Raw genomic sequence first — 54,844 nt, 5'->3', positions numbered from 1 at the left:
CCAGGGTCTGGCCCGGGCTGACCTGGTCGCGGCGCGTGCGGTTCCAGGCCTTCAACTGCCCGATCGACACGCCATAGCGGCTGGCCACCGCGGCCATCGACTGCGAGCGGCGCACCCGGATCAGCATCTTGCGCGTATCCGGCACGTCCGGCTCCATCGCCAGCACGGCATTCTCGGCAACGTCGGCACTGACGTCCTCGTCGTCGTCGCTGCCGCGCGGCACCACGATGGTCGAGCCCGGCTTCAGACGCATGCCGGCGGGGATCTTGTTGACGGCCATCAGCGTATCAGCGTCGACCCCGATCTTCTCGGCGATCGCCGCCGGGCGGGTGCGCTGGGTGACGGTATAGGTGGTCCAGCTCGACAGCTGGCCGTCGTAGGACTTCAGGCCCTTCTCGAACTGCGAGGCATTGTCGAACGGCAGCAGGATCTGCGGCTGGGTCGCGCCGAGGATCACCGGCTTCGAGAACGAGGGGTTGAGCGCCTTGAACTCCTCGAGCGACAGGCCCGCGAGCTGCGCGGCCATCTTCACGTCGATGTCGTGCGAGGTGGTGACCGTGACGAAATACGGGTGGTTCGGGATGTCGGGCAGGCTCAGGCCGTACTGCTGCGGATTGGCGATGATGTTCTTGACCGCCTGCAGCTTGGGCACGTAGTTGCGCGTCTCGTTCGGCATGCGCAGGCTCTGGTAGTCGGTCGGCAGGCCGGCCGCCTGGTTGCGCGCGATCGCGCGCTGCACGTTGCCTTCGCCCCAGTTGTAGGCCGCCAGCGCCAGGTACCAGTCGCCGAACATGTCATGCAGGCGCGACAGGTAGTCGAGCGCGGCGCTGGTCGAGGCCAGCACGTCGCGGCGCTCGTCCTGCCACATGTTCTGCTTGAGGTTGTAGGTACGGCCGGTACCGGGAATGAACTGCCACATGCCGGCCGCCTTGGCCACCGACAGCGCCTGCGGGTTGTAGGCCGACTCGATGAAGGGCAGCAGCGCCAGCTCGGTCGGCATGTTGCGTGCCTCGAGCTCCTCGACGATGTGATAGAGGTACTTCTGCGAGCGCTCGGTCATGCGCTGCACGTAGTCGGGACGCTCCGTGTACCAGGTCGTCTGCATGTCGACCAGGTCGCTCTGCAGATCGGGCATCTGGAAGCCGCGGCGGATGCGCGCCCACAGGTCGGTGTCCTTGGTGGTCAGGTCGCCGACCGACTGCTTGTCGACGTCGACGGTTTCCTTGGAGGTGGCGGACTTGCGGAGAAAATCGGAGGCGGCTTGCGGGTCGGAAGCGGCGGCGGTGGGGGCGGTCGGCCCCGGGCTGGCACAGGCTGCCAGCAACAGGACCAATAGCGCACTGATCAGGAATCGCATGTAAATCTCGGCTTCCAACGGCTGGAAATTGCAGGCGATAGTAAGGTAGGCGCGCGCATCGCGTCAATAAAAACGCCTAAAAATGCAGATAAATCCTATATTTGGGGCGCATTCTCCAGATTCCGCTTGAGCATCTGCCTGCCGCCTTCAGGGATTTACCGTACGTCGCCTCGGCGGGCCGTGGAACCCGCTCGGTCGCGCGCTCCCGCCCGAGGCCGCGCGAGTCCCGATGATGCGCGCCTTATGCGCCAGGGAAGGTGAAGAATTGTTGCGGCAGGCGGCGGGATCGCGCACCCCGCGCCGGTCGGGGATCGGCGCGAGCGCGGCGGAGCCATGTGGAACGAAGCAGGACCGGCAGCAACGGCTGCCGGCGGGATCAGCGGAAGCGGTTCTTCCACTCCCGCATCAGCGTGAAGGCGGCCAGCCGGTCGGCCGGGGCCTCGTGCAGCTCGGCCTCGAGGGTGGCAGCGATCGCGGCGCTGTCGGCGCGCAGGAAGGGGTTGACGGCGCGCTCGTGCGCAATGGTGGTCGGCAGGGTCGGCTCGCCGCGCGCGCGGCGAGCCGAGGCATCGTCGCGCCAGGCCGCCAGCGCGGCATTGTCGGGCTCGCAGGCGAGCGCGAAGCGGATGTTGGAGAGCGTGTACTCGTGCGCGCAATGCACCTGGGTCTCGCCGGGCAACGCGGCCAGCGCGTCGAGCGAGGCCAGCATCTGGGCCGGGGTGCCTTCGAACAGGCGGCCGCAGCCGCAGGAGAACAGCGTGTCGCCGCAGAACAGGTGCGGCGCAGGATGGCCTGCACCGGCCGCCTGGAAATAGGCGATATGGCCGCGCGTGTGGCCTGGCACGTCGAACACGTCGAACTCGAGCGCGGGCTTGCCGATACGCACGCGCGAGCCGCCCGCGAGCGGCTCGCTGACCTGGGCGATGTCCTCGCCCGCCGGCCCGTAGACGGGCACCGGGCCGGCGTCGGCGGCATGCGCGAGCAACTCGGCCACACCGCCGACGTGGTCGGCATGGTGGTGGGTGAGTAGAATAGCGGCTAGCCGCCAGCCCCGTGCCTCGAGATATCGCCGCACCGGGGCGGCGTCGCCCGGATCGACGGCGACCGCGTCGCTGCCATCCGACACGAGCCAGATATAGTTGTCCTCAAATGCCGGCACCGGCACGTATTCCAGCTCGTTCATGGGCGCGCACTCATCGATATGTCAGACCGTCCGATTATAGACTGGCCCGCCTGGAGCGCCTCGCCGCCCGGCCGCTACGTGCTCGAGTGGGAACAGGCCCAGCTCGACCGCGTGGTGTCCGACGTGTTCGGCTTCCACGCCTTGCAACTGGGCCTGCCGCAACTCGATTCGCTGCGCGAGAACCGCATGCCCGGCCGCGGCCTCGTGCTGGACCCGGCCAGCGGCGCCAGCGCGCCGTTCCGCTATCCCTGGGCGGGCGACCCGCCGGGCCCGCATCACGCGCCGGCCGGGCGCAGCACCGTCTGGTGCGACCTGCTCGAGCTGCCGTTCGAATCGCAGAGCGTCGACCTGATCGTGATGCCGCACACGCTGGAATTCACCGCCGACCCGCACGGCCTGCTGCGCGAGGTCGAGCGGGTGCTGATGCCGGAAGGCCGGCTGGTGATCACGGGCTTCAACTCCCTGAGCCTGTGGGGCGCCCGGCAGTCGGTCGGGCGCATCGCCAACCGGCCCTTCGTGCCGACCGCGCGCGACCCGATCGCCTTCATCCGCCTCAAGGACTGGATGAAGCTGCTCGGCTTCGACATCGAGCGCGGCCGCTTCGGCTGCTACCGCCCGCCGCTGGCCACCGACAAGTGGATGGCGCGCTACGCCTTCATGGAGGCCGCCGGCGACCGCTGGTGGCCGATCTTCGGCGCGGTCTACATGGTCACCGCGGTCAAGCGCGTGCGCGAAATGCGGCTGGTCGGCCCGATCCGGGTCCGCAAGCCCGTGCTTGCGCCCGGCCTCGCGCCCGCCGCCACCCCCACCACCCATCAAGAGCATTCATGACGTTGCAATCGATCGATATCTATACCGACGGCGCCTGCAAGGGCAATCCCGGCCCCGGCGGCTGGGGCGCCCTGCTGCGCTTTGGCGACCAGGAAAAGGAACTGTTCGGCGGCGAGCCCGGCACCACCAACAACCGCATGGAGCTGCTGGCCGTGATCAAGGCGCTCGAGGCGCTCAAGCGCCGCTGCCACGTGGTCGTGCACACCGATTCGCAATACGTGCAGAAAGGCATCAGCGAGTGGATCCACGGCTGGAAGAAAAAAGGCTGGGTGACCGCGGCGAAGACGCCGGTCAAGAATGCCGATCTCTGGAAGCGGCTCGACGAGCTGGTGGTCGGCCACGAGATCGAATGGCGCTGGGTCAAGGGCCATGCCGGCCACGCCGAGAACGAGCGCGCCGACGCGCTCGCCAACCGCGGCGTCGAATCGCTGTCGCAGCAGGCCTGAGCGGCCCGCGCCCCTTGCCCAGCCTCTTGCCCTCACACGCCGGCCCCCGCGCCGGCCATCCTGAAGAACACCCATGCGCCAGATCATCCTCGATACCGAAACCACCGGCCTGAACGCCCGCACCGGCGACCGCATCATCGAAATCGGCTGCGTGGAAATGCTCAACCGCCGGCTGACCGGCAACAACCTGCATTTCTACGTGAATCCGGAACGCGACAGCGATCCGGGCGCGCTGGCCGTGCACGGCCTGACCACCGAATTCCTCAGCGACAAGCCGAAGTTCGCCGAGGTCGCCCATGCGATCTGCGATTTCGTGCGCGGCGCCGAGCTGATCATCCACAACGCGCCCTTCGACATCGGCTTCATCGACGCCGAGTTCGAGCGCGTCGGCCTGCCGCCGCTGAACCAGCACTGCGACGGCGTGATCGACACGCTGGTGCAGGCCAAGCAGATGTTCCCCGGCAAGCGCAACTCGCTCGACGCGCTGTGCGACCGGTTCGGCATCAGCAACGCGCACCGCACGCTGCACGGCGCGCTGCTCGACTCGGAGCTGCTCGCCGAGGTCTACCTGGCGATGACGCGCGGCCAGGAAAGCCTGGTGATCGACATGCTCGGCGACGGCGACGACGAGGGTGGCGCGAGCGGCACGGCGCGCGTCTCGCTGGCCACGCTGGCGCTGCCGGTGCTGGCCGCCAGCGAGGACGAGCTGGCCGCGCACCTGGCGCAGCTCGACGATCTCGACAAGTCGGTCAAGGGCGCCTGCGTCTGGCGCAAGGAAGACGCGCCGGCCGCCTGACGGCGGCTGCGCATCGCGAAGTGGCCGCCGCCCGGGCGGCCCTCAGCCGGATTCGCCGGCCCGGCGATATCGGGCAGCCGGCCGCTGCCGTCGCTCAGCCGCGCGGCTGCAGCGCGATCACCGCCATCCCGGCCAGCGCCAGCGCGGCGCCGGCCACGTCCCAGCGCGTCAGCGGCACGCCGTCCACCACCCGCAGCCAGGCCAGCGCCACCGCGATATAGACCCCGCCGTAAGCGGCATAGATGCGCCCCGCCGCCGCCGGATGCAGGGTCAGCAACCAGGCGAACAGCGCCAGCGAGAGCGCCGCGGGCAGGTACAGCCAGGCGCTGCGCCCGCCCTTGAGCACCAGCCAGGGCAGATAGCAGCCGGCGATCTCGGCCAGCGCGGTGAGGACGAACAATCCACCGATCCTGAACAATTCGGGCATGACCTTGGATGCGGCCGAGGCGCGACCGCGAAATGAATGAACGGGAAGAAAAAACGGGGTCATCGTACCCGGGAACGGGTAATGCCACGCGCGAGCGCGCCAGCGCCGCGCATTCCCGCCGAGCCCCGCGGCACGGGGATCGCACCGCCAATTTGCACGATCTCCTGCCATTGTGCTAACATGGCGCCTCTTTCATTTATCTATTTCGTTCATTTAGCTTTTCGCAACGAGCGTCCGCGGTCCTCCGCCCTCGCCCCGTCGCACGAAATATCGATCACAGGCAGCGTGTCCGTTCCGGGCATCCTCGCTTCGTTTCAACGCCCTCAACAGGGTTCGTTACCGGTCGCAGGCGCCACGCCGCGCACCGGTCGCCGTCGGTCCCCCTTGTCAGGCCAGCCCGGCGGCAATCTCATGAGCGCATCGACGCGGCGGCCACAGGCGCGCCGCACGCGGCCCCTTTCCGAGCTCCGGCGTCCCGTGCGCCCGACGTTTCCGTGCCGCCACGCCGCTGCGCTCCCCGGCAAACCGTGGCGATGTCCGCGCCTTCCCGCGCCGCCGTCGTCCGCTGTCAAAGGAGCCTTTATCTTGACCGCCTCACACGTCAGCCCTTCCGCTGTCTCTTCCGCTAGCGCGTCGTCCGTCGACGCCCCCGTCACGGTCAACGACATCACCGTGGTCGACCAGTCCCTGCTCAAGCGCGCGGTGCGCGCGATGGCCATCGGCAATGCGATGGAATGGTTCGATTTCGGCGTCTACAGCTACATCGCCGTGACGCTAGGCCAGGTGTTCTTCCCCTCGAGCAATCCTTCCGCGCAGTTGCTGGCCACCTTCGGCACCTTCGCGGCCGCCTTCCTGGTGCGCCCGCTGGGCGGCATGGTGTTCGGCCCGCTGGGCGACCGCATCGGCCGCCAGCGCGTGCTCGCCATGACCATGATCCTGATGGCGCTCGGCACCTTCTCGATCGGCCTGATTCCCGGCTACGACTCGATCGGCATCATGGCGCCGGTGCTGCTGCTGGTCGCGCGCCTGGTGCAAGGCTTCTCGACCGGCGGCGAATACGGCGGCGCGGCCACCTTCATCGCCGAGTTCTCGACCGACAAGCGCCGCGGCTTCATGGGCAGCTTCCTCGAGTTCGGCACCCTGATCGGCTACGTGATGGGCGCCGGCGTGGTGGCCCTGCTCAGCGCCCTGCTCTCGCACGAAGCGCTGCTGTCCTGGGGCTGGCGCGTGCCCTTCCTGGTGGCCGGCCCGCTCGGCCTGATCGGGCTGTACATCCGCATGAAGCTGGAAGAGACGCCGGCCTTCAAGCGCCAGGCCGAGCTGCGCGAGGTGCAGGACAAGGCGATGCCGAAGGTCAATTTCCGTGAGACGCTCGGCCGCCACTGGCGCGCCATGCTGCTCTGCGTGGGCCTGGTGCTGATCTTCAACGTCACCGACTACATGGCGCTGTCCTACCTGCCGAGCTACCTGTCCTCGACGCTGCACTTCGACGAGTCGCACGGCCTGATGCTGGTGCTGCTGGTGATGGTGCTGATGATGCCGATGACGCTGGCCGCCGGCCGCCTGTCCGACCTGGTGGGCCGCAAGCCGGTGATGCTGGCCGGCTGTATCGGCCTGCTGGCGCTGTCGATACCGGCGCTGATGCTGATCCGCACCGGCGAGATGCTGCCCGTGTTCGGCGGCCTGCTGATCCTCGGCGTGCTGCTGTCCTGCTTCTGCGGGGTGATGCCCTCGGCGCTGCCGGCGCTGTTCCCGACCGAGATCCGCTACGGCGCGCTGGCGATCGGCTTCAATATCTCGGTCTCGCTGTTCGGCGGCACCACGCCGCTGGTCACCGCCTGGCTGGTGGACCGCACCGGCAACCTGATGATGCCGGCCTATTACCTGATGGGGGCGGCCGTGATCGGCGCGATCTCGGTGCTCTCGCTGCGCGAGACGGCGCGCCAGCCGCTCAAGGGCTCCCCGCCGGCGGTCGCCTCGCGCCGCGAAGCCCATGCGCTGGTGCGCGAGCTGCGCGAACGCGCCGACGAGGATGCCGACAAGGGCTACCCGGAAGTCTCGGCGGCCCGCGCCTGAGGCTGCGGCGGGGGCTCGGCTCCCGCCACCGGCAATCCCGAGACACCGCGTCGACCTCGCCGGTCGGCGCGGTTTTTTATTGGCTGCCGGCCCGCCGCTTCAGCCTTTTCCTTTACGCCCAAAAACGAACACCCCCGCCGAGGCGGGGGTGTCTGTCGTCCTGCGTCCCGAGCGGCGCGGCGGCGAGCCGCCGCCGCATCAATGCACGGCGCAGTGGCAGTTGCGGCAGGCCAGGCAGTCGATCAGCGAACGCGAGCGCTCGACCGCCGCGCGCACGCCGCGGCCCGCCACCACGAAGCCGACCTGCCCGAGATTGAAGTCGAGCGTCACCATCAGTTGCATCAGCGAGACCATCGGCAGCACGACGGACGGGTGATACAGGCGATTTTCGATCAGGGTTCTCATGGCGGGCTCCGGCGGACGATGGTTGGGCGACGGAGTGAATTCTACGGAGCGGCCGCCGGCGGATAAACCTGCCGGCGCCGAAGTCACTTGTTTGCCCGGCAGAACAATCGCCGTGCCTGCCGCGGGTGGCCGCGGCCCTGCCCGATCAGTCCAGCGGCGTGCCGGCGAACTCGGGCAGTGCCTCGGCACGCGCCGACAGCGCGGCGATGCTCGGGTAACGCCCGGCGTCGACGGCGGCCAGGGCCGGGTGGTCGGGCCGCACGTATTGCGTGAAGCGCCAGACCACCGCCAGCGTCACGTCGGCCTGGGTGATGCGCTCGCCGAGCAGCCAGCCGGTGGTGCCGAGCACGCGCGCCTCGAGCGCGGCGTAGGCGCCGTCGAGCTGCTGCAGGACCCGGTCGAGCCAGGGCTGGTGCAGCTTCTCGTCGGGCCGCAGGCCGCATTCGTAGACCACCTGCACGGTCTTCTCGGCCGCCGCCAGGGCGAGGCCGATCAGTTCCAGGGAGCGCAGCCGCGCGGCGGCATCCACCGGCAGCAGGCGCCGCTGCGGCTCGACCAGGTGGTCGAGGTAGTCGCAGATCAGCGAGGAGTCGAGCACCATGGTGCCGTCGTCGGTCAACAGCGTGGGCGCCTTGACCACCGGGTTCACGGCCCTGAATTCGTCGAAATGACGAAACACCGACAGCGGCTGGTGCTCGAACGACAGCCCGAGCAGCTTGGCCGACACGGCGGCGCGACGAACGTAGGGCGAATCCAGCATTCCGATCAGCTTCATCTGAGTCTCACTCGGTTGACGGCGGGACCGACGACTGTAACAGCGTCGCGCGGCCCGGCGCCAGTGCCGGAAGCGCCGGGAAGAGCGGGAAGGCCTCGCCCCGTCGATTCAGCAGGCGGCCAGCCAACCGGCCAGCGAGGGCCACAGGCCGCGATTGTCGTCGCGGAAATAACCCGCCTGGCCGATCGGGGCGTGCCCCGGATGCGGGGCGATCCAGCGCGACTCGACCTCGGCATGGATGAATTGCCGGTGCAGCGCACTGACGGCCGCCGGGGGCGCCAGGGGATCGTCCTCGATCGCATAGGCCAGGAGCGGGCCGCGATAGGCCTCGAAACCGGCGCGCGATGCCGGCCCCGCCGCATCCAGGTCGCCGCCCGCCTGCCGGCAGCCGCGCGCCCAATCGCGCGCGATGCCTGCCGGCACATCGGCCTCGGCGCCGAGCAGCAGCCGGCCCGGCACGCGCGACAGCAGCCGCCCGGCCAACGGCACCGTCACGTAACCGGCCAGCGCCAGCCGGATCCCGGCCAGGCCGCGCGCGTCGCCGCGATAGGCGGTGCCGGCCGCGATCGTGACGATGCCCGACAACTGGCCCAGGTTAGGCGCAAGACCGAGCAGCCGTCCTCCCGTGGCATGGCCGACGGCGAACTGGCGCGCCTCGGGCAGGCGCGCGGCGAGGCAATCGAGCGCGGCCGGCAGGTCGGCCTCGCCCCACTGCCGCAGCCGCACGCGATCGGCGTCGCCCACCGCCGTGCGCGAGCCGCCGATGCCGCGGTTGTCGTAGCTCAGCACGCTGAAGCCGGCTTCGGCCAGGAAGCGCGCGAACGCGTCGTAACGCGCGCGCGGCGTGCCCAGCGCGCTGTTGATCAGCACCGCGCGCCGGTTCGATACGGGGGGAATATGGAGCGAGCCCGTCAACGGTCGTCCGTCGCGCGCCGCGAACTGGAGAGTCTCGACCGTGATCGCCATCGTCTGCCTCGTCGTGGGAGCGGCTATTGTGCAAGCGAACGCGCAGGCCGCCAACTGCGTCGTCGCGCCGTTCCGGCGGGCCGCGCCGCGGCATCGCGCGGCACGGGCGGGCCGGTGTCTGTCCGGTCCGTCGAACGGTCTGCCATTATGGTGCCGGATCGAAACGGCGCGACGATGAAGAGACGACGCCGGCACCGACCGGCTTGGCGGCGGCGCATCGGGTTTCGCATGCGCGCGTGCCGGCCGTCATGTGCCGCAAGACGTGATCCAGCTCGCCGACGGCGGCCCGGATTTCAGCGCTCGGCGGCCGCCACGCGGTAGAGGCGCCAGAAGGTCTGCGCATAGGCTTGCGCAAGCCGCGGCACGTCGTGGAATACATTCAACTCGTGCACGCCGGGGCGCATGTCGGCACGCGGCAGCAGCGCGGCCGCGTCCGCGCCGCTGGCCGCCCTGGCCAAACCCGCGCGCCGGGCCGCGACCTCGGTCGCGACGGCATCGTCGACCACCAGGAACGGCGCGCGGATCAGGCCGGCGCGACGCGCGAACACCACCTCGACGCCGGTTTCGGCCAGCAGGGCCGCGCCGCTGTAGCGCAGTGCCGGCGCCGAACGGTCGAGCACCACGCGCACCGCGATCCCGCGCCGGCGCGCATCGCACAGGGCGGCCGCCAGCTTCGGCGACAGCGAGGCGTAACCGGCCACCAGCACGCGCCGCCGCGCGCCGCGCACCAGTTCGGCGGCCAGGTCGGCCGAGACGGCATCATCGGAAAAATAGGCGCTGGCGCTCGCGCCGACGAAGGGCGCGGGCAGCGCGAAAACGGCGGGCGCGACAAAGGCGGACGCCGCGCTGAAAGCGGCGGCAAGGCGGGCGTGTGGTCTCATCGGGCGCGTATTGTAGTCACGCCGATGCGGCTCGCAAGCGGTTTCTGCGCGGCGTGGCGCGGCGGCGACGAACGCGCGTTCGCCGGGCCGTGCCAGCCGCGTCCGGCGGCGGCTTCGGGTGCCGTGGATCGCCCGGCTTCCGGCCGGTATCGAGACCTTTCCGCTTGCACGGCGACGGCATGCCGCCGCTGCCTTCGCCGCCTCGTTCAAGCTGCCTCGATCATCCGCTTCGGCCGGATCCCTCGCGAAGCCCTCCACTTGCACGGCGACCTCTGCATGCCACCGCGCCCTTCAACCCGCCTCGATCCTCTCCAGCCAGCCGCGCACGCCGTCCAGCGAGCGGAAATCGGCCAGGCTGCGCGCCGGTATCGACGGATAGGCCGCACCCGCCATCTCGGCCAGCGCGCGGCCCGGCCCGAGTTCGAGGAAGGCGCTCGCGCCGGCCTCGACACAGGCGGCCAGGCAGGCGGCCCACTCGAGCGGCTCGGCGATCTGGCGGGCGAGCTTGTCGAGCCCGGTTTCGGTATCGAGCACGGCGGCGCCGTCGATACCGCTGAACAGGCGCGTGCCGGGCGCGCCGCGCGCGATCGACACGGCGCCGAGCGCATCGCGGAACACCGGCACGGCCGCCGCGAGCCGCGGCGTGTGCGAGGCAATCCGCACCGGCACCGGCACCACCCGCGCGGCGCCCCGTGCCAGCGCCGCCTCGGCCAGCGCCGCCAGCGCCTGGCGGCTGCCGGCCAGCACGCAGGCCTCGCCGGGATTGACGATGGCCAGCGCCGCCTCGCGGCCCGCACACAGCGCCTCGAGGGCGGCACGGCCCAGGCCGCGCACGAACAGCATGCCTTCGTCGCCGGCGCTGGCCGCGTCCATGGCCTCGGCGCGCGCGGCGATCAGGTCGAGCGCCTCGATCGCGCCGATCCGCCCCGCCACGTGCCAGGCGGCCAGCTCGCCGACGCTGTAGCCGGCCACGCAGCGCCGCCTCGGCAGCAGCGGCGCGAGCCGCGCGTGGGCCGCCAGCGCCTGCAGCGTGCAGAGCACTTGGGCGGCGCGATTGGCGCGCAGCGCGTCCTCGTCGGCGCGGCGCAGCCAGTCGCGCGGATCGGCGCCGAACCAGCGCGAGGCGTGGGCGAACCAGGGCTCGACCGTCGCATCCTCGCCGATCCAGTCGAACATGTCGGGGCCTTGCTGGCCTTGCCCGGAACAGAGCAGCGCGATCGTCATGGCGCTTCGAAGCCGTCGACGAACAGGCTCATCGCGAGCAGGTCGGCCGCGCCGCCCGGGCTGAGCCGCCGCGCCACGAAGGCGCGATGCACGGCCTCGGCGCGGGAGAGCCAATCGCTCGCTGCCACGCCACCGCGCGCCAGGAATTCGCGCGCGCCGCGCCGTGCGAAGGCCAGCCCCTCGGCGCCGCCGCGATGCAGCAGGTTGGTGTCGTCGAGCTCGGCGATCAGCGCGAAGCAGGCCTGCACGCGCGCGGCCGCCTCGTCGCCGGGCCGCAACTCGCGCGCCTCGCGCAGCGCGGGCAAGCCGATCCGGTAGACGCTAGGGAATCCGTCGGCCGCCTCCCGGCGCGCGCCGCCCACGCCGTGACGACGGATCGCGATCTCGCCATGGCTGTCGGATGGACGGGGCCCAAGCAGGATCTCGGCGCCCCATTGCCGCGCCACCCAGTCGCCCAGCGTCGGCCCGGCGGCCGGCCCGGGCGAGCTTGCATGACGCAGGCCCGCGGCCGCGCACAGCAGGCCCAGCCCGAAGATCGCCCCGCGATGCGTGTTCACGCCGCCGGTGGCGGCCAGCATCGCGTGCTCGGCGCGCAGGCCGATGCGGCGCAGCGCGGCCATCTCGCGACGCTCCGCGCCGGCGCGCGCGAGTTCGGCGAGGTACGGGCCGATCGCGGCGGCGCTGCGCGCGAAGGTGCCGGCGTTCATGTCCAGATGGCTGCCATTGTCGACGCGGCTGACCAGCCCCGGCTTCGGCCAGGTGTCCACCTCGAGCCGCAGGCAGCGCTCGGCGAAGGCGCCGATCATCGCCTCGGGCCCCTCGGCCGGCCGATCCGGCTGGCGGGGCGCGGGCAGGCGCAAGCGCGGGCGGCCCATCACGCGGCCCCCGCCAGGAAATCTCGCGGCGCCAGCAGCCGCACGTCGTTCGCGGTCTTCACCATCACCTCGTCCTGCCCCGCCTGCAGTTCGCGCCAGTTCGCGCCGGCGCCGTCGACGCGGATCACCTCGCCGTCGATGCGCATCGGCGCAACGGCCTCGCAGGCAGCCACGTCATCCAGCATGGCCGCGAGCGTCGCCAAGTCATCGCCGGCGGCATCGAAGCCGGGCGGCAGTTCGAACAGCAGATCGAGATCGGAATTCGCGGAAAGATAGGGCAAGCCCGTCAACCCTTGCCAGGCCAGGCTGCCGAAGGCGCGGCAGACGATCCGGTGACGGCGCGCGATCGCCTCCAGCGCATCGAGCGTGGCGCGCCAGGCAGGCGGCGCGACTTCGCGCAACGAATCCAGCGCGGGCGGCCGCTCGATCGAGACGATGGCCTCGGCCGCCAGGCTCACGCCGATCCGCCGCTTGCCGAGCGAGGGCGGCAGCGGCAGGCCGAGCGGCACGCCGGGACGGGCCGCGTCGCAGGGCCCCGGGCGCCGCACCATCAGCGGCCAGCCGCGCACGGCCCAGTCGCGCAGCACGGATCGCGCGGCCACGTCAGCCGCGTCGGCTACATCGGCAGCTTCGACAACCCCGGCCGCCAGCGCCGGCTCGGCGGCGAGCAGTGCCCGCCAGGCCTCGGGCGCGACGCGCACCAGGCCATGGCGGACCAGCGCGGCCTCAGCCGGCCGAGCGGACGAGTGCATGGACACGCTCCGCGATCCGCGCGGCGGCCGGGCGACCGCCGCGTTCGGCGCCGAGCCGGTCGCGACCATCGGCCCGGTCGGCCGGTGCATCGAGCCAGGCCGCCAGTTGGGCCCCGAGCGGCTGCGCCGGATCGAGCACGGCGTCGACGGCGCCCGTCTGCGCGAGATTGTCGAGACCGGGCGCGAACACCGCCGTCGATTTCGCCATCTCCTGCAGCACGTCGAACGGCAGCTTGGTGACGCGCGAGATCGAGGGCAGGTCCATCACCGCCGGCTCGGCGCCGGGCAGCGCGAGCAGCACGCGGGTGGCCAGCGCGGTGGCGATGAAGGCGCCCGCCGCCGTGCCGCCGTACAGCAGGCCGATGGTCGGATGGCCGCGCAGGCTCGCCAGCATCAGGCTCTTGGCCAGGTGCGCCAGGCATTCGTTGAGCCCGAGCAACTCGTCGCGCTTGCTCATGCGCTGGCTGGCGCTGTCGACCAGCACCAGGATCGGCGTGTCGCCGCCGCGCCGCACGATGTCGAGCACGCGCGAGGACAGCCACAGCGCCTCGTCGACGCCCACGAAGGCCCCGCCCGATACGCCGATCACCTCGACCACGCGCCCCGCCAGGCTGGCGCGGCCGGCCAGCAGGCCGTCGTCGCGGATCGCGATCTCGTGTTCGAAGGCGGCCAGGATCTCATCGAGCTTCATCGTGCTTCTCCCTTGACGGCTTGCAGGCGCTCGGCCAGCGCGGCGAAGGATTCGCCCGGCATGGCGGGGATCGCCTCGGCTTCGGCCTCGCTCGCGCCGAGCCGCTGCCAGACCTCGCGCGCGTCGGCGCAGTCGCCGTAGGCGGCAAGGCGCGCCTCGAGCCGCGTCTGCTCGGCGTCGAGCACCTCGAGGTCGAAGGCATGACGGGCCGCGAGCAGGTCGAGCGCGGCCGCGCGGAAGGCCGGCAGCGTGTCCTCGACGAAGCGCTCGGCGCCGCCGATCAGCCGGCGATGCTTGCCGCCCATGGTGCGCCAGACCAGCGCCCGATCCTTCGAATCGAATTCCTCGACGCCGCGATTGGTCTCGATCACCTCGGGGCCGGACACGCTGATGCGTCCCGGCTCGGACACCGCCAGCGCCGAGCAGCAGGCGGCCAGCAGGCCGCCGCCGCCATAACAGCCGGCGCGCCCGCCGATCAGCCCGATCACCGGCGTGCCGGCCGCGCGCGCATCGACCAGCGCGCGCATGATCTCGGCGATCGCCAGCTCGCCGGCGTTGGCCTCCTGCAGGCGCACGCCGCCGGTATCGAAGGCGATCAGCACCGGCGTGCCCGCCTCGCGCGCGGCGCGCAGCAGCCCGGTCAGCTTGGCGCCATGGATCTCGCCGAAGGCACCGCCCATGAAGCGGCCCTCCTGCGCGGCGACCAGCACCTCGCGCCCCTCCAGCCGCGCGCGGCCGACGATCATGCCGTCGTCGAACTGGCGCGGCAGCTCGAACAGCGGCAGGTGCGGGCTCATCTCGCGCTCGGCGGGGCCGACGAATTCCACGAAGGAGCCGGCATCCACCAGTCCGTCGATGCGCTGCCGCGCCGAGGCCTCGTACCAGCTCGCGCCGGCCGCCACGGGATCGAAACCGTTCATCGCTGGCCTCCCTCGATGGCGTGCACCGCCTGGGCCAGGCGCAGCGCGACCGTGTCGGGCCGCGCGCCGCCGTCGTTGATCGACAGGCGCAGGCCGCCCGGCGAGCGGCGCTCGACGAAGTCGGCGATCACCGCCTGCCAGACCTCGCCGAAGCCGACCGCCGCGGTCTGGATCTCGACCTCGCAATCGGTGCCGCCGAGCACGCGCTCGACCAGCACCTCCAGATTGCCGGAGGCGACCACGCCGACCAGCGCCGAGGCCGCCTCCCCCGCCGCGCGTTGCCGCGCGGTATGACGATAATTGAGCCGTTCCATTCGATTTCTCCCGCCGGCGCTTCCCCGAAGGCCGGCCGAAACGCGCGGCATGCCACGCGGCTCGCGGCGGCGGCACCCGAAGGCACCTTCGCCGCGCACTTGACTCACCAGTTCCGAAACCGCGAGGGCGGCGCGTACAGGCCGCCCGACCAGTGCACCAGGTCCTTCACCGAGCGCGCCGCCAGCAGGCGCCGGTCGGCATCGAGCGGATCGATGCCGAGATCCTCGGGGCGCCGGATCACGCCGCGCTCGCGTAGCCGCTCCACCAGCTTGCGATCGCGCCCGCGGCCGATCTCGGTATAACCGGCCACGCCGCGGATCGCATGCTCGCGCTCGTCCGCGTCGCGGCACAGCAGCAGGTTCGCGATGCCCTCCTCGGTCACCACGTGGGTGACGTCGTCGCCATAGACCATGATCGGCGCGAGATCGAGCTTGAGCCGGTCGGCCAGGCGCAGCGCGTCGAGCTGCTCGACGAACATCGGCGCGTTCTTCTCGCCGAAGGTCTCGCCGATCTGCACCACCAGCTTGCGGCCGCGCCGCAGCGCCGCCGGCGTGGCCGGATCGGCCTGCTCGCCGGCCTTCAGCCAGGGCTCGCTCGGGTGGCGCCGGCCGCGCGCGTCGCTGCCCATGTTGGGCGCGCCGCCGAAGCCGGCGATGCGGCTCTCGGTGACGGTCGAGGAATGGCCGGCCAGGTCGATCTGCAGCGTCGAGCCGATGAACATGTCGCAGGCATAGAGGCCGGCGGTCTGGCAGAACGCTCGGTTCGAGCGCAGCGAGCCGTCGGCGCCGGTGAAGTAGATGTCCGAGCGCGCGCGGATGTAGTCGTCCATGCCGACCTCGGAGCCGAAGCAGTGGATCTGCTCGACCCAGCCCGATTCGATCGCGGGGATCAGCGTGGGATGCGGATTGAGCGCCCAGTGCGTGCAGACCTGCCCCTTCAGGCCCAGGCGCTCGCCGTAGGTGGGCAGCAAGAGCTCGATGGCCGCGGTGTTGAAGCCGATGCCGTGGTTCAGGCGCTTCACGCCATAGGGCTGGTAGATGCCCTTGATGGCCAGCATCGCGGTGAGGATCTGGGTCTCGGTGATCGCCGCCGGGTCGCGCGTGAACAGCGGCTCGACGAAGAACGGCCGGCCCGCCTCGACCACGAAGTGCACGCGGTCGCCGGGGATGTCGACGCGCGGCACGCGATCGACGATGCGGTCGACCTGGGCGATCACGATGCCGTCCTTGAAGGCGGTGGCCTCCACCACGGTGGGCGTGTCCTCGGTGTTCGGGCCGGTGTAGAGATTGCCGTCGGCGTCGGCGCTGACCGCCGCGATCAGCGCGACCTGCGGCGTGAGGTCGATGAAGTAGCGCGCGAACAGCTCGAGATAGGTATGCACCGCGCCCAGCTCGATGCGCCCGCCGAACAGCAGCCTGGCGATGCGCTGCGACTGCGGGCCCGAGTAGGCGTAGTCGAGGCGCCGCGCGATGCCGCGCTCGAACACGTCGAGATGCTCGGGCAGCACGATGCCCGATTGCACCATGTGCAGGTCGTGGATCCTGCCGCTGTCGACTTCCGCGAGCGCGGCGGCCAGCAGGTCGGCCTGCTTCTGGTTGTCCCCTTCCAGGCAGACCCGGTCGCCCGGGCGCAGTACCGCCTCGAGCAGCGCGGTGGCATCCTCGGCCGCCACCCGCTTGCCGCGCGCGAGATGCGCGCCTGCCGCGAGGCGCGCGTCGCGTGCCTGTTGCGCCTGATTCCATGCCGTCATTGCGTCTCTCCTGCGATGCGTATCCGGTCGTGGCGACGATTGTAAGCCGCGCCCCGCGCGCGATTGATGAAGTTGCCGAATGCCACTCAGAGGCCGCGCCGATCGATCTCGCGCCGGGCCCGCCCGTCTTGCCGTAGACTGCTGCCACGGCCCGCCGCGCGCCCCTCGTTCCAGGCTGGCGAGCGCCGCTGCCGGCGCGTGCTCGCCGCGCTCGCGCCGGCAAGCCGTCCTTGCCCTGCCCCACTGGATTCCGCCATGCGTCCCTTACCGCCCGAGCTGCTGCGCAGCTTCGTCGCCGTCGCCCAGACCGGCAGCTTCACCGCCGCCTCGGAGCGCGTCAACCTCTCGCAATCGACCGTCAGCCAGCACATCCGGCGGCTGGAGGAACTGCTCGACCGGCCGCTGTTCGAGCGCGACACGCGCAACGTGCGGCTGTCCGCCAACGGCGAGGCGCTGCACCGCTACGCGAGCCGCATCCTGGAGCTGATGGACGAGGCCGTGATGTCGGTCTGCGGGCCGCCGCTGTCGGGCAAGGTGCGGCTCGGCATGTCGGAGGATTTCGCCTCCACCCACCTGGCCGCGGCGCTGGCGAACTTCATCCAGCGCAATCCCGAGGTCGAGCTGGAGATCGCCACCGGCCTGTCGGGCGACCTGTTCGACGCGCTCGACGAGGGGCGCCACGACCTGGTGTTCGCCAAGCGCGTCGCCGGCAGCCGGCGCGGACGCGTGATCCGCACCGAGCCGCTCTACTGGTGCACCGGCCCCGGCTCGCCGATCACCGGGCGCGAGGCGGTGCTGCCGCTGGCCCTGCATCCCGAGCCCAGCGTGTCGCGCCGGCGCGTGCTGGAGACGCTCGACGCGATCGGCCGGCCCTACCGGATCGCCGTGTCGAGCAGCAGCATCGCGGCGCTGCGCGCGGCCGCGGCGGCCGGGCTGGGCGTGTCGGCCTTCGCCGGCTACGTGATCCCGCAGGGCCTGGCCAAGCTCGACGCCGACCTGCCCGCGCTCGGCGATCTCGAATACGTGATCGACCGGCCGGCTTCCGCCTCGCGCTCGACGCTGGCGCTGGAGGCGACGCTCGCGGCCGCCGCCGCCGAATTCTGAAGCCGGCACGGCGGCAGCCTTCACCATCGCGCGTCAGGCATTCGTCAGGCCGCCATCGGCGATTCGTTAGCGATGCTTGACAAGCGGCAGCGCCCTGCCGGGCCGCCGCAAGCCAACTGACGAGCACGTCATCGTCCGGTCACGGTCCGGGCAGCCTCACGCGGCCAGAATGCGCCGCAACGGCCGTCGCGCACTCCGCGCGCCGGTGCGCACAACGCGCCGCGATGCCGATGAAGGAGCCCCATCATGCGATCCCTGTTCTGCCTGCCGCTGCTGCTGGCCGCCGTCGCGCCCCTGGCGCAGGCCCAGTCGTCCACCGCCGCCACGCCGCCCGAGAAGACCCACGCGCAAGTGGTCGCCGAACTGGTGCAAGCCTGGCGCGAGGGCACTATCCCGACCACCGACGGCGACTACCCGCCCAGCGACAGCACCATCGAGCGCAACCGCGCGCGCTTCGAGTCGAAGACGCCGAGCTGGGCCCAGCAGCCGCAAGCGCAAACGCAGCAATAAGCAGCGGCATCCGCGCGACCCGGGCGGCCCGCCGCCGCCCGGCCGCGACGATTGGCGAAACCGGCGAAACGCCCTAGGATGGGCGTGTTTCGCGCGCGGCACCGTGCCGTGCGCGCCTAGCCGACCGCCGCCATGTCCCCTTTCGCCACGCCCCGATCGGCAGCCGAGCCCGTCGACCACCTGCCCTACGAGAACACGCCGCGCCCAGTCGCCGCGATGGCCGCCCGCTATCCGAACGGCCTGCACATCGCCACGCACCGGCATCGCCGCGCGCAACTGCTCTACGCCATCGAGGGCGTGATGCAGGTGACCTCCGAAACGGGTGCCTGGGTGGTGCCGCCCACGCGCGGCGTCTGGCTCGAGGCCGGCCTCGACCACGCGGTGCAGATGAGCGGCGACGTGCAGATGCGCACCGTGTTCGTCGAGCCCTCGGCGGCGCTGGCGCTGCGCGCGCGCACCGGCGTGGTGGACGTGCCGCCGCTGCTGCGCGAGCTGATCGTGGCGGCGATCGACGTGCCGCTCGATTACGCGCCCGGCTCGCGCGACGAGCACCTGATGCAGTTGCTGCTGGCCGAGCTGAACTCGGTGCCGCAATTGCCGCTGCACCTGCCCTGGCCCCGCGATGCCCGGCTGCGCGCGGTCTGCGACGCGTTGCTGGCCTCGCCGCACGACGATCGCACCATCACCGAATGGGCCCGGCAATTCGGCATGTCGGAGAAGACCCTGTACCGCGGCTTCAGCCGCGAGACCGGCATGACCTTCGGGCGCTGGCGCCAGCAGGCGCGCCTGCTGCTGGCCTTGAAGCGCCTCGCGCACGGCGAGAAGATCCTCGGCGTCGCGCTCGACCACGGCTATCGCAGCCAGAGCGCCTTCACCGCGATGTTCAAGCGGCATTTCGGCGTGGCGCCCTCGGCCTTCTACAACTGAGAAGCCGACGCGGCGAGCCGAGCGCTCAGGGCAGGAAGCTGCGGCGCCGCGCTTCGATCAGCTCGACCAGCAGGCGATCGCGCTCGGCGCCGAACTCGGCGATCGAGCGCTCGCCCTGGATCTCGCGCAGTTCCTCGACCAGCTTGCGATCGACCGTCTCGTTGAAGGACGGCGTGCCGAGATCGTCCCACCAGCTCGTGATAGGCCCCGACAGATGGTCGAGGAAATGCGCCATGCCGCCCTCGCCGCCGCCGAGGTGGTAGGTCAGCCCCTGCCCCATCAGTCCCCAGCGCAAGCCCGGCCCCCACGACACGGCCTTGTCGGCGTCGGCCACGCTGACCACGCCCTCGCCCACCAGGTGATAGACCTCGCGGAACAGCGCGGCCGCCAGCCGGTTCGCGACATGGCCGGCCATTTCCTTGTTGAGCACGATGGTGACCTTGCCGAGCGCGTCGTAGAAGCGTTTCGCGCGCGCGAGGGTCTCGGCCGAGGTGGCCTCGCCGCCGACCAGCTCGACCAGCGGAATCAGGTGCGGCGGATTGAAGGGATGCGCGATCAGGCAGCGTTCGGGATGGCGCTCGCAGGCGCTCTGGATCGCCGACATGGTGAGCCCCGACGAGCTGGAGGCGATCAGCGCCTCGGCCGGCAGCCGCGCATCCATGCGGCGATACAGCTCGCGCTTCACGTCGAGCCGTTCCGGGCCGTTCTCCTGCACGAAATCGACGCCGTCGAGCGCGGCCTCGAGATCGGCCTCGAAGCGCAGCCGCGCCGCGCATTCGCCGAGGCGCGTCTCGCCCATGAAGCGCCGCAGCGCGGCGTTCAACTGCGCGGCCGCCTCGGGTGCCGGGTCGCTCACCACCAGTTCGAAACCCTGGTCGAGATAGAAAGCGGTCCAGCTCGCGCCGATCACGCCCGCGCCGACCACGGCAATGCGTTGGATGTCCATGGGATGCGTGTCTCCGATGTAGTTGAGTCGTCCGGGAAGCCCGTCGACGATTGTCGCATCGATCGGCCCTTGCGCGTCGCGAAGCGCAGGCGAGGCACGCCGTTCGCCGCGAATCCCTGCGCGCGCGACCGATAATGAAAAACGCCACGCGGCTTGCGGCCAGCGTGGCGTTCTTCTTATGAAGCCCGACCTCAGTCGGCCAGGCGCGACTCGAACTTCGCCTTGGTCTCGCTGAGCGCCTGCGGCAGGCGCGCCTTCAGCTTGTCGAACAGCTCGTCATGCAGCGCGAGCTCCTCGCGCCAGGCCTCGCGATCCACCGAGGCGACCTGCTCGTACTGCGCCGGCGTGAAGGCCAGGCCCTGCCAGTGCAGGTCGTGATAACGCGGCGTGATGCCCAGCGCATGCTCGACGCCCTCGCCGCGCCCGTCGAGACGATCGAGCATCCACTTCAGCACGCGCATGTTCTCGCCGAAGCCGGGCCAGGCGAAGCGGCCGTCGGCATCCTTGCGGAACCAGTTCACGCAGTAGATCTTCGGCAGGCTCGCGCCCGAGGCCTCGAGCTGCTTGCCGAGCGTGAGCCAGTGCGAGAAGTAGTCGCTCATGTTGTAGCCGCAGAACGGCAGCATCGCGAACGGGTCGCGGCGCACGATGCCCTGCTTGCCGGCTGCCGCGGCGGTGGTTTCCGAGCCCATGGTGGCGGCCATGTAGACGCCCTCGGTCCAGTCGCGCGCCTCGGTCACCAGCGGCACCGTGGTCGAGCGGCGCCCGCCGAACACGAAGGCGTCGATCGCCACGCCGGCGGGATTGTCCCAATCGGCGTCGATCGACGGGCATTGCGAGGCCGGCGCCGTGAAGCGCGCGTTCGGATGTGCGGCCTTGCGGCCGGTCTCCTTGCCGATCTCCGGCGTCCAGTCCTGGCCCTGCCAGTCGAGCAGGTGGGCGGGCGGCGTGTCGGTCAGGCCTTCCCACCAGACGTCGCCGTCGTCGGTCAGCGCGACATTGGTGAAGATTACGTTCTCGCGCAGCGTGGCCAGCGCATTGGGATTGGTCTTCTCGCCGGTGCCGGGCGCCACGCCGAAGTAGCCCGCCTCGGGATTGATCGCGTAGAGCCGGCCGTCGGCACCGGGCTTGAGCCAGGCGATGTCGTCGCCGATGGTGGTGACCTTCCAGCCCTCGAAGCCAGCCGGCGGGATCAGCATCGCGAAGTTGGTCTTGCCGCAGGCCGAGGGGAAGGCCGCCGCGATATGGCGCTTGGTGCCGTCGGGCGCGCTCACGCCGAGGATCAGCATGTGCTCGGCGAGCCAGCCCTCGTCGCGGCCCATGGTCGAGGCGATCCGCAGTGCGAAGCATTTCTTGCCGAGCAGCGCGTTGCCGCCGTAGCCCGAACCGAAGCTCCAGATCTCGCGCGTCTCGGGGAAGTGGACGATGTACTTGGTGTCGTTGCAGGGCCAGCGCACGTCGGCCTGGCCGGCCGCCAGCGGATGCCCGACGCTGTGCACGCAGGGCACGAAATGGCCGTCCTCGCCGAGCACCTCGTACACGTCGCGCCCCATGCGCGTCATGATCCGCATGTTGACCGCCACGTAGGGGCTGTCGGACAGCTCCACGCCGATATGCGCGATCGGCGAGCCGAGCGGGCCCATCGAGAACGGCACCACGTAGAGCGTGCGACCGCGCATCGCGCCGCGGAACAGCCCGTCGAGCGTGACGCGCATCTCGGCCGGCGCGATCCAGTGATTGGTCGGACCCGCGTCCTCGCGCGCTTCGCTGCAGATGAAGGTGCGATCCTCGACGCGCGCGACGTCGGACGGATCGGACAGCGCGAGGAACGAGTTCGGACGCTTTAGCGGATCGAGCCGGATCATGGTGCCCTGCGCGACCATCTGTTCGCACAGCCGGTCGTATTCCTCCTGCGAGCCGTCGCACCAGACGACGCGTTCGGGTTCGGTCAGCGCGGCGATGCGCGCCACCCAGTCGACGAGGCCGCGGTGCCGGACGTACTCGGGTACGTCGAGCGATACGGAATGCGTAGCCTCGAGCGCATGGCTTCGGGTCATGGAAATCTCCAGGTAGTTGAACAGGAATTCGGTGAGTGGCGCGCGTCCCGGCATGAAGCTTCAGCGTGGACGCGGCGGCGCATGGATGCGGGCGAACGAGGCAAGATGCGGTTCGCGACGAACCGCAGCCGTTGCGCGAGCGCGCGGCACGGGCGTTGCGGGCGGGTTCCGGCGCAATGCGGCGGCGCGGCGGCGGAAATAGCCGCGGCCGGCACCAGAACCTTCTGGCGTATCGAGAGGCGAATCGATCTTGGTCATCGGCATCGCGAGCTTGCCGATGCCGACCTCGTTATAAGAAAGAAGGCCAGCATACCATCGCGCTCCCGCAGTTTGGGACGGCTGGAGGGCGCGATTCGGGATGATCCCGATAGGGATCGCCCTGAAGCGGGGCGCGACCCCGGCGGTTCTCCCGGCGCCGCCCTCCACGCGGGGCCTTTTCCTCGCGGACACGACGGCGCGCGCGAAACATGGCGAGAGGCTCGCGCCCCGGCCATCGATGCGCGTACAGGCTCGATTGACGATGGCCTCTTGAATTCGCGCACGGCGTTCCTACCTGTGGAGCCATGAGGCGAGCGCGACCCGCGCCGCCGGTTGACAACGCATCGCACGCCGCGTGTTTCAAACAGGGCCGCGCGTGCCGATCCTCGAGAGGACTCGAACCATGACCACTTATCGTTTCGGTGCCGGCCTGTTCGGCGAATTCGACCGGCTGCAGCGGCAGATGTCGGGCCTGCTGGCCGCGCCCTCGTTCGCGGCGGCCGCGCGCAGCGGGCGCTTCGACAGCTTCCCGCCGATCAACATCGGCGCCTCCGACGAGGCGATCGAGATCGTGGTGGCGGCACCGGGCATGCAGGCCGGCGACTTCGACCTCAGCATCGACAAAGGACTCCTGACGATCACGGGCGAGCGCCGCGAGGCGCAGGCCGGCCCGGCTGCACCGCAGGCCGAAGGCGAGGCGCCGCGTGCCGCCGCTCGCGTGCTGGCCCGCGAGCGCTTCGGCGGACGCTTCCGGCGCGCCGTCGAACTGCCCTCGAATGCCGATGCCAACGACATCCAGGCGCGCTACGAGGATGGTTGCCTGCGCATCCGTATCGCGAAGCGCGCGGCGTCGCAGCCGCGTTCGATCCAAGTCCAGTAAACAGCCTCGAGGAATATCGCCATGAACACCACGTCCGAACTGATCGATCGCCCCGCCGTCGCCGACACTGCCGCACCGGAATCCACGCAAGCCAGCGAGGCGCCGCGCCGCGGCCCGGCCGTCACGCCGGCCGTCGACATCGTCGAGGACAGCGAGGGCATCACGCTGTGGGCCGACCTGCCCGGCGTCTCGAAGGCCGGGCTCGACCTGCGCGTGCACGACAACCGCCTGACCATCGACGCGCAGGTGTCGCTGCCGCAGACCGAAGGCCTGCGCCTGCAGCATGCCGAATGGCGCGCGCCGCGCTACCTGCGCAGCTTCGTGGTCAGCCCGCACTTCGATACCGCGCGCATCGAGGCGAACCTGCGCGACGGCCTGCTGACGCTGCGGATCCCGCGCCGCGCCGAGGCGCTGCCGCGCAAGATCGAGGTGGCCACGGGCACGGCCTGAGCCTGGTCCGCCATCGGCGCGCCGTCGCCATCAAGGCGCGGCGCCCGATGCCGGGGCCGCGCCCGCGCCGGGCCGGCCCCTCTCGATCCCCCTCCCGCCAGCTCCCGGCGGGATTTTTTTCATGGTGCCCGGCGGCCCCAACTGCAGGCCGACATCAGGGGAAACTATAATAGCGGCCGGTCACGCAACCGGCAGGGGCCTCGCAGCGCGACGGCCGCGCGGCGGCGGGCCCGCCCCTAACTCGACGCCATGCACAATCGACCCAGCCTGATTTCCCTGACTTGCGCGCTTGCCGCCGGCACCCTGCTGGCGGCCTGCTCGTCCGCGCCCAAGCCGCTGTACACGCAGGAGCAGTTCGACGCATCGAGCAGCCCGTACACGCATACCTTCCACGAGAGTTCGACGGCCACCTGCGAGGCGGCGCGCCGCGCGCTGCTCAGCCAGGGCTACATCACCAACCTGGCGCGGCCCGATACGGTGGACGGCAGCAAGAATTTCCAGCCGAACAACGATACCCACGTGGTGATCGAGTTCCACGTGGTCTGCGTCGACGCCGATGCGGACTCGAGCTCGAGCATCGCCTACGTGAACGCGGTGCAGGACCGCTACACGCTGAAGAAGACCAATACCTCGGCCAGCGTCGGCCTCTCGGTGCTGGGCTCGGTGTCGCTGCCGATCGGCTCGAGCGACGATTCGATGGTGAAGATCGCCAGCGAGACGATTCCCGCCGGTGTGTTCTACGACCGCTTCTTCAAGCTGGTCGATCACTTCCTGAAGGTCGACCCGGCACGGCACGGCAAGGCCGCCGCCAAGGCCGCCGAGAAGGAGCCGGTGGCGCCGCTGCCGGAACCGGCCCCGAGCACCGGCACGCCCGGCGACGACGGCTCGGTGAAGCTGAAGACGCCGGCGGTGCCGACCCCGCCCTCGGCACCGATCTCGGGCCTCGCGCCGGTGCCGGTGGCGGCCACCGGCGCGGCCGCGCTGGCGACCGTCGCGCCGGGTGCCGCCCAGGCCCATGCCGTGACGGCTCCTGGCGCGACGATGCCGGCAGCCCCGGCGGCAAGCCAGGCGCAGGCCGGTTCGCCGAGCCCGGCGCCGGCGCCCGCATCGAGCGCTGCCGCGCCGGCCGTCGTGCCGCACCAGGCCGCCGCCGCGGGAGCGAATCTTGCCCCGGTGCCCGCCACTGCCGCGGCCAACGGCAACCAGGCCGTGGTGCCCTCGACCGGCACCTCCGCCGTGGAAAACGGCGGCGCCGCCCAGGCCGCCGCGGCCTTCACGCCGGGCATCAATGCCTCGGCCGCCGCCCAGGTGGCACCGGCCGCGCCGGGGCTGGTGAACGTGACGCCGGGCGCGGCACCGGCCACGCCGAATCCGGCACCTGCCGCGCCGGCCAGCGCGTCGGCACCGGCCGCCACGCCGAACGCCGCGGCCCCGTCAGCGCCGGCTCCCTCGCCGGCCGTGCCCGCCTCGATGCCGAGCGCAGTGCAGGCAGCGGCCCCTGCCGCTTCGGCACCGGCCGCCTCGACGCCCGCTGCCTCGACGCCCGCTGCCTCGACGCCCACCACATCGGCACCCGCTGCCGCCTCGGCTGCCACGCCGAATCCCTGAGCCTGCGCTTGCGCCCATCCTCGTCGCTCATCGCGAGCGACGAGGAATATCCCCCGCCGAGATTCGAAATCCATCAGCGATGCGATGTGTCGTTGACACCACCGCTCGCCAATGCCGCCGAGCAGCAGCACATCGAGCTGTTCATCGGCGACAGCCAGGAACCGGCGGCCTATCACAAGCTCACCACGCGCGACGGCCCGCGCGAAACCACGCTCAATTCCGGCAACGGCAAGATCCGCTTCGAGGTGACGGTCAACGGCAAGACATCCGATGGCCAGCCGTTCACGGTCAATTTCGGCATCCTCGTTTCGGAAGACGGCCACGACAGCGATTGCAACGACGGGATCGCGGTCCTGCAATGGCCGATCGGCTGATTGAAAAAGGAAACAGGAATGCAAAACGGCCGCCCCGAATACGGGCGGCCGTTTTTTCGATGCATCACGCCTCGCTCCGGCATTCGTCCGGAGCGGGACACACGCGATTCGCTCAATCCCATTCAGGCGCCAGGCCAGCCGGGCTCACTTCGCGGCCGTTGCGCTCGAGGCCGGCGATGCGCGCCATCTCCGCGTCGCTCAGCTTCAGGTCGCGAGCCAGCAGGTTGCTGGCCAGGTTGGCGCGCTTGGTCGACGAGGGGATCACCGCGTGACCGAGTTGCAGGGCCCAGGCCAGCGCCACCTGCGCCGGCGTCGCGCCATGCGCGGCCGCGATCTCGCCGAGCACCGGGTCGCCCAGCACCTTGCCGTAGGCCAGCGTCATGTACGAGGTCACGGCGATGCCCTGCGATGCGAGGAAGGCCACCAGCTTGCGATTCTGCAGATAGGGGCTCAGCTCGATCTGGTTGGTCGCGATCGCCTCGGCGCCGAGCACGTCGATCGCCTCCTGCGTCAGCGCGATATTGAAGTTCGAGATGCCGATCTCGCGCGTCAGTCCGCGCGCCTTGGCTTCGGCCAGCGCCTCGAGCGTGGCCGCCAGCGGCACGCCGTTGCCGGGCGCGGGCCAGTGGATCAGCGTCAGGTCCACCTGGTCGGTGCGCAGCTTGGCGAGGCTCGCCTCGAGGCTCGGCGCCAGCTTGTCGGCCGCGTAGTGGTCGACCCAGATCTTGGTGGTGAGGTACAGCTCCTGGCGCGCCACGCCCGATTCGGCGATCGCGCGGCCGACGTCGGCCTCGTTGTCGTAGATCTGCGCGGTGTCGATCGCGCGGTAGCCGAGCTCGAGCGCGTCGCGCACCGAGTCGACCACCACCTGCCCTTTCAGGCGAAACGTGCCGAGGCCGAACGGAGGAATGCGATTCATGATTCGTTGTCCTGTCGATGAGTGCCGGCGCGATGCCGGCCGGATAAGGATGAAAAGCGGATGAAAAGCGGCGCGCCGGGCGCGCCGCGCGAGTCTTCGGGCGCTCAGCAGGCCAGTGCCCGCGGACGGCGGCGCAGTTGCGAGAGCACCAGCAGCAGGCCCAGCACGGCGATTCCCGCGCCGACCATCGGCACCGCCGAGTAACCGAGGCCCGAGGAGATCGCCGCGCCGCCGGCCGCCGCGCCCAGCGCGTTGCCGAGGTTGAAGGCGCCCACGTTGACCGAGGAGGCCAGGCCCGGCGCTTCCGAGGCGGCGCGCATCACGCGCATCTGCAGCGGCGGCACCACCGCGAAGGTCGCGATGCCCCACACCAGCAGGGCCAGCGCGGCACCCACATGGGTCGCGGCCAGCATCGGGAAGGCCAGCATCACCACGATCAGCAGCAGCAGGAAGGCGATCAGGCTGCCGTCCAGCGAGCGGTCGGCGAGGCGGCCGCCGGCCACGTTGCCGATCGAGAAACCGACGCCGATCAGCACCAGCATCGCGGTGACGAAACCCGGCGTGGCATGCGTGAGCTGCGCGAGGGTCGGCGCCACGTAGGTGTAGAGCGTGAACATCGCGCCCGCGCCCAGCACCGTGGTGGCCAGCGCGCCCAGCACCACGGGGCGCGTGAGCACCGCGAGTTCGGCACGCAGCTCCGGCATGCGGCCCGACTCGCCCCTGGGCAGGGCCGCGAACAGCCCCGCGATCGCCAGCAGGCCGAGGCCCGCGGTGGCGACGAAGGACATCCGCCAGCCGATCATCTGGCCGAGCCAGGTGGCCGCCGGCACGCCGCCCACATTGGCGATGGTGAGGCCCATGAACATGGTCGCCACCGCGCTGGCCTGCCGCTCGCGCGGCACCACCGAGGCCGCCACCACCGAGCCGATGCCGAAGAAGGCGCCATGGTTGAGGCTGGTGACGAGGCGCGCCAGCAGCAGCGTGGTGTAGTCGGGCGCCACCGCCGAGAGCAGGTTGCCGATCGTGAAGATGCCCATCAGCAGCATCAGCGCGGTGCGCCGCGAGGCGCGCGCCAGCAGCAGGGTCATCACCGGCGCGCCGACCATCACGCCGATCGCGTAGGCGCTGATCAGCATGCCGGCGCTCGGGATCGTGACATGCACGCCCTCGGCGATCACCGGCAGCAGCCCCATCGGCGAGAACTCGGTGGTGCCGATGCCGAACGCGCCAACGGCCAGCGCGAGCAGCGGAAGCGTCGAGCGCGGGGCCGACGCGGCGGGGGAGGAGGAAGCGTTCATGGCAGCGGGTCCTGTGGCGAAGCGGACGACGGACGTCCGCGATTTCGGTTGATGCGTAGTGTGCCCGCGATGTTGCCATGCAAAAAGCCGGTCGTCGTGGAAAGACCCTTGACTCGAAGTCAATGATCGGGGCCCCGACGAGCCCTCCACCCTTGCCATTTCAAGGCAAGTACACGCATCATCATTCACGCTTATTATTTCAATAAGTGTTTTTTATTGCCTCGCCATCACGAATCTCCGCGCAATATGCCAATTCCCTTCATTGCTTCGGCGATCCGGCCGCAGCCCGCATTCCCGCACGAATTTCCTCCCGAAGCCCAAATTCGATCTTTTGCTCTGTTGATGCATAATTGATCTATCGCGCCGCAGCACGGCTGGACGGCGCCATCCTTCATAAGCATCGAGACAGGAGGCAAGGCATGAGCACCGAATCGCTCGCGATCGACACCGGCCGGAAGCGCTCGCAGGCCGCCACCATGCGCATCACGGCGGCCGTCGCCGCGATCGCCGGAGGCCTCTACGGCTACGACACCGGCATCATCTCGGGCGCGCTGCCGCTGATCGCGCGCGATTTCGCGCTCGACTACCGCGCCCAGGAATGGGTGGCCGCGGCGATCCTGCTCGGTGCCGTGATCGGCGCGCTGGCCTGCACGCGCCTGTCGGCCAGCCTGGGCCGGCGCCGCACGATCCTGGTCGTGTCCGCGATCTACACCGTCGGCGTGATCGCCGCCGCGCTGTCGCCTTCGGCGCTCTGGCTGGGCGCGGCGCGCCTGGTGCTCGGCTTCGCGGTGGGCGGCTCGACCCAGATCGTGCCCACCTACATCGCCGAACTCGCCGAGCCGGCGCGGCGCGGCCGGCTGGTCACCTATTTCAACGTCTCGATCGGGATCGGCATCCTGATGGCGGCCATCGTCGGCGTGGCCGGCCAGCAGCTGGTGGACTGGCGGCTGATGATCGGCCTGGCGGTGCTGCCCTCGCTGGTGCTGCTGTTCGGCATCTCGCGGCTGCCCGGCAGCCCGCGCTGGCTGGTCGAGCAGGACCGCCTGCACGATGCGGGCGCCGCGCTCGCGCAGGTGCGCGACTCGGAGCGCGCGGTGCGCGAGGAGCTGGCCGAGATCCGCGCCACCGTCGAGCGGCAGCGTCGCGACGGCGCCGGCGGCTGGCGCGCGATGCGCGAGCCCTGGGTCAGGCCCGCGCTGGTCGCCGGGCTCGGCGTGGCCGCCTTCACCCAGCTCACCGGCATCGAGATGATGATCTACTACACGCCGACCTTCCTGCGCGACGCCGGCTTCGGCGCGTCGGCCGCGCTCTGGGCGGCGCTGGGCGTGGCCACCACCTACCTGGTGATGACCGTCGTCGGCAAGCTCCTGGTCGACCACGTCGGGCGCCGCGCGCTGAGCCTGGCGACGCTGCCGGTGGCCGCCGCCAGCCTCGCCGCGCTCGGCTGGGTGCTGCAGGACGGCGCCGGCGGCGCGCAGCGGCCGCTTTGGATCGTGGCCTGCCTGATCGTGTTCATGATCTTCAACTCGGGCGGCATCCAGCTGATCGGCTGGCTGCTCGGCTCCGAACTCTATCCGGTGGCGATCCGCAACCAGGCCACCGGCGCGCACGCGGCCACGCTGTGGGGGTCGAACCTGCTGCTCACGGGCACCGCGCTGAGCATGACGCAATGGCTGGGGGTGGGCGGCGCGATGTGGGTCTATGCGGCGCTGAACCTGCTGGCCTGCCTGTTCATCTATTTCGCGGTCCCGGAGACGCGCGGGCGCAGCCTCGAGCATATCGAGCGCGCGCTCAAGGAAGGCCGCTTCACGCCGCGCGCCGCCGCCCGCGCGCGCCGCGCGCCCTGAAACGCCGCGGCTGCGGCGGTCGCCGCCGGGCAAACCCATGTCGGGCGCCGGGATGACCGGCGCCCGACGTTCCCGGTATCATGGCCGGTTACCGCAGGAGAACTTCCCCATGTCATCCCCCTTCCCTTCCACGCTGCGCACCGATCGCGCCCTGATCAGCGACTGCGACGGCGTGCTGGTCGACAGCGAGGCCATCGCCGAACGCATCGTCATCGAGCGCCTCGAGGCGCTCTGGCAGGTCGAGGGCGTGCACGACGCGATCCGCCCGCTGCTCGGCATGCGCACGGCCGTGGTGCTGACCGAGGCCGCCAAGGTGTTCGGCCGCAGCATCGACGAGCCGCAGATCCACGCGATCCGCGAGGAGATCCGCACGCGCGCGGCCGATGCGCCCGAGATCGCCGGCGCGGTCGAGGCGCTGAAGTCGATCGAGCTGCGCCTGGCCTGCGCCAGCAACAGCGACCTCGATTATGTCGAGCGCGTGGTCAAGCGGCTCGGCCTGGACAGCGTCTTCGGCGCTCGCCTGTTCACGGGCGAGCGCGTGGCACGGCCCAAGCCCGCGCCCGACGTCTACCTCGCCGCCTCCGAAACGCTGCAGGTGCCGCCCTCGGGCTGCGCGGTGGTGGAGGACAGCGTGACCGGCGCGCGTGCCGCGCTGGCCGCCGGCATGACCGTGCTCGGCTTCACCGGCAGCGCGCACGCGCCGGCCGAGCGGCGCGAGGCGCTGCGCGAGATCGGCGTGCACGTCACCTTCGAGCGCATGACGGAACTGCCCGGCGTGGTGGCGCGCTGGCTCGACGGCGAGTTCGGCGTGGCCAGCGATACGTCGCAGCCGGCGAATTCGGCGGCCTGAGCAGGCGCGGATCGCCGGGCGGCGGCCGACCTCGGCCCGGCGGCGATCCATCGATTCGGTGCCGTAAAAACAAAACGGGCCGTCTCCCGCGAGACGGCCCGTTTCGTCACGACGCGGCGGCCATGCACCGCCGCGTGCCGTTCATTCCGCGCTCAGAGCGCCGGGATCACATCGATGCGCAGCGCGGCACCGCCGTTGGCGACTTCCAGCAGGCGATCGACGTTCGGGTGCGCGCCGGGACGGTTGCGTGCGTCGGCCGTGTGCTCGCCGAATACCGCCAGGCCATGCTCGGCCGCCTTCGCGTCGAGCGTGCCGAACACCAGTTGCAGATAGTGATAGACGGCCAGCGAGCCTTGCTTGCCGGGCTTGTTCTCGATGGTGGCGAGCACCGCGCCGCTGGCATCGACCAGGTCGATGCGTTCGATGCCGTCGATCGGCGGCAGTTGGGCGAGGTTGTCCTTGAAGACGGGGGTCGGTTGAATCACGGCAGGCTCCGCTGGAGTTCGGTAAAAGTGGGCGGGCCGTATCTTAGTCGATATTGCCGGCCGGCACCGGACGACGCCCGCCACCTCGCCGATCGACACAGACCGGCGCGGTTTTTCGGCGCCCGGTAGAATCGATCGCCTCGTTCACCGCCCCGCCCCTTGCCATGACGCATTTCGCTCCCGTGCGGCTCGACCATGCGAGCCGCCTGCTCAACCACGGCCCGACCGTGCTGGTCACCAGCACCGACGGCACGCGCCGCGACGTGATGGCCGCCGCCTGGTCGATGCCGGTCGAATTCAAGCCACCGCGCCTGGCCGTGGTGATCGACAAGAACACCTATACGCGCGAGCTGATCGCCGCGAGCGGCATCTTCGGCATCGTGGTGCCGGGCTTCGCCGCGCTCGACCTGACCTTCGCGGTGGGCAGCGCGAGCGGCCGTGACGAGGACAAGTTCGCGCGCTACGCGATCGACGCGCGCCCCGGCCCCGAACTGGGCGTGCCGGTGATCGAGACCGGCTGCGCGGCCTGGCTCGAATGCCGCCTGATTCCGGAGCAACACACCGAGGATGCCTACGACACCTGCTTCTGCGAGGTGGTCTCGGCCGCCGCCGACAGCCGCGTGTTCGCCGACGGCCACTGGAACCTCGACGACAGCCACCCGGAGCTGCACACCATCCACCATCTCGGCGCCGGCAAGTTCGTGCGCGCCTCGAGCATCACGCAGGCCAAGCCGCTGTAAGCGGCCAGGCGCCCGACCGCGCCGCCCACCACGATCTGCCGCCGCCCGCCTGCCGACGGGCGGCACCCTCCCTCACAGCAAGGCCACCAGGTTCGCGACCACCTGCTCGCGCTCGCGTTCGCGCGTGGCCAGCGCCAGGCGCGCCACCGCCGGCACGCCGTCGATGTCGAGATAACGCACGCCCTGCACGCGCACCTGCTCGAACGCGGCCGGCACGATCGACAGCCCCAGCCCGGCCGCCACCAGGTTGATCACCGAGGAGATCTGCGGCGCCTCCTGCGCGAGCCGCGGCAGGAAGCCGGCGCGCCGGCAGGCATCGAGGATCTCGGCGTAGAGCGTGGCGCCGGCCGGCCCCGGCACCAGCACGAAGGCCTCGTCGGCGAGCTCGGCCAATGCCACGCGCCGCCGCTGCGCGAAGCGATGCGAGGCCGGCACCACCAGCTTCATCGGCTCGTCGGGAAACGGCCGCAGCGCCAGGCCCTCGAACGAGGTCGGGCCCGGCCGCACGAACACCGCGTCGAGCCGCTCGTCCGCGAGCCGCCGCACCAGCTCGGGCGTGTTGGCCTCGTCGAGCGACACGTCCACGCCGGGATAGGCGGCCTTGAAGCGCTGGATCAGCGCCGGCACCACGGGGTTGAACACGGCCGAGGCGGTGAAGCCGAGCCGCAGGATGCCGGTTTCGCCATTGCCGGCCTGCTGGGCCGCGCGCCGCGCCCGCGCCGCGTCGTCAAGCACCCGCGCGGCCTCGACGCGGAAGGCCTGGCCCGCGCTGGTCAGCACCACGCCGTGCGCGGTGCGCCGGAACAGCTCGACGCCGAGCTCGCGCTCCAGGTTGCGGATCTGCTGGCTGAGCGGCGGCTGGCCGATGCCGAGCCGCTCGGCCGCGCGCGTCACATTCGATTCCTCGGCGATCGCGAGGAAATAACGGAGATGGCGGAGTTCCATGAGATATCTGTGAAACGTCTTTCTCTGATCCTTTTCATATATTGGACAGTATAACTAGCGACGCGGACAATCGGGGCTGTCGTCAAGTCCTTACGTGCGTACCATCATGAGCCCCGCTTCCTGCCCCGCCCCGCCAGCCGCCGACACGCGCGTCGCCCCCGGCAGCGCCGACTATCGCCGCATCAGCCTCGCACTGTTCCTGGCCGGTTTCTCGACCTTCTCGCTGCTGTACTGCGTGCAGCCGCTGCTGCCGCTGTTCGCGCAGGCCTTCTCGATCGGCGCGGCGCAGAGCTCGCTGGCGCTGTCGCTGTCCACCGGCTGCCTCGCCGTCGCGATCCTGGCGGCCAGCGCGCTGTCCGAGCGCCTGAGCCGGCGCCGCCTGATGTTCGTGTCGATGGCGCTGGCCGCCGCGCTGAACCTGGCGGCCGCCTGGATGCCGAGCTGGCCGGGCGTGCTGGTGGCGCGCGCGCTCGAGGGCCTGGTGCTGGGCGGCGTGCCGGCCACCGCGATGGCCTATCTGGCCGAGGAGATCCAGCCGCGCGGGCTCGGCCTGTCGATGGGGCTCTACGTGGGCGGCACCGCCTTCGGCGGGATGGTCGGGCGGGTCGGCATGAGCATGCTGAGCGACTGGATGTCGTGGCGCGCGGCGATGCAGTGGATCGGCGCGATCGACATCGCGGTGGCGATCGGCTTCGCGCTGCTGCTGCCCGCCTCGCGCCACTTCGTGCCGCGCGCGGGCGTGAGCCTCGGCGAGCATGTCGCGCAATGGCGTCGCCAGCTCGCGCACCCGGCCCTGCCGGCGGTGTTCGCGATCGGCTTCCTGGCGATGGGCGAATTCGTGACGATCTACAACTACGCGGGCTTCCGCCTGATGGCGCCGCCCTTCTCGCTCGACGCCACCCGCTGCGGCCTGATCTTCAGCGCCTACGTGTTCGGCATCGTCGCCTCCTCCACGGCCGGCGCGCTGGCCGACCGCTTCGGCCGGGCCCCGGTGATCGTGGCCGGGCTGGCGACCAGCGCGGCCGGCGTGGCGCTCACGCTGGACGCCTCGCTGGCGGTGGTGATCGTCGGCATCGCGCTGCTGACGATCGGCTTCTTCATCACGCACTCGGTGGCCAGCAGCTGGGTGGGCCTGCTCGCGCAGGGCGCCAAGAGTTATGCCTCGGCGCTCTACCTGCTGGCCTATTACGTCGGCTCCAGCGTGCTCGGTTCCTGGGGCGGGCAGTTCTGGCAGGACGGCGGCTGGCACGCGGTGGCGGCCTATGCGCTGGCTTTGCTGGCGGCGGCCCTGGCCTGCGTGGCCTACCTGGCGCGCGCCGCGCGGCGGGTGACGCGCCCGGCTGGCGGGGCGCACACGGCTTGAAGCGCGGGTAAGGCGCGATCCCGCCGTCACCGTCGACATCGCCTCCCCTTCCCCCAAGTCGCCTCATCGACCCATCGCTACACGGACCTGCCACACAGGCCTGCCACACTGCCGCGCAACCCGGCTCACCCCCGGCCCCAGCGACAGGACAGCCCCCAGGATAGCCCCATGTGGCAGGAAGACCGTCATCAACGCATCCGCGCGCTGCTCACCGCGCTGCATCGCGTCTCGACCGAACGCATCATGGCCGAGCTGGGCGTGTCGCGCGAAACCGTGCGGCGCGACCTGCTCGACCTCGAAACCCTCGGCGACCTGGTACGCGTGCGCGGCGGCGCGATACGTCCCGACGCGCCGGCCGCCGCCATCGAACGCGCGCCCGCGCGCGAACGCGTCGAGCGGGCCATCGCCAAGGCGGCGGCGGCCCAGGTCGGCGCCGGCCAGACCCTGTTCCTCGACGCCGACAGCCGCAGCCTGGCGCTGGCCGACGAACTGGTCGCGCTCGAAGGCCTGACCATCCTCACCAACTCGCTCGACGTGGTCGCGCGCCTGCGAGCGCCGCTGACGCAAGCGGCCAACGCCAACCAGGTGATCATGCTGGGCGGCGCGGTGGCCGCCCGGACGCTGGCCACCGCGAGCGCCGAGACGGTGCGCGAGATCCAGCGCCATCGCGCCGACCTGGCCCTGCTCGCGCCGGACGGCCTGGACGCGCGGCACGGCGCGAGCCATGTCGACCGCGCCCAGGCCGAGGTGGCGCGCGCGATGTGCGAGGCGGCCGACCGCGTGGTGATGCTGGCCGATGCCGCGCGCCTGGGCCTGCGCAGCCGCGTGAGCTATTGCGCGGCCGACGCGATCGACCTGCTCGTCACCGAACGCGGCGCCGCCGGTGCCGACGCCTTGGCCGCGCTGGAGCGGCGCCTGCCGAAGGTGCTGCTGGCCTGACGCGCCGGCGCCCGGCGCGGGTATCGATGCGAGGCGCGCCCACCGCGCCGGGGCAACAACGCCACGGAATGACACGCGACTGACAAGCTCGACGTAAAGAATCGCACGGGGAAACCGCCCAATGCCGCTCGCCAGTGGCTTTCGGGCCGGTTGCAGAGATTTGCTGATTTGCCGATTCGTGGAATTGTCGTTAGCATTTTTCATCGTTCCGGTTTCGCGCCCCGCCTCCCTGTCGCGATCCGGCTGCCCGCCCCGTTGTCGTCAGGAAGTCCGATGAGCCGTCGTCACCTCGCGCTGTTCGATCTCGACCACACCCTGCTGCCGCTCGACAGCGACCAGTCCTGGGCGCACTTCCTGGCCCGGATCGGCATCGACGGCGCGGCCGAGCACGTGGCCTCGATCGACCGCCTCTATCGCGACTACGCGGCCGGCGCGCTCGACATGGACGGCTACCTGCGCGTGGCGCTCGCGCCGCTGGCGCGCCATACGCGCGCCGAGCTCGACGGCTGGCACCAGCGCTACATGGCCGACGTGATCGAGCCGGCGATCCTGCCGGCCGCGCGCGAGCTGATCGAGCGCCACCGGCAGGCCGGCGACCTGTGCTGCATCGTCACCGCCTCGAATGCCTTCGTGACCGGCCCGATCGGCCGCGCGCTCGGCTTCGAGCACCTGCTGGCGATCGAGCTGGCCACCGAGGGCGGCGATCCGGCCGCGCGCTACACCGGCGCGGCGCTCGGCGTGGCCTCGTTCCGCGAAGGCAAGATCACGCGCACCGAGCAATGGCTGGCCACGCTCGGCGCCAGCCTCGAGGATTTCCCGCGCAGCTTCTTCTACAGCGACTCGATCAACGACCTGCCGCTGCTGGAGCGCGTCACCGACCCGGTCGCCACCAACCCGGATGCGCGATTACGGGCGATCGCCGACAAACGCGGCTGGCCCGTGCTCGAGCTGTTCCCCTGAACCCGGAGGGGCCGGCAACCGATATGCCGGCGCCGTCCCCGCCATTTGCCTCGCCGCCCCGATCGCGACGATGCCGCACGACGACGCCGCGCCCCGGGCGCCGCCGTCCCGACCGAATACCGACAACGATGAAAGAACGCGCCACCGTCCTGTGCCGACGCGACAACAAGATCCTGCTGGTGACGCGGGCCCGCTCGCGCTGGGCCCTGCCCGGCGGCACCATCCACGCCGGCGAGACGCCGCATGAGGCGGCCTGCCGCGAACTGTTCGAGGAAACCCGCCTCGACGATCTCGAACTGCACTACGCGTTCCAGTTCGGCGGGCTCAGCAAGCGCCACCACGTCTTCATCGCCGACGTGCCGGCCGGACGCAAGGCTGTGGCCAGCAACGAGATCCTGCGCTGCCACTGGTTCGGCCGCCGCAAGTTCGAGACGCTGGCCGTCAGCGTGCCGACGCGCAAGATCGTCGAGATGGTGACGAAGATGGGGACGTGAGGGCGTCGATCCCGACCTCGCCGCCCTCACGTCCGGGACCGGCGCGGCGGCACGAACGCGCCGCGCTCCCTTCAATCGAACGCGCGCCCCATGCGCTCGGCGTCCTCGGCCGATTGCGGGCGCAGCAGCTCGAACATCGCAGATGGCTCGATCGCCGCGTAGTCGCCGGGGCCGCCGGCGCGCAGCACCGGGTGCGCCTCGGCGGTGCGATAGATGCCGTCGCGCAGCAGCTCGCGGCGGATGTGCACGGCCACCACCTCGCCCAGCACCAGCCAGCTGTCGAGCTCGCCGCCGCCGGCATCCTGCAGGCGCACGATCTGGGTCTTGCGGCACTCGAAGTGCACCGGGCTGGCCGCCACGCGCAGCGCGCGCACGCGCCGCGACGGCACCAGCTCCAGGCGCGCCACGTCCGCCTCGCTCCGGCCGCGCGGCAGCGGCGCGCAACTGATGTTCATCTGCTCGACCAGCGCGCGCGTGGTGAGGTTCCAGACGAATTCGCCGGTCGCGTCGATGTTCGCCACGCTGTCCTTCCAGCCCAGGCTGGCGAAGCCGATGATCGGCGGCCGGTAGTTGAAGCCGTTGAAGAAACTGTAGGGCGCGAGGTTCGGCCGGCCTTCGGCGTCGACGCTCGAGATCCAGCCGATCGGGCGCGGCCCGATGATCGCGTTGAACGGGTCGTGCGGCAGGCCGTGGCCGGCCGCCGGTTCGTAGTAGTGGTAAGGGGATTCCTGGGGCGCGCTCACGCGGGGCTCCTGCTCGAGTCGGGGAAGAATGGCGCGCGGGGCCGGCCGGGGTCGAGGCCGGATCGCGGCGCGCGCCGCAGCCTCGAACACTAGCGCATCTCGCCGCGCGTTGCAGGGCGCCGCCCGTGCGCGGCGCGTGTGCCGAGCACTGCCTAGCCGCCGGCCCCTGGCGCGCTATGGCAGACTGTCGGGCGCTCGCCGCCCCCTAATCAGCCCCGCTCCAACCTGCCGCCCAAGCCGCGCCGCCACTCGATGCCCACCTCGCCGCCCCTGCCCGCCTGGCTGATCGCCGCACTCGAGCGGCGCGCGCTGCGCCTGGATGCCGACCAGTTGTCCGCGGCGGCGCGCCTGGATGCCTTGCTGACGGGCGCCCTGCCCGAGGACGTGATCGGCGCCTACTGCTACGGGCCGCCGGGGCGCGGCAAGAGCCTGCTGGCCGCGCTGTTCCACGAGGCCTATCCCGGCGCGCGCGTGCGCACCCATTTCCACGCCTTCCTGCGCGACGTGAACCGCCGCCTGGTGGCCGCGCCGCCGTCCGACGACAAGCTCGGCGAGGTGCTCGCGCAATGGCTCGGCGACAGCCAACTGCTCTGGTTCGACGAATTCCACGTGCACGACATCGCCGACGCGCTGATCCTCGCCGCGCTGCTGCGCGTGGCCATCGCGCGGCGCGTCCACCTGCTGTTCACCTCGAACCAGGCGCCCGCGGCGCTGCTGCCCGATCCCGAATTCCATCATCGCTTCGAGCCGACCATCGCCGCGCTCCAGGCGCATTGCCTGATGCTGCCCTTCGAGGGCGCCGTCGACTATCGGCGCATCGCGCCCGGGCCTGGCCGCCAGGCCGCGCCGGCCGGCGAAGCCACGCCCGGCGACGGCAGCCTCGCCGCGCTGTTCGCGCGCCACGGCGACACCATCCTCGCCACCGACACGCGCGTGCCGATCGCCACGCGCCCGCTCGAAGCCAGGGCGGCAGGCGCCCACACCCTGTTCTGCGACTTCGATGCGCTCTGCGCGCAGGCCCGCTCGCATCTCGACTACCTCGACCTGGCCGCGCGCTACCGCGTGCTGATCCTCGACCACGTGGCGCTCGACGCGTCCACCGCGCGCGCCACGCTGCAGCGCTTCGTCTGGCTGGTCGACATCCTCTACGACCAGCAGGCCAGCCTGGTCTTCCTGCACGACGCCGACCACGAGGCACGCGTCGGCCAGCGCGACGACGTGCACGGCATCGAGCGGACTTGGTCGCGCATCAGCGAGATGCGTGCGGCGGCGCGAGGCTGATCGCGCCCCGATCGCCGTCGATCGCCCGCCGCCCGCCCTCGTTCGTCCCGAAGCGCCGCCCCATGGGCCTCACCGGGCACTGGCAGATCGCATCGAATTCACGCGAGACCGATTGCACAGGCCAAAAAGACTGTATATATTTACAGTACCAGATCACCCGACGAGGTCTTCCATGACGACGATGTCCGACCTGAGCCCGAGCAGCCAAACCGGCGCGCGCCCCGATGCCGACTGGCTGGTCGACGATTACGAACTCGAGCAGATCGAGTCGCACCGCGCGCGCTACCGCGCCACCCAGGATCTGCACCAGATCCTCGTCACGCTGGCGCGCCGTGCCTTCGGCCCGCGGCGTGGCAGCCCGTTCGGCGAGCTGCGCGGCCCGAGCTGGGCGATGCTGCTGGCGATCGAGGAGCGTGCCTTCAACGACCCCGGCTTCCGGGCCCGCCACGATCCGTCGATGCTCGCCAGCCTGCCGCGGCTGGCCGGGCGGCGCGGCCTGGAGGAGGAGCAGCACGCCGAGGCGAACCTGCGCGTGGACGACGACGACATGCCGCTCGTGATCGGCGTGGCGGCCGCCCTGCTGGGCGCGAACGACATCGAGGTCGATTGAGGGCGCCCGCCGCGCGCGGCGCCCGAACCCGCCTTGCGCTTCTCCGCCCCATCCGACTGGCGTGACCAGCCGGCGCTTCCCGCGCCGGCTTTTCTTCATTCGGCTTGTCTTCGTTCCCTTCCCGCTCTCTGACTGCATCGGCCGAACCCGAAGCAGGTAGTGTCCATACCGGTATCCCCAGGCGTCTGTTTGCGCCTTCGCGCGCGGCGTAGCATCGTCCCGATCGCCGCCCCGCACCGCGCACGGCGGCCCCACAAGACCGCTACCACCGAGGAGACGCGATGAGCCGTCCCGCTTACCGCCCGCCGGCCGGCACCGACGACGACGGCCACGCGCACTGGCGCCGCAACCTGGCCGTCTGCGTGTTCGGCTCGTTCACCACCATCGTCTCGATGACCCTGCTGCTGCCCTTCCTGCCGCTCTATGTCGAGCAGCTCGGCGTGCACGAGCCGGCCGCGATCGTGCAATGGTCCGGCATCGCCTACGGCGCGACCTTCTTCACCGCCGCGCTGACGGCGCCGCTGTGGGGGCGCCTGGCCGATCGCTACGGGCGCAAGCTGATGCTGATCCGCGCCAGCCTGGGCATGACCATCGTGATGTCGCTGATGGGGATCGCGCACGACGTCTGGCAACTGGTCGCGCTGCGGCTCGCGGTGGGCCTGCTGGGCGGCTACGCCTCGGGCTCCACCGTGCTGGTCGCCACCCAGACGCCGAAGGCGCGCTGCGGCTGGGCGCTCGGCCTGCTGTCCTCGGGCATCATGGCCGGCAATATCGCCGGGCCGCTGATCGGCGGCTGGCTGCCCTCGCTGATCGGCATCCGCGCGACCTTCCAGGTGGCCGGCGCCGCGATCGGCCTGACCTTCCTCGCCACCGTGTTCCTGATCAAGCGCGACCGCCCCGCCGCGGCCGGCCGCGGCGCCGCCGACAAGCCCGGCTGGGCCGCGCTGCCCGACCGGCGCCCGGTGGCCACGATGCTGGTCACCGGCGCGCTGCTGATGCTGGCCAACATGTCGATCGAGCCGATCATCACGGTCTATGTCGCGCAACTGGTGCCGGCGCACCAGGTCACCCTGGTGGCCGGGCTGGTGATGTCGGGCGCCGCGCTCGGCAGCATCCTGTCGGCTTCGCGGCTCGGCCGGCTGGCCGACCGGATCGGCCACTGGAACGTGATCGTCGGCTGCCTGGCCGCCTCGGCGGTGCTGCTGGTCCCGCAGGCCTTCGTCACCACCGGCTGGCAGTTGATCGCCCTGCGCTTCGCGATGGGCATCGCGCTGGGCGGCCTGCTGCCCTGCGTGGCCAGCGTGATCCGCCACGCCGCGCCGCCCTCGGTGGCCGGCACCCTGCTCGGCTACTCGACCTCCTCGCAATACGCGGGGCAGGTGCTCGGGCCGCTCGCCGGCGGCTACTTCGGCGGTCACTACGGGATGCGCTCGACTTTCTTCGGCACCGCCGCGATCATGGCGCTCGGCGCGCTGGGCAATGCGATGATGCGCGCGCGGGTGGCGCGCTCGGGCGGGGCCGGCACGCGGCCGGCGGCAGCGGAATGAGGGGATGAGGCGGGAAACTGAAGCGGGGAAACCGAGGCGGGAAATGCGCAGCGAGCGCGACGGCCAGCTTCAGTACGACATGCCGTCGACGCGCATCGCCACCGATACCGGGTCCTGCCGCGACAGCATCTCGCGAAAGCGCACGCCGCCGCGTTCGTTGGCCGGATCGCGTTCGGCTGCGTATTCGAAGCGTCCGCCGCAAGGTGCGTCGAAGCAGCGGAACACATTGGCGCCGGAGCGATCGCGGTCGAGCCGGCGCGAACCCTGCCAGCCCTGCGCGCCCATGAAATTGCCGCCCGCGATCAGGTCGTCGAGATCGCCGACCTCGAAGGCGATGCGGTTGATGCCGGGACGATTGGCGCGCTCGCTCAGGCGCAGGCCGTGACGGCCGACGCCGGCGCCGCAGCGCAGGAAGCTGCCCGCGCCCGGCGCCGAGGCGGCCAGTTCGAAACCGAGCCGGTGCCGATAGAAATCGATCGCCGCGTCGCGTCCCGCCTCGGGAATGTCGAGCGTGACACGCGCCAGCCGCAGCACGCGTGCGCGCGTATAGGCATCGAAGGTGCGGTTCCAGTAGAACAGGTCGTCGCGCACGCCCTGCGCGCGGCCCGCGCCATCCCCGCCGCGACGGATCTCGCCGATCGGCAGGGGCTGCGCGAGCGCGAAGCCGATCGCGTAGCCGGTCTCGTCATGGGTATGCAGCACGCCCTCGCCATCCACGCGCACCGCGCGATCGCGCGACAGCGTGTTGTGCAGCGCATCGAGCGAGGCGACCGAATCGACGCCCCAGATCAGCTCGCGCAAGGTCGAGCCGGCCTCCAGGCCTTCGGGCAGGTCGCGCGCCTGCGCGGCGACCAATCGCAGCGACTGGTTCGCGGGCGTGGCGAACACGACGCGATCGTTGCTGGTATCGATACGAGCGAGGCCAAAATCCTCGACGAAACGGATACTGTCGGCAAGTTCGTCAACACCGTACGTCACTGATTCGATTCTGGTAATCGCCATCGGGTCGTCTCCGGTCTTTGCTGCTTGTTCTGGCATTGCGCATGCATCGCGCCGGCCGGACAGTCTAGCATCGACGACGGGAACCCGCCGGCGCGGAAAAAAGCACGAACGGACTTCCCGATGCGCCGGTTCGCGCATCTAGCCCGGCGCCAGTTTTTGCCCGGCCAGCAGTTGATGATGCCGGGCCTCGGTCTGCTCGTCGGCGGGAAACATCGATTCGAGACGCAGCTCCTGCGCGCTCACGCTCTGCGGCGCGCCCACCGTGGTGACCAGCGAGAAGTAGCGCAGCACCACGCCGTCCTTGACGAAGCCCAGCGGGATCATCGGCAGGCCCGCCGAGGATGCGCTCGCGCGATGCGTGCGCCAGTCGCGCGGCACCGCCGGATAGGCGAGCAGTTCGTCGAGCAGGCGCCGCGTGCCGGCATCCACGGCATGGCCCACCGTCTCGCGATGCAGGCGCTGCAGCAGGCTGCGCGCCACCGCGTCCCAGTCGGCCAGGAAGGGGCGCAGGCCGCGCGGATCGAAGATCAGGTGCAGCATGTTGCGCGGCTCCTGGCGCGCGGCCATGTCGATGAAGCTGCCGAACAAGCGCAGCGCCGCCTGGTTGTTCATCAGCACGTCCCAGTGACGATCCATCACGATCGCCGGAAAAGGTTCGTGCTGCGAAACGAGCCGCTCCAGCGCGCGGATCACGCCCTGCATCTCCTGCGCGTTCCAGGGCGGCTCCGCATAGACGGGCGCGTAGCCGGCCGCGAGCAGCAAGGCATTGCGTTCGCGCAGCGGCACCTCGAGCGCCTGGGCCAGCGTCAGCAGCGTGTCGCGGCCCGGCACGCTGCGCCCGCTCTCGATGAAGCTGATCTGCCGCTGCGAGATGCCGGCCTCGAGCGACAGCCCGAGCTGGCTCGCGCCGCGCACACCACGCCAGTAGCGCAGCAGCTCGCCCAGCTCGCTGGCGGCGGCTTTCGGATCGGAACGGTCGGCGCTCATCGGATCTCCTTGCATGGCGTGACCAGCGTGACACGGGGCGGCACGAGCGGCCAACCCGCTCAAACCGCCGGTGCCTGCCAGGCGTAAGCCTCGAATTGTGCCTCGAGCGGCGGCCGCGTCACGCCGCAACTGTAGTTGGTGATGGTCGAGGCCGCCACCACGGCGACCACCTCCAGCACCTGCGGCGCGCCGAAGCCGGCCGCGAGGAAGGCCTCGCGATCCGCCTCGGGCAGGCGGCCGCGCCGCTCGATCAGCTTGCGCGCCAGCGCCGAGAGCGCGGCGAGCCGCGGGTCCTCGGGCAGCTCGCCGCGCCGGATCGCCTCGACGTCGGCGGGCGCCACGCCCTGCTGCATGGCCAGCACGGTATGGAAGGCCACCGGCCAGGCGCTGGCATTGACCACCGCGTTGGTCAGCAGCAGCACCTGGATCTGCGGCTCGGTGAGGCTGCTCGCATGCACCTGCTCGAACAGGCCGATGAAGCCGCGGATCAGCACCGGCGAGGCCGCCATGGTGGCGGCCACGTTCGGGATCAGGCCGAAGGCCTGCTGCAACTGGCGCAGCACCGGCTGAGATTGCGCGGGGGCGGATTCGATCGTATGGACGGGATAAAGCGACATGATGGCTCCGGGTCGACGCGCGCCGCCGGAATGGCAGCGCGACCCGGCCAGACTATGCGCGCCCGCGCGACGCGCCAATTACATCGGATGTCATCGCCGGGCCGCCGCGGCATCGCTCACCACGGCACCACGCGCCCCTGGTAGTCGAGGTATTGCAGGCCCGGGCGCCCGGCGTTCGCCGCGATCGTGTCGACCAGCCTCGGGATGCTCTCGTCGATGCCCAGGCGCGCCTGCGGGCCGCCCATGTCAGTGCGCACCCAGCCCGGCGCCATCAGCAGCAGCGTGCGCGCATCGCCGGCATGGCGCGCCGCGAAGCTGCGCATCAGCATGTTCAGCGCGGCCTTGCTGGCGCGGTAGACCTCGTAGTTGCCGTTCTCGTTGTTGGCCACGCTGCCCTGCCCCGATGACATCAGGCCGATCGTGCCCGCGGCCGTCACCAGGGATTCGAAACGCTCGATCACGCGCATCGGGCTCAGTGCGTTGGTCACCATCACGCGCACGAACTCCTCGGTGGAGACATCGGCGATCGTCTCGCCGTCGTCGTTCTTCACGCCCGCGTTGACGAACAGCAGCTCGAGTCGGCGCCCGGCGAGCCGCCGATGCAAGGCCTCGACCTGCTCGGGCACGGTGATGTCGACGGTCTCGACCTCGAGCAGGCCGCCGGCGCGCTCGGCACGCCGGCGCAGCGCGCCCAGCGAGCTGGCGCGGCCGGTGGCGATCACGCGCCAGCCGCGTTGCAGGTATTGATCGACCAGGGCGAAACCGAGGCCGCGCGAGGCCCCGACGATCAGCGCGGTCGCTTGGGAATGGGAATGTGTCATGTGGGATGTCCTGGCAAGCCGGCCGACGCCATCGTCGGCCGATGCAGGCAATGTAGCGAGCGGCCCGGCCGGGCGGAAGGCGCGCGGCGTGCAGGGATGGGTTGCAGCGGACGCCATGTCGGAATGCCCATGCTAGGATCCGCGCATGGCCGATTCCGACCTCAATCTCCTCGTCGCGCTCGACGCCCTGCTGGCCGAGGCCAGCGTGGCCGGCGCCGCGCGACGGCTCGGCCTGAGCGCCTCGGCGATGAGCCGCACGCTGACGCGGCTGCGCGAGGCCACCGGCGACCCGCTGCTGGTGCGCGCCGGGCGCCAGATGCTGCTCACCCCGCATGCCGAGGCGATCCGCTCACGCACCCGCGACACCCTGCACGAAGCCCTGGCCGTGCTGCGCCCCGCCGGCGCCGACCTGGACCTGGCCTCGCTGCGCCGCACCCTGACGATCCGCAGCAACGAGGGTTTCGTCGAGGCCTTCGGCGCGGCCCTGGTCGCGGCCGCCGCGGCCGAGGCGCCGCATCTGCGACTGCGCTTCACCGCCAAGCCCTCGAAGAGCGCCGCGGCGCTGCGCGACGGCTCGGCCGAACTCGAGATCGGCGTGCTCGGCGAGATGGGGCCGGAAGTGCGCCTGCAGGCGCTGTTCCGCGATCGTTTCGTGGGCGTGGTCAGGCAGGGGCATGCGCTGGCTCGCGAGGACGTGGTCAGCGCCGAGGCTTATGCCGGCTTCGGGCATGTGGTCGCCTCGCGTCACGAGGACCCGCGCGGCCCCGTCGACGACGCGCTGGCCGAGCTCGGCCTGCAACGCGCGATCGTGGCGGTGGTGCCGGGCTTCCCGGCCGCGCTGGCGATCGCGCGCGGCACCGACCTGGTGTCGCTGGTGCCGGCCTCGTTCCTGGTTCATCGCGGCGCCACGGCCGAGGACGGCCTGCATGTGTTCGAGCTGCCGGTCGCGACCGCGCGAATCACCGTCTCGCAGATGTGGCACCCGCGTCTCGAGGCCGATCCCGTGCATCGCTGGCTGCGCCAGCGCGTGCTCGCCGAATGCCGGCGGCTGATGCCGGACTGAGCCGGATCGAGCCCCGGCCCGACAGCCCCGCTCCGATCCGCGGATCACATCGACGAGCAGCGCCTCGCCGCCCGTCACCGCTACCTCGATCGCTCGACGGGCAAGCCCCGCGAACCCCCTCAACCCAAGCCCGGCCCCGACAAGGGCAGCCCCGCGCCCGCGTGCGCATCGGCCGGCGGTGCATCGCGCGGCGTCTCCAGCGCCAGCGCCTCGTGATGCGTGCGATCGAGCACCGCGCGCGCCCGGTCCATGTCGAGCGCGCCGTCCCAGCGCGCCACCACCACCGTCGCCACGCCGTTGCCGATCAGGTTGGTGACCGCGCGCGCCTCGTTGAGGAAGCGATCGACGCCGAGCAGCAGCACCAGCCCCGAGACGGGAATCTGCCGCATCGTCGCCAGGGTCGCGGCCAGCGCGACGAAACCGGCACCCGCCACGCCGGCCGAGCCCTTCGAGCTCAGCAGCAGCACGCCCAGCACCAGCAACTGATCCCAGATCGACAGGTGGAGGTTCATGGCCTGCGCGATGAACAGCGCCGCCATCGTCAGGTAGATCGCCGTGCCGTCGGCGTTGAAGGTATAGCCGGTCGGCAGCACCATGCCGACCACCGGCCGCGAGCAGCCCATGCGCTCCATCTTCAGCAGCATCTGCGGCAGCACCGCCTCGGTCGAGGCGGTGCCGAGCGTGATCAGGATCTCGTCCTTGATGTAGCGGAGGTATTTCCACAGCGACAGCCCGCACAGGCGCATCGCCAGCCCGAGCCCGAGCGCCACGAACAGCACCGAGCTCAGGTAGAGGCACAGCATCAGCTGGCCGAACGAGGCCAGCGTGCCGATGCCGTACTTGCCGATGGTGAAGGCCATGCCGCCGAAGGCGCCGATCGGCGCGACGTACATGACGATGCGCACCACCCCGAACATGCCCTGCAGGAACATGTCGAGCATGTCGACCAGCGGCGCGGTGCGCGGCCCGAGCTTGGCCAGCGCGATCGCGAAGATCACCGAGAAGAAGATGATCGGCAGGATCTCGCCCTTGGCGAAGGCGCCGACGATGCTGCCCGGCACGATGCTCATGAAGAACTCGAGCATGCCGTGCTGCTGGGCCGCGTGCGTGTAGGTGGCGATCGAGGCGCTGTCGAGCGTGGCCGGGTCGATGTTCATACCGCTGCCGGGCCGCACCAGATTGACGATCACCAGGCCGATCAGCAGCGCGAGCGTCGAGGCCACTTCGAAATACAGCAGCGCCTTGACGCCGACGCGGCCCGCCTCGTGCAGGTCGTTCATGCGCGCGATGCCGACCACCACCGAGGCGAAGATGATCGGCGCGAGCGCCATGCGGATCAGCTTGATGAAGAGGTCGCCGAGCGGCTTCAACTGCGAGCCGAGATCGGGAAGGAAGTGGCCGACCACGACGCCGGCGAGGATACCGATCAGCACCTGCACGTAGAGGCGCGAAAGCGATTTCCGGATGCGCGATACCAGCATGTCTGTCTCCTGTGCATGCCGTCTTCCGATGGGAACCGGAACGCGCGCCTGCCGCGTCTGTCTCGTCGCGGCCCTGCACGCGAATCCGCCAGTCTTTCTTGTTCTGGAAGTGAAACGGCGGGGCCGCGTGGTCGGACGCGGCCCCGCGATGGACTGCCTGCCGCGCTCAGTCCGACAGCTTGCGCATCTCGACGATCAGGTCCGACTTGCCCTCGAAGCCGATGCCCGGCAGCTCCGGCATGGTGATGTAGCCGTTGTCGACCTTCACGCCGTCGGGGAAGCCGCCGTAAGGCTGGAACAGGTCCGGATAGGATTCGTTGCCGCCCAGCCCGAGCCCCGCCGCGATGTTCAGCGACATCTGGTGGCCGCCGTGCGGGATGCAGCGCCTGGCCGACCAGCCGTGCTCGCGCAGCATCTCCAGCGTGCGCAGGTACTCCACCAGGCCGTAGCTGAGCGCGCAGTCGAACTGCAGCCAGTCGCGGTCGGCGCGCATGCCGCCGTAGCGGATCAGATTGCGCGCGTCCTGCATCGAGAACAGGTCCTCGCCGGTGGCCATCGGGTTCGCGTAGTAGTTGCGCAGCGTGGCCTGCAGCTCGAAGTCGAGCGGGTCGCCCGGCTCCTCGTACCAGAACAGGTCGTATTGCGAGAGTGCCTTGGCGTACTGCACCGCGGTGTCGAGATCGAAGCGGCCGTTGGCGTCCACCGCCAGCTTCTGGCCGTCGCCGAGCACGCTGAGGATCGAGTCGATGCGGCGCAGGTCCTCGTCGAGCGAGGCGCCGCCGATCTTCTTCTTGACCACCGTGTAGCCGCGGTCGAGATAGCTGCGCATCTCGTCCTTGAGCTTGCCGTGGTCCTGGCCCGGGTAGTAATACCCGCCCGCCGCGTAGACGAAGATCCTGCGATCGGGCTGGCCGTCGCCGTAGCGATCGGCCAGCAACTGGAACAGCGGCTTGCCCTCGATCTTCGCCACCGCGTCCCACACGGCCATGTCGATGGTGCCGATCGCCACCGAGCGCTCGCCATGGCCGCCCGGCTTCTCGTTCTGGAACAGGGTGGCCCAGATCCTGTGCGGATCGAGATTGGTGCCGGCGTCGTCCACCAGCGAGGCCGGGGCGGCCTCGAGCAGGCGCGGGATGAAGCGCTCGCGCATCAGCGTGCCCTGGCCGTAGCGGCCGTTCGAATTGAAGCCGTAGCCGACCACCGGCTTGCCGTCGCGGATCACGTCGGTGATCACCGCCACCAGGCTCAGCGTCATCTTGCTGAAATCGATGTAGGCATTGCGGATGGGCGAGCTGATCGGGACGGTCTTTTCGCGGATTTCTACGATTCTCATGCGGGTGTCTCCTGGTGACACGAATTCTCGGTGTTCCGGCACGCAAACCATGCGGCAACGGGGTCTAGCTTAGTCGTGTCGAGCGGCGCTAGAATTCACCGAAATTCATTTCACCTTTCACCAGAAGTGAAAACCGACATCACCTCCGACTTCGCGTTCTTCGTCCAGCTGGCCAAGCTCGGGAGCCTGTCGGGCGCGGCGCGCTCGATGGGGCTCACGCCGCCGGCGGCCACCAAGCGGCTCGGCATCCTGGAGGCGCGCCTGGGCGCGCGGCTGGTGAACCGCACCACGCGCAGCATCAGCCTCACGCCCGAGGGCGAGACCTACGCGCGCTACGCGGCGCGCATCCTGGAGCAGGTGCGCGAGATGGAGGATGCGATCGCCGGCACGCCGGCCGATCCGCACGGGCGCCTGCGCGTGAACGCCACCCTGGGTTTCGGTCGCACCACCATCGCACCGCTGGTTTCCGAGTTCGCCAAGCGCTACCCGCACGTGGACGTGCAGTTCGTGGTGACCGACAAGCCGGTCGACCTGGTCGAGGGCGGTTTCGACATGGCGATCCGCTTCGGCGAGCTGCCCGACGGCCGGCTGCGCGCGCGCCGCCTGATGAGCAACCGGCGCTTCCTGTGCGCCTCGCCGAAGTACCTGGAGCGCGCCGGCACGCCGCTGCGCAAGGAGGAACTGGTCGCGCATCGCTGCATCATCCACAGCCAGAACGACGATGCCCATGGCGTCTGGAACTTCATCCAGGACGATCACCTGGAGGCGCTGAAGGTGAACGGCTCGCTGTCGAGCAACGACGGCGACATCGTGCTGCGCTGGGCGCTCGACGGCCACGGCATCCTGATCCGCTCCGAATGGGATCTCGCCAAGTACCTGCAGAGCGGGCGCCTCAGGCTGGTGCTGCCCGAGGTGGTGCTGCCCTCGGCCGACCTCTATGTCTACTATCCCGGGCAGCGCAAGCAGAGCACGCGCTCGCGCGCCTTCATCGACTTCCTGGTCGACCACTTCCAGGCGCCCTTCATCCCCGTCGACGTCGCGCAGGCGGCGACGCTGGCCGCGCAGGCGCCCGCCAGATCGGCGCGCCGGCGCCGGGCCGCGACGGGTTCAAACGAGGAAGCTTGAGGGACGCCCGCCGAGTCGGCAACGGGCAGCCCGCGTGGCGAGGCCGGGCTCGTCGCGCTCAGCCGGCCGCCTCGTCCAGGCGCGCCAGCACCTCGTCGGCGATCGCCAGCGAGGCGGTCAGCCCCGGCGATTCGATGCCGTACAGGTTCACCAGCCCCGCCACGCCGTGCACGCCGGCGCCCTGGATCACGAAGTCGGCATCGGGCGTGTCGAGCTTGGGGCGGATGCCCGAGTAGGCGGGTTGCAGGGACTGGTCGGGCAGCGCCGGCCAGTAGCGCCGGATCGCCGCGTAGAAGCGCTCGGCGCGGGCCGGGTCGACGCGGTAGTCGATGCCGTCGACCCATTCCACGTCGGGGCCGAAACGCGCCTGGTTGGCCAGGTCCAGCGTCAGGTGCACGCCGAGCCCGCCGGGCTCCGGCACCGGGTAGATCAGCCGCGAGAACGGCGCGCGCCCCGCCAGCGAGTAGTAATTGCCCTTGGCGTAGCGCTCGCGCGGGATCGTGTCGGCGGGCAGGCCCCGCAAGGCACGCGCCACCGCCTGCGCATGCAGGCCGGCCGCGTTGATCACGCGGCGCGCGCGTATCGTCATCGGCTCGTCGCCGCCCACCTCCAGCTCGATCAGCGGGCCGCCGGCCTCGCGCAGGATCTCGCCGCCGCTCACCGGCGAGCGATAGGCGATCATCGCGCCGGCGCGCTCGGCGTCGCCGAGCAGCGCGAGCATCAGCGCATGGCTGTCGACAATGCCCGTCGAGGGCGATTCGAGCGCGGCCACGCAGTGCAGCGAGGGTTCCAGCGCACGCGCCCGAGCGGCGTCCAGGCGGCGCAGGTCGGTCACGCCGTTGGCGCGCGCGGCCGCCTCGATCGCGTCGAGCGCGTCGCGCTGCGCCGCGTCGGTCGCGACGATCAGCTTGCCGCAGCGCCGATGCGGCACGCCGCCGGCCTCGCAATAGGCATAGAGCTGCTGCTTGCCCGCCACGCACAGACGCGCCTTCAGCGAACCGGCCGCGTAATAGATCCCGGCGTGGATCACCTCGCTGTTGCGCGAGCTGGTGCCGGTGCCGATCATCGCTTCCGACTCGACGATCACCGTCTCCCAGCCGCGCCGCGCGCAGGCGCGCGCCACCGCGAGGCCCACCACGCCGGCGCCGATCACCACGCACTCCACGCTGTCCGTCATCTGCTCGGTCTCCTGGCTCGATCGGTGCCGTGTTCGTCGCGCCGACCGGCGCGCGATCCGACACGACACGACATGAGGAAACCGCAGCATAGCGTAGCCTCTCCACCGGCACGCTCGCGCATCGCATCCCGCAAGCTTCGCGCCAGGAAGACGGCGGCGCCGGCTGCTGCGCGCCGGCAGGCTTCAGCCCGGCACGATGTCGAGGAAGGTCAGCGGCACGCCCGAAGGCTGGCCCTGCAGTTCGCCGTCGCGCATCACCGGCCGGCCGCGCAGCACCGTCGAGATCGGCCAGCCGCGGCACCAGACGCCGTCGTACGGCGTCCAGCCCGAGACGCTGGCGATCCAGTCGTTGCCGATCATGCGGCGCGCGGCCAGGTCGACGATCGTCAGGTCGGCGTCGTAGCCCAGCGCGATGCGCCCCTTGCCCTCGATGCCGAACAGCCGCGCCGGCCCCGCGCTGGTCAGGTCGACCAGGCGCTGCAGGCTCAGGCGGCCGAGCGCGACGTGGTCGAGCATCAACGGCAGCAGGGTCTGCACGCCGGTCATGCCGCTCGGCGAATCGGGATAGGGTCGCGCCTTTTCCTCGCGCGTGTGCGGCGCGTGATCGCTGCCGATCACGTCCACCACGCCGTCGCGCACCGCCTGCCACAGCGCCTCGCGATGGTAGGCGTCGCGCACCGGCGGATTCATCTGCGCGAGGCTGCCGAGCCGCTCGTAGCAGGCCGGCGCGTCGAGCGTCAGGTGGTGCGGCGTGACCTCGACGCTGACGCGCCGCTTGTGCTGCGCGAGAAAGGCCATCTCCTCGGCGGTGGTCACATGCAGCACGTGCAGCTTGCGGCCCGTCTCGGCGGCCATGCCGACCACCCGGCGGGTCGCCAGCAAGGCGCTTTCCGGATCGCGCCAGCGCGGATGGTCGCGCACGTCGCGGCTGGCTTCCACCAGCGCGCGCCGCTCGCGCAGCCGCGCCTCGTCCTCGGCGTGCACGGCCATGCGACGCCGGCCGTTGCGCACGATGCGGCGCAGCACGCTATCCTCGTCGGCCAGCAGGTTGCCGAACGAACTGCCCATGAACACCTTCACGCCGGCGCAGCCGGGCAGCGTCTCCAGCACCGCGAGCCGCTCGGCATTGAGCGCCGAGCCGCCGAGGTAGAAGGCGTGATCGCACCAGGCCCGGCCGCGCGCGAGCTGCAGCTTGTCGCGCAGGTCCGAGGCCTCCAGCGTGAGCGGCTGGGTGTTGGGCATCTCGAACACCGCCGTCACGCCGCCGAGCACGGCGCCGCGCGTACCGGCCTCGAGCGTCTCCTTGTGGGTCAGGCCCGGGTCGCGGAAATGCACCTGGGTGTCGATCACGCCCGGCAGCACGTGCAGGCCGTCGGCCGCGAGCCGCGTCTCGGCGCTCCAGCGCCGGGACAGCTCGCCGAGCGCGACGATCCGGCCGTCCAGGCAGGCGATGTCGATGCCGGCCTCGCCGCCCGGCGTGAGCACCGTGCCGCCCGTCACCAGCAGGTCGGCATGGCGCCGAGCGAGGCGAGCGTCGAATTCGTCCTGTTCGAGGGTGCCGCTCATGCCGCTCCTCCGCCTTGTCGCGTGATGCGCATCGGTCGCCTCAGAATTCGTTCTGAATGTGTTTGTAGCCATGCACGAGTTCGTTGTTGGTGCGCGCGACGTCCTCGGAGAATTCGCTCGCGTCGGGCGTGACCTGCGGATAGGCCTCGAGATCCGTCTCGGGTCCGATGCGCTCGGTGGAAGGCACGTGGAAATGCGGCGGCAGCCGGCAGCCGTCCACCACCGCGTTGTAGCGCACCACGCAGCGGTCGCCCACCACGCAGTTGAACAGCACGCTGTTGAAGCCGATGAACACGCCGTCGCCGATCTCGCAGGGGCCATGCACGATGGCCCGGTGCGCGATCGAGGTGCGCTGGCCGATGCTCACGCGCGCGCCCGACTTCGAGTGGATCACCACGCCGTCCTGGATGTTCGAGTGCGCGCCGATCACGATCGGCTCGATATGGCCGTTCGCGTCGATCTCGTCGGCGCGGATCACCGCGTAAGGCCCGATGAAGACGTTCGCCTCGACGATCACCAGGCCGCAGAGCACGGCGGTCGGATCGACGAAGGCGTCGGGATGGATTCGCGGCAGGTCGCCGCGCGGGTTCTTGCGGATCATGTGCGGAAGCTCAACCCTTGTGCTGGTTGCGGGCGCCGCCCTGGCGCGCCTTGAAACGCGGATTGGTCTTGCAGATCACGTAGATGCGTCCGCGGCGGCGCACCACCTGGCAGTTGCGATCGCGTTGTTTCGCTTCCTTCAGCGAGGACAGGACTTGCATGTCTCGGGCTCCGTTGGATGAGAGGATGGGCTCAGTACGCCGGCGTCGGCGCGACCGGCCCTGGATTGGCGATCCGCTCGCCGCGCGCGAGCCGCGCCAGCAGCGCGGGATCGCGCCATTCCCCGCGGATCGCCGGGGAAAATTCGATGTCCCGAAGATCGATCGGCCCCATCCTCGGGTTCACGGCGTCGGCGCGAAAGCACTGCGCGTAGCCGGTCTCGGTCTCGTGGACGATCACCGAGTGCAGTTGCACGTCGGCCTCGCCATTGGCCATGTCGGTCGCGCCGAGCAGCGTGTCGATCAGGCGGAACAACAGGCGCGAGAACTGCTCGGCGCTCGGCGAGACGGGCAGCAGCACCCAGCGCTCGGAATGGCGGCGCATCGCGGCGAGGTAGTCGGCATCGTCGTGGCGCCAGAGCGCGACCGCGTGGTCGAAGCCGTCGATCAGCTCGCGCGCCTCGTGCTTGAGCAGGCCGAAGTCGTAGACCATCTGGCCGTGGTCGAACGCGTGGGCCTCGAGCAGCAGTTCGACGCGATAGGAATGGCCATGCACCGAGCTCGCGCAACGCCGCGTGGTGCAGCCGCGCACGATATGCGCGCTCTCGAAGCGGAACAGCTTGCGGATCAGCATCGTGCGCCCTGGGTCGCGAAGCGGGGGCGGCGCAGGCCGCCGGCGGTGTCGTCGGCGCGGGCTTCCGGATCCGCCTCGACGGCGGCTGCCGGTTCGAGGTCGAATTCATCGGCCGGCGCGCGCCGCGCGCGTTCGCGCGGCACGGCCTCGGCGCCGAGTTCACGCAGGGCCGATTCGGGCGCGCGCTGCAGCAGGCCGAGCGGCCGCGCGGAAGCCAGCAAGCGCGACTTCGCGCGGATCCGGGCGGATTCGGTCGCCGCGCCGTCGACGGCGGCCAGCAGACCGTTGAGCCGCACCAGCGCGGCCGGCACGTTGAGGTCGTTGCGCAGCGCGGCCAGCACCGCTTCGTCGGGTTCCACCTCGGTGTCGACGCGTGTGTCGCGCGCCGCCGCCAGCACGTGGTAGCCGCGCGTGAGCGTGCGCCGCGCCGAGGACAGGCGCTGCAGGTTCCAGTTCAGCGGCTGCCGGTAATGCACCGACAGCAGGGCGAGCCGGATCGCCTCGCCGGGCGCGCGCTCGCGCAGCTCTCGCAGCGTCACCACGTTGCGCAGCGGCTTCGACATCTTCTGCCAGTTCACGGTCAGGAAGGCGTTGTGCAGCCAGGTCCGGCTCGGCGGCATGCCGTTCGCGCAGGCGAGCTGCGCGATCTCGTTCTCGTGATGCGGATGGATCAGGTCCTGCCCGCCGCCATGGATATCGATCTCGCGGCCCAGCTCGCGCTCCAGCACTGCGGTGGATTGCGCATGCCAGCCGGGCCGCCCGGCGCCCCAGGGGCTGGGCCATGCCGGGAAGCCATGCTCGGCCGGCTTCCAGAGCACGAAATCGAGCGGATGGCGCCGGCGCGGCACGGGTTCGCCGCGCGCCAGCGCGATCATGTCCTCCACCGGGCGGCCGCAAAGCCGGCCATGACCGGGATACGAGGGCACGTGGAACAGCACGTGCCCGGCCTCGATGTAGGCATGGCCGCGCTCCAGCAGGCGCGCGGACTGCTCGACCACGCCCGCCACCTGCTCGCTCGCGCGAGGTTCGACGTCGGGCGCGAGCACGCCGAGCGCGTCGAGGTCCTCGCGCCAGGCGTCGCGATAACGCGCGGTGAAGGCCTCGACGGACTCGCCGGCGGCGAGCGCGGCCGCGTGGATGCGGTCGTCGACATCGGCCAGCCGGCCGACATGGAGCACGTCCGGGTAGTGCAGGCGCAGCAGCCGGGCGAGCACGTCGAACACCACTGCCGGGCGCACGTTGCCCAGGTGCGCATGGTCGTGCAGGGTCGGGCCGCCGACATAGAGGGTCACTCGTCCCGGCACCGGCGTGCGCAGCGGCGACTTTTCGCGCGTGAGCGTGTTGTAGAGCTGGATCGGCGCGTTCATGCGGGCATCTCCCGTGGACGCGAAGCTTGCGCGGCTGCGCTTTCCGAGTCGGCATGCCTCGTCGTCATTTCGGAAAACGAAATAATTGTGCGAGCGGGATTCATGCCG

The 54,844-nt window shown here is 70.8% G+C and carries 57 protein-coding genes (1 of these 57 running past the window's edge); 23 read left to right on the top strand and 34 right to left on the bottom strand.

Annotated elements, in window-relative coordinates; translation table 11 throughout:
• Both FB600_RS14000 and gloB read right to left on the bottom strand, forming a co-directional pair.
• On the bottom strand, positions 1–1,357 hold the 5' portion of the coding sequence (locus FB600_RS14000) for a transglycosylase SLT domain-containing protein (RefSeq protein ID WP_096750632.1). The gene continues 227 nt to the left of window position 1, outside the view; the window shows 1,357 of its 1,584 coding nt (coding positions 1–1,357); its start codon is at positions 1,355–1,357; its stop codon lies beyond the left edge, outside the window.
• Positions 1,358–1,733: 376 nt separating this feature from the next.
• Positions 1,734–2,540, bottom strand: coding sequence for a hydroxyacylglutathione hydrolase (gene gloB / locus FB600_RS13995; RefSeq protein ID WP_145756880.1), 807 nt, complete (start codon positions 2,538–2,540; stop codon positions 1,734–1,736).
• A gap of 18 nt (positions 2,541–2,558) precedes the next feature.
• On the opposite strand from gloB, the gene FB600_RS13990 reads away from it, so the two are divergent.
• The 3 genes from FB600_RS13990 to dnaQ all read left to right on the top strand — a co-directional run bounded on the left by FB600_RS13990 (position 2,559) and on the right by dnaQ (position 4,613).
• Complete coding sequence (locus FB600_RS13990; RefSeq protein WP_047835375.1) at positions 2,559–3,371, top strand: class I SAM-dependent methyltransferase; 813 nt, start codon at positions 2,559–2,561, stop codon at positions 3,369–3,371.
• A complete protein-coding gene (gene rnhA / locus FB600_RS13985; RefSeq protein ID WP_013697353.1) occupies positions 3,368–3,817 on the top strand; it encodes a ribonuclease HI in 450 nt (149 codons plus the stop codon). The genes FB600_RS13990 and rnhA overlap by 4 nt, the downstream gene beginning before the upstream one ends.
• Positions 3,818–3,890: 73 nt before the next feature.
• On the top strand, positions 3,891–4,613 hold the full coding sequence (gene dnaQ, locus FB600_RS13980) for a DNA polymerase III subunit epsilon (RefSeq protein ID WP_036034099.1): 723 nt from the start codon (positions 3,891–3,893) through the stop codon (positions 4,611–4,613).
• A 94-nt stretch (positions 4,614–4,707) separates the two neighbouring features.
• Here dnaQ and FB600_RS13975 read toward each other — a convergent pair whose 3' ends face one another.
• Positions 4,708–5,040 carry a YnfA family protein gene (locus FB600_RS13975; RefSeq protein WP_096749342.1) on the bottom strand — a complete coding sequence of 111 codons (333 nt, stop codon included), beginning with the start codon at positions 5,038–5,040 and terminating at the stop codon, positions 4,708–4,710.
• A gap of 585 nt (positions 5,041–5,625) precedes the next feature.
• On the opposite strand from FB600_RS13975, the gene proP reads away from it, so the two are divergent.
• On the top strand, positions 5,626–7,116 hold the full coding sequence (proP, locus tag FB600_RS13970) for a glycine betaine/L-proline transporter ProP (RefSeq protein WP_096749343.1): 1,491 nt from the start codon (positions 5,626–5,628) through the stop codon (positions 7,114–7,116).
• 198 nt (positions 7,117–7,314) lie between these two features.
• Here the strand turns inward: proP and FB600_RS13965 are convergent, their stop codons facing one another.
• The 11 genes from FB600_RS13965 to mdcA all read right to left on the bottom strand — a co-directional run bounded on the left by FB600_RS13965 (position 7,315) and on the right by mdcA (position 16,670).
• Entirely contained in the window at positions 7,315–7,521 is a 207-nt protein-coding gene (locus tag FB600_RS13965; RefSeq protein WP_013697349.1) for a hypothetical protein, read from the bottom strand.
• Between the two features lie 145 nt (positions 7,522–7,666).
• Positions 7,667–8,296 carry a glutathione S-transferase family protein gene (locus tag FB600_RS13960; protein WP_145756881.1) on the bottom strand — a complete coding sequence of 210 codons (630 nt, stop codon included), beginning with the start codon at positions 8,294–8,296 and terminating at the stop codon, positions 7,667–7,669.
• Positions 8,297–8,404: 108 nt separating this feature from the next.
• On the bottom strand, positions 8,405–9,262 hold the full coding sequence (locus FB600_RS13955) for an alpha/beta fold hydrolase (protein WP_096749344.1): 858 nt from the start codon (positions 9,260–9,262) through the stop codon (positions 8,405–8,407).
• 293 nt (positions 9,263–9,555) lie between these two features.
• A complete protein-coding gene (locus FB600_RS13950; protein ID WP_145756882.1) occupies positions 9,556–10,143 on the bottom strand; it encodes a hypothetical protein in 588 nt (195 codons plus the stop codon).
• A gap of 291 nt (positions 10,144–10,434) precedes the next feature.
• Positions 10,435–11,367, bottom strand: coding sequence for a malonate decarboxylase subunit epsilon (gene mdcH, locus FB600_RS13945; protein ID WP_096749346.1), 933 nt, complete (start codon positions 11,365–11,367; stop codon positions 10,435–10,437).
• Positions 11,364–12,245, bottom strand: coding sequence for a triphosphoribosyl-dephospho-CoA synthase MdcB (mdcB, locus tag FB600_RS13940; RefSeq protein ID WP_374941947.1), 882 nt, complete (start codon positions 12,243–12,245; stop codon positions 11,364–11,366). Before mdcB ends, mdcH begins: the two co-directional genes overlap by 4 nt.
• Positions 12,242–12,994, bottom strand: coding sequence for a malonate decarboxylase holo-[acyl-carrier-protein] synthase (gene mdcG / locus FB600_RS13935; protein ID WP_098154801.1), 753 nt, complete (start codon positions 12,992–12,994; stop codon positions 12,242–12,244). Before mdcG ends, mdcB begins: the two co-directional genes overlap by 4 nt.
• The gene (mdcE, locus tag FB600_RS13930; protein ID WP_098154269.1) at positions 12,969–13,685 is read right to left on the bottom strand and encodes a biotin-independent malonate decarboxylase subunit gamma; all 717 of its coding nucleotides are present in this window, start codon (positions 13,683–13,685) and stop codon (positions 12,969–12,971) included. Before mdcE ends, mdcG begins: the two co-directional genes overlap by 26 nt.
• Positions 13,682–14,605, bottom strand: a complete 924-nt coding sequence (locus FB600_RS13925; protein WP_013697341.1) for a biotin-independent malonate decarboxylase subunit beta — start codon at positions 14,603–14,605, stop codon at positions 13,682–13,684. Before FB600_RS13925 ends, mdcE begins: the two co-directional genes overlap by 4 nt.
• Positions 14,602–14,919 carry a malonate decarboxylase acyl carrier protein gene (mdcC, locus tag FB600_RS13920; protein WP_098181142.1) on the bottom strand — a complete coding sequence of 106 codons (318 nt, stop codon included), beginning with the start codon at positions 14,917–14,919 and terminating at the stop codon, positions 14,602–14,604. The genes FB600_RS13925 and mdcC overlap by 4 nt, the downstream gene beginning before the upstream one ends.
• A 104-nt stretch (positions 14,920–15,023) precedes the next feature.
• A complete protein-coding gene (gene mdcA, locus FB600_RS13915; protein WP_036034115.1) occupies positions 15,024–16,670 on the bottom strand; it encodes a malonate decarboxylase subunit alpha in 1,647 nt (548 codons plus the stop codon).
• Positions 16,671–16,925: 255 nt separating this feature from the next.
• Between mdcA and FB600_RS13910 the strand changes: the two genes are divergently transcribed.
• The 3 genes from FB600_RS13910 (at position 16,926) to FB600_RS13900 (ending at position 19,211) form a co-directional block, all read left to right on the top strand.
• Positions 16,926–17,774, top strand: coding sequence for a LysR family transcriptional regulator (locus tag FB600_RS13910; RefSeq protein ID WP_013697338.1), 849 nt, complete (start codon positions 16,926–16,928; stop codon positions 17,772–17,774).
• A 246-nt stretch (positions 17,775–18,020) separates the two neighbouring features.
• Positions 18,021–18,284: a DUF4148 domain-containing protein gene (locus FB600_RS13905; protein ID WP_096749348.1), complete on the top strand. Its 264-nt coding sequence runs from the start codon at positions 18,021–18,023 to the stop codon at positions 18,282–18,284.
• Positions 18,285–18,416: 132 nt separating this feature from the next.
• Positions 18,417–19,211, top strand: a complete 795-nt coding sequence (locus FB600_RS13900) for an AraC family transcriptional regulator (protein WP_017920509.1) — start codon at positions 18,417–18,419, stop codon at positions 19,209–19,211.
• Positions 19,212–19,236: 25 nt separating this feature from the next.
• On the opposite strand, the gene FB600_RS13895 is transcribed toward FB600_RS13900, so the two are convergent.
• The 3 genes from FB600_RS13895 to FB600_RS13885 all read right to left on the bottom strand — a co-directional run bounded on the left by FB600_RS13895 (position 19,237) and on the right by FB600_RS13885 (position 22,472).
• Entirely contained in the window at positions 19,237–20,157 is a 921-nt protein-coding gene (locus tag FB600_RS13895) for a 3-hydroxyacyl-CoA dehydrogenase NAD-binding domain-containing protein (protein ID WP_096749350.1), read from the bottom strand.
• A 191-nt stretch (positions 20,158–20,348) separates the two neighbouring features.
• Entirely contained in the window at positions 20,349–22,214 is a 1,866-nt protein-coding gene (locus FB600_RS13890) for a phosphoenolpyruvate carboxykinase (GTP) (protein ID WP_145756883.1), read from the bottom strand.
• Positions 22,215–22,274: 60 nt separating this feature from the next.
• Positions 22,275–22,472 carry a hypothetical protein gene (locus FB600_RS13885; protein WP_124083773.1) on the bottom strand — a complete coding sequence of 66 codons (198 nt, stop codon included), beginning with the start codon at positions 22,470–22,472 and terminating at the stop codon, positions 22,275–22,277.
• 403 nt (positions 22,473–22,875) lie between these two features.
• On the opposite strand from FB600_RS13885, the gene FB600_RS13880 reads away from it, so the two are divergent.
• The 4 genes from FB600_RS13880 (at position 22,876) to FB600_RS13865 (ending at position 25,784) form a co-directional block, all read left to right on the top strand.
• Entirely contained in the window at positions 22,876–23,352 is a 477-nt protein-coding gene (locus FB600_RS13880; protein ID WP_025098599.1) for an Hsp20/alpha crystallin family protein, read from the top strand.
• A 21-nt stretch (positions 23,353–23,373) separates the two neighbouring features.
• Positions 23,374–23,802, top strand: coding sequence for an Hsp20/alpha crystallin family protein (locus FB600_RS13875; protein WP_096749351.1), 429 nt, complete (start codon positions 23,374–23,376; stop codon positions 23,800–23,802).
• A 249-nt stretch (positions 23,803–24,051) separates the two neighbouring features.
• Positions 24,052–25,410 (top strand): DUF2242 domain-containing protein, encoded by a 1,359-nt coding sequence (locus FB600_RS13870; protein ID WP_145756884.1) that lies wholly within the window; start codon positions 24,052–24,054, stop codon positions 25,408–25,410.
• Between the two features lie 68 nt (positions 25,411–25,478).
• Complete coding sequence (locus FB600_RS13865) at positions 25,479–25,784, top strand: fucose-binding lectin II (protein WP_308729490.1); 306 nt, start codon at positions 25,479–25,481, stop codon at positions 25,782–25,784.
• A 112-nt stretch (positions 25,785–25,896) separates the two neighbouring features.
• Here FB600_RS13865 and dkgB read toward each other — a convergent pair whose 3' ends face one another.
• Both dkgB and FB600_RS13855 read right to left on the bottom strand, forming a co-directional pair.
• Positions 25,897–26,703, bottom strand: coding sequence for a 2,5-didehydrogluconate reductase DkgB (gene dkgB, locus FB600_RS13860; RefSeq protein ID WP_096749353.1), 807 nt, complete (start codon positions 26,701–26,703; stop codon positions 25,897–25,899).
• A 104-nt stretch (positions 26,704–26,807) separates the two neighbouring features.
• Complete coding sequence (locus FB600_RS13855) at positions 26,808–28,001, bottom strand: MFS transporter (RefSeq protein WP_098154273.1); 1,194 nt, start codon at positions 27,999–28,001, stop codon at positions 26,808–26,810.
• A gap of 419 nt (positions 28,002–28,420) precedes the next feature.
• Here FB600_RS13855 and FB600_RS13850 point away from each other — a divergent pair, with 419 nt between their 5' ends.
• Together FB600_RS13850 and FB600_RS13845 are read left to right on the top strand one after the other, a co-directional pair.
• Entirely contained in the window at positions 28,421–29,848 is a 1,428-nt protein-coding gene (locus FB600_RS13850) for a sugar porter family MFS transporter (RefSeq protein WP_145756885.1), read from the top strand.
• Between the two features lie 109 nt (positions 29,849–29,957).
• Positions 29,958–30,698: an HAD family hydrolase gene (locus FB600_RS13845; RefSeq protein WP_098181146.1), complete on the top strand. Its 741-nt coding sequence runs from the start codon at positions 29,958–29,960 to the stop codon at positions 30,696–30,698.
• Between the two features lie 152 nt (positions 30,699–30,850).
• Here FB600_RS13845 and FB600_RS13840 read toward each other — a convergent pair whose 3' ends face one another.
• Entirely contained in the window at positions 30,851–31,183 is a 333-nt protein-coding gene (locus tag FB600_RS13840; RefSeq protein ID WP_025098607.1) for a DUF2322 family protein, read from the bottom strand.
• Positions 31,184–31,347: 164 nt separating this feature from the next.
• On the opposite strand from FB600_RS13840, the gene FB600_RS13835 reads away from it, so the two are divergent.
• The gene (locus FB600_RS13835; RefSeq protein ID WP_013697324.1) at positions 31,348–31,923 is read left to right on the top strand and encodes a flavin reductase family protein; all 576 of its coding nucleotides are present in this window, start codon (positions 31,348–31,350) and stop codon (positions 31,921–31,923) included.
• 72 nt (positions 31,924–31,995) lie between these two features.
• Here the strand turns inward: FB600_RS13835 and FB600_RS13830 are convergent, their stop codons facing one another.
• Positions 31,996–32,868, bottom strand: a complete 873-nt coding sequence (locus FB600_RS13830) for a LysR family transcriptional regulator (protein WP_036034144.1) — start codon at positions 32,866–32,868, stop codon at positions 31,996–31,998.
• Between the two features lie 106 nt (positions 32,869–32,974).
• Between FB600_RS13830 and FB600_RS13825 the strand changes: the two genes are divergently transcribed.
• The 4 genes from FB600_RS13825 (at position 32,975) to FB600_RS13810 (ending at position 36,624) form a co-directional block, all read left to right on the top strand.
• Positions 32,975–34,231, top strand: coding sequence for an MFS transporter (locus FB600_RS13825; RefSeq protein ID WP_098154275.1), 1,257 nt, complete (start codon positions 32,975–32,977; stop codon positions 34,229–34,231).
• A gap of 168 nt (positions 34,232–34,399) precedes the next feature.
• A complete protein-coding gene (locus FB600_RS13820) occupies positions 34,400–35,170 on the top strand; it encodes a DeoR/GlpR family DNA-binding transcription regulator (RefSeq protein WP_096749360.1) in 771 nt (256 codons plus the stop codon).
• A 273-nt stretch (positions 35,171–35,443) separates the two neighbouring features.
• Positions 35,444–36,130, top strand: coding sequence for an HAD family hydrolase (locus tag FB600_RS13815; protein WP_145756886.1), 687 nt, complete (start codon positions 35,444–35,446; stop codon positions 36,128–36,130).
• Positions 36,131–36,258: 128 nt separating this feature from the next.
• Positions 36,259–36,624, top strand: coding sequence for an NUDIX hydrolase (locus tag FB600_RS13810; RefSeq protein WP_017920116.1), 366 nt, complete (start codon positions 36,259–36,261; stop codon positions 36,622–36,624).
• 71 nt (positions 36,625–36,695) lie between these two features.
• On the opposite strand, the gene FB600_RS13805 is transcribed toward FB600_RS13810, so the two are convergent.
• Positions 36,696–37,367 carry a flavin reductase family protein gene (locus FB600_RS13805; RefSeq protein ID WP_096749362.1) on the bottom strand — a complete coding sequence of 224 codons (672 nt, stop codon included), beginning with the start codon at positions 37,365–37,367 and terminating at the stop codon, positions 36,696–36,698.
• Between the two features lie 252 nt (positions 37,368–37,619).
• On the opposite strand from FB600_RS13805, the gene zapE reads away from it, so the two are divergent.
• From zapE to FB600_RS13790, 3 genes are all read left to right on the top strand, one after another.
• Positions 37,620–38,648 carry a cell division protein ZapE gene (zapE, locus tag FB600_RS13800; RefSeq protein WP_098154276.1) on the top strand — a complete coding sequence of 343 codons (1,029 nt, stop codon included), beginning with the start codon at positions 37,620–37,622 and terminating at the stop codon, positions 38,646–38,648.
• Positions 38,649–38,820: 172 nt separating this feature from the next.
• A complete protein-coding gene (locus FB600_RS13795; protein WP_013697316.1) occupies positions 38,821–39,258 on the top strand; it encodes a DUF2471 family protein in 438 nt (145 codons plus the stop codon).
• A 281-nt stretch (positions 39,259–39,539) separates the two neighbouring features.
• Positions 39,540–40,805, top strand: a complete 1,266-nt coding sequence (locus tag FB600_RS13790) for an MFS transporter (protein WP_098181151.1) — start codon at positions 39,540–39,542, stop codon at positions 40,803–40,805.
• A gap of 69 nt (positions 40,806–40,874) precedes the next feature.
• Here FB600_RS13790 and FB600_RS13785 read toward each other — a convergent pair whose 3' ends face one another.
• From FB600_RS13785 to FB600_RS13770, 4 genes are all read right to left on the bottom strand, one after another.
• Complete coding sequence (locus tag FB600_RS13785) at positions 40,875–41,807, bottom strand: VOC family protein (RefSeq protein ID WP_047835347.1); 933 nt, start codon at positions 41,805–41,807, stop codon at positions 40,875–40,877.
• A gap of 138 nt (positions 41,808–41,945) precedes the next feature.
• A complete protein-coding gene (locus FB600_RS13780) occupies positions 41,946–42,794 on the bottom strand; it encodes a helix-turn-helix domain-containing protein (RefSeq protein WP_145756888.1) in 849 nt (282 codons plus the stop codon).
• A gap of 59 nt (positions 42,795–42,853) precedes the next feature.
• Positions 42,854–43,411, bottom strand: a complete 558-nt coding sequence (locus FB600_RS13775; protein WP_145756889.1) for a carboxymuconolactone decarboxylase family protein — start codon at positions 43,409–43,411, stop codon at positions 42,854–42,856.
• Positions 43,412–43,527: 116 nt separating this feature from the next.
• On the bottom strand, positions 43,528–44,232 hold the full coding sequence (locus FB600_RS13770) for an SDR family NAD(P)-dependent oxidoreductase (RefSeq protein ID WP_098154281.1): 705 nt from the start codon (positions 44,230–44,232) through the stop codon (positions 43,528–43,530).
• Positions 44,233–44,377: 145 nt separating this feature from the next.
• Between FB600_RS13770 and FB600_RS13765 the strand changes: the two genes are divergently transcribed.
• The gene (locus tag FB600_RS13765) at positions 44,378–45,295 is read left to right on the top strand and encodes a LysR family transcriptional regulator (protein ID WP_096749370.1); all 918 of its coding nucleotides are present in this window, start codon (positions 44,378–44,380) and stop codon (positions 45,293–45,295) included.
• 119 nt (positions 45,296–45,414) lie between these two features.
• On the opposite strand, the gene dctA is transcribed toward FB600_RS13765, so the two are convergent.
• Complete coding sequence (gene dctA / locus FB600_RS13760) at positions 45,415–46,776, bottom strand: C4-dicarboxylate transporter DctA (protein ID WP_145756890.1); 1,362 nt, start codon at positions 46,774–46,776, stop codon at positions 45,415–45,417.
• Positions 46,777–46,942: 166 nt separating this feature from the next.
• On the bottom strand, positions 46,943–48,109 hold the full coding sequence (locus FB600_RS13755; protein WP_145756891.1) for a mandelate racemase/muconate lactonizing enzyme family protein: 1,167 nt from the start codon (positions 48,107–48,109) through the stop codon (positions 46,943–46,945).
• Positions 48,110–48,235: 126 nt separating this feature from the next.
• Between FB600_RS13755 and FB600_RS13750 the strand changes: the two genes are divergently transcribed.
• Positions 48,236–49,234 carry a LysR family transcriptional regulator gene (locus tag FB600_RS13750; RefSeq protein WP_098154283.1) on the top strand — a complete coding sequence of 333 codons (999 nt, stop codon included), beginning with the start codon at positions 48,236–48,238 and terminating at the stop codon, positions 49,232–49,234.
• A 58-nt stretch (positions 49,235–49,292) separates the two neighbouring features.
• Here FB600_RS13750 and FB600_RS13745 read toward each other — a convergent pair whose 3' ends face one another.
• From FB600_RS13745 to FB600_RS13720, 6 genes are all read right to left on the bottom strand, one after another.
• Positions 49,293–50,411: an NAD(P)/FAD-dependent oxidoreductase gene (locus FB600_RS13745; protein ID WP_096749374.1), complete on the bottom strand. Its 1,119-nt coding sequence runs from the start codon at positions 50,409–50,411 to the stop codon at positions 49,293–49,295.
• Between the two features lie 183 nt (positions 50,412–50,594).
• Positions 50,595–51,977, bottom strand: coding sequence for a dihydroorotase (locus FB600_RS13740; RefSeq protein ID WP_096749375.1), 1,383 nt, complete (start codon positions 51,975–51,977; stop codon positions 50,595–50,597).
• A gap of 40 nt (positions 51,978–52,017) precedes the next feature.
• Complete coding sequence (locus tag FB600_RS13735; RefSeq protein ID WP_013697304.1) at positions 52,018–52,578, bottom strand: carbonate dehydratase; 561 nt, start codon at positions 52,576–52,578, stop codon at positions 52,018–52,020.
• Positions 52,579–52,588: 10 nt separating this feature from the next.
• A complete protein-coding gene (gene ykgO, locus FB600_RS13730; RefSeq protein ID WP_096749377.1) occupies positions 52,589–52,738 on the bottom strand; it encodes a type B 50S ribosomal protein L36 in 150 nt (49 codons plus the stop codon).
• Between the two features lie 31 nt (positions 52,739–52,769).
• Positions 52,770–53,369: a 6-pyruvoyl trahydropterin synthase family protein gene (locus FB600_RS13725; RefSeq protein WP_096749378.1), complete on the bottom strand. Its 600-nt coding sequence runs from the start codon at positions 53,367–53,369 to the stop codon at positions 52,770–52,772.
• The gene (locus tag FB600_RS13720; RefSeq protein ID WP_145756892.1) at positions 53,363–54,736 is read right to left on the bottom strand and encodes a cysteine--tRNA ligase; all 1,374 of its coding nucleotides are present in this window, start codon (positions 54,734–54,736) and stop codon (positions 53,363–53,365) included. The genes FB600_RS13725 and FB600_RS13720 overlap by 7 nt, the downstream gene beginning before the upstream one ends.
• Positions 54,737–54,844: the final 108 nt, after the last annotated feature.

Source organism: Burkholderia sp. SJZ089, from assembly GCF_007828315.1.
In the GTDB taxonomy this organism is placed as follows: Bacteria; Pseudomonadota; Gammaproteobacteria; order Burkholderiales; family Burkholderiaceae; genus Burkholderia; species Burkholderia gladioli.
This window is presented reverse-complemented; position numbering and strand designations above follow the sequence as displayed.

Coding starts and splice junctions, on each gene's coding strand:
- FB600_RS13925 (WP_013697341.1), bottom strand. CDS start 14,605: ATGAACGGTTTCGATCCCGTGGCGGCCGGCGCGAGCTGGTACGAGGCC.
- FB600_RS13905 (WP_096749348.1), top strand. CDS start 18,021: ATGCGATCCCTGTTCTGCCTGCCGCTGCTGCTGGCCGCCGTCGCGCCC.
- FB600_RS13835 (WP_013697324.1), top strand. CDS start 31,348: ATGACGCATTTCGCTCCCGTGCGGCTCGACCATGCGAGCCGCCTGCTC.
- mdcC (WP_098181142.1), bottom strand. CDS start 14,919: ATGGAACGGCTCAATTATCGTCATACCGCGCGGCAACGCGCGGCGGGG.
- gloB (WP_145756880.1), bottom strand. CDS start 2,540: ATGAACGAGCTGGAATACGTGCCGGTGCCGGCATTTGAGGACAACTAT.
- FB600_RS13875 (WP_096749351.1), top strand. CDS start 23,374: ATGAACACCACGTCCGAACTGATCGATCGCCCCGCCGTCGCCGACACT.
- FB600_RS13955 (WP_096749344.1), bottom strand. CDS start 9,262: ATGGCGATCACGGTCGAGACTCTCCAGTTCGCGGCGCGCGACGGACGA.
- FB600_RS13815 (WP_145756886.1), top strand. CDS start 35,444: ATGAGCCGTCGTCACCTCGCGCTGTTCGATCTCGACCACACCCTGCTG.
- FB600_RS13725 (WP_096749378.1), bottom strand. CDS start 53,369: ATGCTGATCCGCAAGCTGTTCCGCTTCGAGAGCGCGCATATCGTGCGC.
- FB600_RS13850 (WP_145756885.1), top strand. CDS start 28,421: ATGAGCACCGAATCGCTCGCGATCGACACCGGCCGGAAGCGCTCGCAG.
- FB600_RS13825 (WP_098154275.1), top strand. CDS start 32,975: ATGAGCCCCGCTTCCTGCCCCGCCCCGCCAGCCGCCGACACGCGCGTC.
- FB600_RS13820 (WP_096749360.1), top strand. CDS start 34,400: ATGTGGCAGGAAGACCGTCATCAACGCATCCGCGCGCTGCTCACCGCG.
- FB600_RS13745 (WP_096749374.1), bottom strand. CDS start 50,411: ATGACGGACAGCGTGGAGTGCGTGGTGATCGGCGCCGGCGTGGTGGGC.
- FB600_RS13990 (WP_047835375.1), top strand. CDS start 2,559: ATGTCAGACCGTCCGATTATAGACTGGCCCGCCTGGAGCGCCTCGCCG.
- FB600_RS13830 (WP_036034144.1), bottom strand. CDS start 32,868: ATGGAACTCCGCCATCTCCGTTATTTCCTCGCGATCGCCGAGGAATCG.
- FB600_RS13810 (WP_017920116.1), top strand. CDS start 36,259: ATGAAAGAACGCGCCACCGTCCTGTGCCGACGCGACAACAAGATCCTG.
- mdcG (WP_098154801.1), bottom strand. CDS start 12,994: ATGCACTCGTCCGCTCGGCCGGCTGAGGCCGCGCTGGTCCGCCATGGC.
- FB600_RS13720 (WP_145756892.1), bottom strand. CDS start 54,736: ATGAACGCGCCGATCCAGCTCTACAACACGCTCACGCGCGAAAAGTCG.
- FB600_RS13740 (WP_096749375.1), bottom strand. CDS start 51,977: ATGAGCGGCACCCTCGAACAGGACGAATTCGACGCTCGCCTCGCTCGG.
- FB600_RS13785 (WP_047835347.1), bottom strand. CDS start 41,807: ATGGCGATTACCAGAATCGAATCAGTGACGTACGGTGTTGACGAACTT.
- FB600_RS13775 (WP_145756889.1), bottom strand. CDS start 43,411: ATGTCGCTTTATCCCGTCCATACGATCGAATCCGCCCCCGCGCAATCT.
- FB600_RS13975 (WP_096749342.1), bottom strand. CDS start 5,040: ATGCCCGAATTGTTCAGGATCGGTGGATTGTTCGTCCTCACCGCGCTG.
- FB600_RS13855 (WP_098154273.1), bottom strand. CDS start 28,001: ATGAACGCTTCCTCCTCCCCCGCCGCGTCGGCCCCGCGCTCGACGCTT.
- FB600_RS13795 (WP_013697316.1), top strand. CDS start 38,821: ATGACGACGATGTCCGACCTGAGCCCGAGCAGCCAAACCGGCGCGCGC.
- FB600_RS13890 (WP_145756883.1), bottom strand. CDS start 22,214: ATGACCCGAAGCCATGCGCTCGAGGCTACGCATTCCGTATCGCTCGAC.
- FB600_RS13895 (WP_096749350.1), bottom strand. CDS start 20,157: ATGGACATCCAACGCATTGCCGTGGTCGGCGCGGGCGTGATCGGCGCG.
- FB600_RS13735 (WP_013697304.1), bottom strand. CDS start 52,578: ATGATCCGCAAGAACCCGCGCGGCGACCTGCCGCGAATCCATCCCGAC.
- dctA (WP_145756890.1), bottom strand. CDS start 46,776: ATGCTGGTATCGCGCATCCGGAAATCGCTTTCGCGCCTCTACGTGCAG.
- zapE (WP_098154276.1), top strand. CDS start 37,620: ATGCCCACCTCGCCGCCCCTGCCCGCCTGGCTGATCGCCGCACTCGAG.
- FB600_RS13950 (WP_145756882.1), bottom strand. CDS start 10,143: ATGAGACCACACGCCCGCCTTGCCGCCGCTTTCAGCGCGGCGTCCGCC.
- FB600_RS13885 (WP_124083773.1), bottom strand. CDS start 22,472: ATGACCAAGATCGATTCGCCTCTCGATACGCCAGAAGGTTCTGGTGCC.
- FB600_RS13960 (WP_145756881.1), bottom strand. CDS start 8,296: ATGAAGCTGATCGGAATGCTGGATTCGCCCTACGTTCGTCGCGCCGCC.
- FB600_RS13780 (WP_145756888.1), bottom strand. CDS start 42,794: ATGAGCGCCGACCGTTCCGATCCGAAAGCCGCCGCCAGCGAGCTGGGC.
- FB600_RS13880 (WP_025098599.1), top strand. CDS start 22,876: ATGACCACTTATCGTTTCGGTGCCGGCCTGTTCGGCGAATTCGACCGG.
- rnhA (WP_013697353.1), top strand. CDS start 3,368: ATGACGTTGCAATCGATCGATATCTATACCGACGGCGCCTGCAAGGGC.
- FB600_RS13765 (WP_096749370.1), top strand. CDS start 44,378: ATGGCCGATTCCGACCTCAATCTCCTCGTCGCGCTCGACGCCCTGCTG.
- FB600_RS13755 (WP_145756891.1), bottom strand. CDS start 48,109: ATGAGAATCGTAGAAATCCGCGAAAAGACCGTCCCGATCAGCTCGCCC.
- FB600_RS13845 (WP_098181146.1), top strand. CDS start 29,958: ATGTCATCCCCCTTCCCTTCCACGCTGCGCACCGATCGCGCCCTGATC.
- dnaQ (WP_036034099.1), top strand. CDS start 3,891: ATGCGCCAGATCATCCTCGATACCGAAACCACCGGCCTGAACGCCCGC.
- mdcH (WP_096749346.1), bottom strand. CDS start 11,367: ATGACGATCGCGCTGCTCTGTTCCGGGCAAGGCCAGCAAGGCCCCGAC.
- FB600_RS13910 (WP_013697338.1), top strand. CDS start 16,926: ATGCGTCCCTTACCGCCCGAGCTGCTGCGCAGCTTCGTCGCCGTCGCC.
- FB600_RS13770 (WP_098154281.1), bottom strand. CDS start 44,232: ATGACACATTCCCATTCCCAAGCGACCGCGCTGATCGTCGGGGCCTCG.
- FB600_RS13900 (WP_017920509.1), top strand. CDS start 18,417: ATGTCCCCTTTCGCCACGCCCCGATCGGCAGCCGAGCCCGTCGACCAC.
- FB600_RS13870 (WP_145756884.1), top strand. CDS start 24,052: ATGCACAATCGACCCAGCCTGATTTCCCTGACTTGCGCGCTTGCCGCC.
- FB600_RS13790 (WP_098181151.1), top strand. CDS start 39,540: ATGAGCCGTCCCGCTTACCGCCCGCCGGCCGGCACCGACGACGACGGC.
- FB600_RS13965 (WP_013697349.1), bottom strand. CDS start 7,521: ATGAGAACCCTGATCGAAAATCGCCTGTATCACCCGTCCGTCGTGCTG.
- dkgB (WP_096749353.1), bottom strand. CDS start 26,703: ATGAATCGCATTCCTCCGTTCGGCCTCGGCACGTTTCGCCTGAAAGGG.
- mdcE (WP_098154269.1), bottom strand. CDS start 13,685: ATGAAGCTCGATGAGATCCTGGCCGCCTTCGAACACGAGATCGCGATC.
- ykgO (WP_096749377.1), bottom strand. CDS start 52,738: ATGCAAGTCCTGTCCTCGCTGAAGGAAGCGAAACAACGCGATCGCAAC.
- mdcA (WP_036034115.1), bottom strand. CDS start 16,670: ATGACGGCATGGAATCAGGCGCAACAGGCACGCGACGCGCGCCTCGCG.